At 40.4% G+C, this 47,725-nt stretch carries 58 protein-coding genes, 6 pseudogenes and 2 other annotated features; of the genes and pseudogenes, 62 read left to right on the top strand and 2 right to left on the bottom strand.

Going from position 1 to position 47,725, the window contains the following annotated elements:
• From BCAMP_RS14265 to rpsI, 62 genes and pseudogenes are all read left to right on the top strand, one after another.
• Positions 1 to 302 (top strand): annotated as a pseudogene (locus BCAMP_RS14265) (UvrB/UvrC motif-containing protein); the annotation flags it as partial.
• Positions 303 to 349: 47 nt separating this feature from the next.
• Positions 350 to 1,019: pseudogene (locus tag BCAMP_RS14985) on the top strand (AAA family ATPase); the annotation flags it as partial.
• A complete protein-coding gene (locus BCAMP_RS14900) occupies positions 1,011 to 1,280 on the top strand; it encodes a hypothetical protein (protein ID WP_332248505.1) in 270 nt (89 codons plus the stop codon). The pseudogene BCAMP_RS14985 and the gene BCAMP_RS14900, both read left to right, overlap by 9 nt.
• Positions 1,210 to 1,440, top strand: coding sequence for a hypothetical protein (locus tag BCAMP_RS14665; protein ID WP_332248504.1), 231 nt, complete (start codon positions 1,210 to 1,212; stop codon positions 1,438 to 1,440). The genes BCAMP_RS14900 and BCAMP_RS14665 overlap by 71 nt, the downstream gene beginning before the upstream one ends.
• Positions 1,441 to 1,610: 170 nt before the next feature.
• Positions 1,611 to 2,993 (top strand): DNA repair protein RadA, encoded by a 1,383-nt coding sequence (gene radA / locus BCAMP_RS04110; RefSeq protein ID WP_035313895.1) that lies wholly within the window; start codon positions 1,611 to 1,613, stop codon positions 2,991 to 2,993.
• Between the two features lie 16 nt (positions 2,994 to 3,009).
• Positions 3,010 to 4,092, top strand: coding sequence for a PIN/TRAM domain-containing protein (locus BCAMP_RS04105; protein WP_035313893.1), 1,083 nt, complete (start codon positions 3,010 to 3,012; stop codon positions 4,090 to 4,092).
• 314 nt (positions 4,093 to 4,406) lie between these two features.
• Positions 4,407 to 5,876 (top strand): glutamate--tRNA ligase, encoded by a 1,470-nt coding sequence (gltX, locus tag BCAMP_RS04100; RefSeq protein ID WP_035313891.1) that lies wholly within the window; start codon positions 4,407 to 4,409, stop codon positions 5,874 to 5,876.
• Between the two features lie 49 nt (positions 5,877 to 5,925).
• Positions 5,926 to 6,134: a binding site (T-box leader), on the top strand.
• 85 nt (positions 6,135 to 6,219) lie between these two features.
• Positions 6,220 to 6,855: a serine O-acetyltransferase EpsC gene (gene epsC / locus BCAMP_RS04095; RefSeq protein ID WP_035313890.1), complete on the top strand. Its 636-nt coding sequence runs from the start codon at positions 6,220 to 6,222 to the stop codon at positions 6,853 to 6,855.
• A 1-nt stretch (position 6,856) separates the two neighbouring features.
• Positions 6,857 to 8,275 (top strand): cysteine--tRNA ligase, encoded by a 1,419-nt coding sequence (gene cysS / locus BCAMP_RS04090; protein ID WP_035313888.1) that lies wholly within the window; start codon positions 6,857 to 6,859, stop codon positions 8,273 to 8,275.
• An 82-nt stretch (positions 8,276 to 8,357) separates the two neighbouring features.
• Entirely contained in the window at positions 8,358 to 8,681 is a 324-nt protein-coding gene (locus BCAMP_RS04085; protein ID WP_332248502.1) for a Mini-ribonuclease 3, read from the top strand.
• A 1-nt stretch (position 8,682) separates the two neighbouring features.
• On the top strand, positions 8,683 to 9,426 hold the full coding sequence (gene rlmB / locus BCAMP_RS04080) for a 23S rRNA (guanosine(2251)-2'-O)-methyltransferase RlmB (RefSeq protein WP_035313886.1): 744 nt from the start codon (positions 8,683 to 8,685) through the stop codon (positions 9,424 to 9,426).
• A gap of 19 nt (positions 9,427 to 9,445) precedes the next feature.
• On the top strand, positions 9,446 to 9,949 hold the full coding sequence (locus BCAMP_RS04075) for an NYN domain-containing protein (protein WP_232217908.1): 504 nt from the start codon (positions 9,446 to 9,448) through the stop codon (positions 9,947 to 9,949).
• 66 nt (positions 9,950 to 10,015) lie between these two features.
• Positions 10,016 to 10,621: a sigma-70 family RNA polymerase sigma factor gene (locus BCAMP_RS04070; protein ID WP_035313905.1), complete on the top strand. Its 606-nt coding sequence runs from the start codon at positions 10,016 to 10,018 to the stop codon at positions 10,619 to 10,621.
• 82 nt (positions 10,622 to 10,703) lie between these two features.
• Positions 10,704 to 10,877, top strand: coding sequence for a 50S ribosomal protein L33 (rpmG, locus tag BCAMP_RS14260; protein WP_232217909.1), 174 nt, complete (start codon positions 10,704 to 10,706; stop codon positions 10,875 to 10,877).
• A gap of 32 nt (positions 10,878 to 10,909) precedes the next feature.
• Positions 10,910 to 11,089, top strand: coding sequence for a preprotein translocase subunit SecE (gene secE, locus BCAMP_RS04065; protein ID WP_035313883.1), 180 nt, complete (start codon positions 10,910 to 10,912; stop codon positions 11,087 to 11,089).
• Positions 11,090 to 11,235: 146 nt separating this feature from the next.
• Positions 11,236 to 11,769, top strand: coding sequence for a transcription termination/antitermination protein NusG (gene nusG, locus BCAMP_RS04060; RefSeq protein ID WP_035313903.1), 534 nt, complete (start codon positions 11,236 to 11,238; stop codon positions 11,767 to 11,769).
• A gap of 413 nt (positions 11,770 to 12,182) precedes the next feature.
• Positions 12,183 to 12,608: a 50S ribosomal protein L11 gene (gene rplK, locus BCAMP_RS04055; RefSeq protein WP_035313882.1), complete on the top strand. Its 426-nt coding sequence runs from the start codon at positions 12,183 to 12,185 to the stop codon at positions 12,606 to 12,608.
• 111 nt (positions 12,609 to 12,719) lie between these two features.
• Positions 12,720 to 13,412: a 50S ribosomal protein L1 gene (gene rplA, locus BCAMP_RS04050; protein ID WP_035313881.1), complete on the top strand. Its 693-nt coding sequence runs from the start codon at positions 12,720 to 12,722 to the stop codon at positions 13,410 to 13,412.
• A 46-nt stretch (positions 13,413 to 13,458) separates the two neighbouring features.
• Positions 13,459 to 13,593, top strand: a sequence feature (ribosomal protein L10 leader region).
• A 37-nt stretch (positions 13,594 to 13,630) separates the two neighbouring features.
• Positions 13,631 to 14,134, top strand: coding sequence for a 50S ribosomal protein L10 (gene rplJ / locus BCAMP_RS04045; RefSeq protein WP_035313880.1), 504 nt, complete (start codon positions 13,631 to 13,633; stop codon positions 14,132 to 14,134).
• 30 nt (positions 14,135 to 14,164) lie between these two features.
• Positions 14,165 to 14,530, top strand: a complete 366-nt coding sequence (gene rplL, locus BCAMP_RS04040; RefSeq protein WP_035313879.1) for a 50S ribosomal protein L7/L12 — start codon at positions 14,165 to 14,167, stop codon at positions 14,528 to 14,530.
• A gap of 197 nt (positions 14,531 to 14,727) precedes the next feature.
• Positions 14,728 to 15,330, top strand: coding sequence for a class I SAM-dependent methyltransferase (locus BCAMP_RS04035; RefSeq protein ID WP_035313878.1), 603 nt, complete (start codon positions 14,728 to 14,730; stop codon positions 15,328 to 15,330).
• Positions 15,331 to 15,520: 190 nt separating this feature from the next.
• Positions 15,521 to 19,078, top strand: coding sequence for a DNA-directed RNA polymerase subunit beta (rpoB, locus tag BCAMP_RS04030; RefSeq protein WP_051456873.1), 3,558 nt, complete (start codon positions 15,521 to 15,523; stop codon positions 19,076 to 19,078).
• 102 nt (positions 19,079 to 19,180) lie between these two features.
• Complete coding sequence (gene rpoC / locus BCAMP_RS04025; RefSeq protein ID WP_035313877.1) at positions 19,181 to 22,786, top strand: DNA-directed RNA polymerase subunit beta'; 3,606 nt, start codon at positions 19,181 to 19,183, stop codon at positions 22,784 to 22,786.
• Between the two features lie 272 nt (positions 22,787 to 23,058).
• On the top strand, positions 23,059 to 23,472 hold the full coding sequence (rpsL, locus tag BCAMP_RS04020) for a 30S ribosomal protein S12 (RefSeq protein WP_035313876.1): 414 nt from the start codon (positions 23,059 to 23,061) through the stop codon (positions 23,470 to 23,472).
• Between the two features lie 26 nt (positions 23,473 to 23,498).
• On the top strand, positions 23,499 to 23,969 hold the full coding sequence (rpsG, locus tag BCAMP_RS04015; RefSeq protein WP_035313875.1) for a 30S ribosomal protein S7: 471 nt from the start codon (positions 23,499 to 23,501) through the stop codon (positions 23,967 to 23,969).
• A gap of 77 nt (positions 23,970 to 24,046) precedes the next feature.
• Positions 24,047 to 26,122, top strand: a complete 2,076-nt coding sequence (gene fusA / locus BCAMP_RS04010; RefSeq protein WP_035313874.1) for an elongation factor G — start codon at positions 24,047 to 24,049, stop codon at positions 26,120 to 26,122.
• Positions 26,123 to 26,237: 115 nt separating this feature from the next.
• Positions 26,238 to 27,422 (top strand): elongation factor Tu, encoded by a 1,185-nt coding sequence (tuf, locus tag BCAMP_RS04005; protein ID WP_035313873.1) that lies wholly within the window; start codon positions 26,238 to 26,240, stop codon positions 27,420 to 27,422.
• 577 nt (positions 27,423 to 27,999) lie between these two features.
• A complete protein-coding gene (gene rpsJ / locus BCAMP_RS04000; protein ID WP_035313872.1) occupies positions 28,000 to 28,308 on the top strand; it encodes a 30S ribosomal protein S10 in 309 nt (102 codons plus the stop codon).
• 29 nt (positions 28,309 to 28,337) lie between these two features.
• Positions 28,338 to 28,964 carry a 50S ribosomal protein L3 gene (rplC, locus tag BCAMP_RS03995; RefSeq protein ID WP_035313871.1) on the top strand — a complete coding sequence of 209 codons (627 nt, stop codon included), beginning with the start codon at positions 28,338 to 28,340 and terminating at the stop codon, positions 28,962 to 28,964.
• 28 nt (positions 28,965 to 28,992) lie between these two features.
• Positions 28,993 to 29,616: a 50S ribosomal protein L4 gene (gene rplD / locus BCAMP_RS03990; RefSeq protein ID WP_035313870.1), complete on the top strand. Its 624-nt coding sequence runs from the start codon at positions 28,993 to 28,995 to the stop codon at positions 29,614 to 29,616.
• Positions 29,616 to 29,900: a 50S ribosomal protein L23 gene (gene rplW / locus BCAMP_RS03985; protein WP_035313869.1), complete on the top strand. Its 285-nt coding sequence runs from the start codon at positions 29,616 to 29,618 to the stop codon at positions 29,898 to 29,900. The genes rplD and rplW overlap by 1 nt, the downstream gene beginning before the upstream one ends.
• 23 nt (positions 29,901 to 29,923) lie before the next feature.
• Positions 29,924 to 30,757: a 50S ribosomal protein L2 gene (rplB, locus tag BCAMP_RS03980; RefSeq protein WP_035313868.1), complete on the top strand. Its 834-nt coding sequence runs from the start codon at positions 29,924 to 29,926 to the stop codon at positions 30,755 to 30,757.
• A gap of 55 nt (positions 30,758 to 30,812) precedes the next feature.
• Complete coding sequence (gene rpsS, locus BCAMP_RS03975; RefSeq protein WP_035313866.1) at positions 30,813 to 31,088, top strand: 30S ribosomal protein S19; 276 nt, start codon at positions 30,813 to 30,815, stop codon at positions 31,086 to 31,088.
• 21 nt (positions 31,089 to 31,109) lie between these two features.
• Positions 31,110 to 31,465: pseudogene (gene rplV, locus BCAMP_RS03970) on the top strand (50S ribosomal protein L22).
• 2 nt (positions 31,466 to 31,467) lie between these two features.
• A complete protein-coding gene (rpsC, locus tag BCAMP_RS03965; RefSeq protein WP_035313861.1) occupies positions 31,468 to 32,130 on the top strand; it encodes a 30S ribosomal protein S3 in 663 nt (220 codons plus the stop codon).
• Positions 32,131 to 32,133: 3 nt separating this feature from the next.
• The gene (rplP, locus tag BCAMP_RS03960; protein ID WP_035313859.1) at positions 32,134 to 32,568 is read left to right on the top strand and encodes a 50S ribosomal protein L16; all 435 of its coding nucleotides are present in this window, start codon (positions 32,134 to 32,136) and stop codon (positions 32,566 to 32,568) included.
• A complete protein-coding gene (gene rpmC / locus BCAMP_RS03955; RefSeq protein WP_029091533.1) occupies positions 32,558 to 32,749 on the top strand; it encodes a 50S ribosomal protein L29 in 192 nt (63 codons plus the stop codon). The genes rplP and rpmC overlap by 11 nt, the downstream gene beginning before the upstream one ends.
• A gap of 50 nt (positions 32,750 to 32,799) precedes the next feature.
• Positions 32,800 to 33,064 (top strand): annotated as a pseudogene (rpsQ, locus tag BCAMP_RS03950) (30S ribosomal protein S17).
• A 61-nt stretch (positions 33,065 to 33,125) separates the two neighbouring features.
• Entirely contained in the window at positions 33,126 to 33,494 is a 369-nt protein-coding gene (gene rplN, locus BCAMP_RS03945) for a 50S ribosomal protein L14 (protein ID WP_035313855.1), read from the top strand.
• Positions 33,495 to 33,539: 45 nt separating this feature from the next.
• Positions 33,540 to 33,849: pseudogene (gene rplX / locus BCAMP_RS03940) on the top strand (50S ribosomal protein L24).
• A 27-nt stretch (positions 33,850 to 33,876) separates the two neighbouring features.
• Positions 33,877 to 34,416: a 50S ribosomal protein L5 gene (gene rplE / locus BCAMP_RS03935; RefSeq protein ID WP_035313853.1), complete on the top strand. Its 540-nt coding sequence runs from the start codon at positions 33,877 to 33,879 to the stop codon at positions 34,414 to 34,416.
• Positions 34,417 to 34,457: 41 nt separating this feature from the next.
• On the top strand, positions 34,458 to 34,643 hold the full coding sequence (locus BCAMP_RS03930) for a type Z 30S ribosomal protein S14 (protein ID WP_035313851.1): 186 nt from the start codon (positions 34,458 to 34,460) through the stop codon (positions 34,641 to 34,643).
• A 31-nt stretch (positions 34,644 to 34,674) separates the two neighbouring features.
• Complete coding sequence (rpsH, locus tag BCAMP_RS03925) at positions 34,675 to 35,073, top strand: 30S ribosomal protein S8 (RefSeq protein ID WP_035313849.1); 399 nt, start codon at positions 34,675 to 34,677, stop codon at positions 35,071 to 35,073.
• A gap of 27 nt (positions 35,074 to 35,100) precedes the next feature.
• Positions 35,101 to 35,640, top strand: coding sequence for a 50S ribosomal protein L6 (rplF, locus tag BCAMP_RS03920; protein WP_035313847.1), 540 nt, complete (start codon positions 35,101 to 35,103; stop codon positions 35,638 to 35,640).
• A 50-nt stretch (positions 35,641 to 35,690) separates the two neighbouring features.
• Positions 35,691 to 36,050: a 50S ribosomal protein L18 gene (gene rplR / locus BCAMP_RS03915; RefSeq protein ID WP_029091525.1), complete on the top strand. Its 360-nt coding sequence runs from the start codon at positions 35,691 to 35,693 to the stop codon at positions 36,048 to 36,050.
• A gap of 21 nt (positions 36,051 to 36,071) precedes the next feature.
• A complete protein-coding gene (rpsE, locus tag BCAMP_RS03910; RefSeq protein WP_035313845.1) occupies positions 36,072 to 36,575 on the top strand; it encodes a 30S ribosomal protein S5 in 504 nt (167 codons plus the stop codon).
• A gap of 14 nt (positions 36,576 to 36,589) precedes the next feature.
• A complete protein-coding gene (rpmD, locus tag BCAMP_RS03905; RefSeq protein ID WP_035313842.1) occupies positions 36,590 to 36,772 on the top strand; it encodes a 50S ribosomal protein L30 in 183 nt (60 codons plus the stop codon).
• 65 nt (positions 36,773 to 36,837) lie between these two features.
• Entirely contained in the window at positions 36,838 to 37,278 is a 441-nt protein-coding gene (rplO, locus tag BCAMP_RS03900; protein WP_035313840.1) for a 50S ribosomal protein L15, read from the top strand.
• Positions 37,278 to 38,573 carry a preprotein translocase subunit SecY gene (gene secY / locus BCAMP_RS03895; protein ID WP_035313838.1) on the top strand — a complete coding sequence of 432 codons (1,296 nt, stop codon included), beginning with the start codon at positions 37,278 to 37,280 and terminating at the stop codon, positions 38,571 to 38,573. Before rplO ends, secY begins: the two co-directional genes overlap by 1 nt.
• Before the next feature lie 134 nt (positions 38,574 to 38,707).
• On the top strand, positions 38,708 to 39,352 hold the full coding sequence (locus tag BCAMP_RS03890; RefSeq protein ID WP_035313836.1) for an adenylate kinase: 645 nt from the start codon (positions 38,708 to 38,710) through the stop codon (positions 39,350 to 39,352).
• Between the two features lie 216 nt (positions 39,353 to 39,568).
• On the top strand, positions 39,569 to 39,787 hold the full coding sequence (infA, locus tag BCAMP_RS03885) for a translation initiation factor IF-1 (protein WP_029091519.1): 219 nt from the start codon (positions 39,569 to 39,571) through the stop codon (positions 39,785 to 39,787).
• A gap of 35 nt (positions 39,788 to 39,822) precedes the next feature.
• Positions 39,823 to 39,936: a 50S ribosomal protein L36 gene (gene rpmJ, locus BCAMP_RS03880; protein WP_029091518.1), complete on the top strand. Its 114-nt coding sequence runs from the start codon at positions 39,823 to 39,825 to the stop codon at positions 39,934 to 39,936.
• Positions 39,937 to 39,957: 21 nt separating this feature from the next.
• The gene (gene rpsM, locus BCAMP_RS03875) at positions 39,958 to 40,323 is read left to right on the top strand and encodes a 30S ribosomal protein S13 (RefSeq protein WP_029091517.1); all 366 of its coding nucleotides are present in this window, start codon (positions 39,958 to 39,960) and stop codon (positions 40,321 to 40,323) included.
• A 28-nt stretch (positions 40,324 to 40,351) separates the two neighbouring features.
• Positions 40,352 to 40,742: pseudogene (gene rpsK / locus BCAMP_RS03870) on the top strand (30S ribosomal protein S11).
• 68 nt (positions 40,743 to 40,810) lie between these two features.
• Positions 40,811 to 41,755, top strand: a complete 945-nt coding sequence (locus tag BCAMP_RS03865) for a DNA-directed RNA polymerase subunit alpha (RefSeq protein WP_035313832.1) — start codon at positions 40,811 to 40,813, stop codon at positions 41,753 to 41,755.
• 20 nt (positions 41,756 to 41,775) lie between these two features.
• The gene (gene rplQ, locus BCAMP_RS03860) at positions 41,776 to 42,186 is read left to right on the top strand and encodes a 50S ribosomal protein L17 (protein WP_035313830.1); all 411 of its coding nucleotides are present in this window, start codon (positions 41,776 to 41,778) and stop codon (positions 42,184 to 42,186) included.
• 328 nt (positions 42,187 to 42,514) lie between these two features.
• Positions 42,515 to 43,354, top strand: coding sequence for an energy-coupling factor ABC transporter ATP-binding protein (locus tag BCAMP_RS03855; protein WP_035313828.1), 840 nt, complete (start codon positions 42,515 to 42,517; stop codon positions 43,352 to 43,354).
• 63 nt (positions 43,355 to 43,417) lie between these two features.
• Positions 43,418 to 44,203: an energy-coupling factor transporter ATPase gene (locus tag BCAMP_RS03850; protein WP_332248501.1), complete on the top strand. Its 786-nt coding sequence runs from the start codon at positions 43,418 to 43,420 to the stop codon at positions 44,201 to 44,203.
• A gap of 1 nt (position 44,204) precedes the next feature.
• Positions 44,205 to 44,993 carry an energy-coupling factor transporter transmembrane component T family protein gene (locus BCAMP_RS03845; protein ID WP_035313899.1) on the top strand — a complete coding sequence of 263 codons (789 nt, stop codon included), beginning with the start codon at positions 44,205 to 44,207 and terminating at the stop codon, positions 44,991 to 44,993.
• 5 nt (positions 44,994 to 44,998) lie between these two features.
• Positions 44,999 to 45,748: a tRNA pseudouridine(38-40) synthase TruA gene (gene truA, locus BCAMP_RS03840; RefSeq protein ID WP_035313826.1), complete on the top strand. Its 750-nt coding sequence runs from the start codon at positions 44,999 to 45,001 to the stop codon at positions 45,746 to 45,748.
• A 151-nt stretch (positions 45,749 to 45,899) separates the two neighbouring features.
• On the top strand, positions 45,900 to 46,337 hold the full coding sequence (gene rplM, locus BCAMP_RS03835) for a 50S ribosomal protein L13 (RefSeq protein ID WP_035313824.1): 438 nt from the start codon (positions 45,900 to 45,902) through the stop codon (positions 46,335 to 46,337).
• 18 nt (positions 46,338 to 46,355) lie between these two features.
• Positions 46,356 to 46,748, top strand: coding sequence for a 30S ribosomal protein S9 (rpsI, locus tag BCAMP_RS03830; RefSeq protein ID WP_029091508.1), 393 nt, complete (start codon positions 46,356 to 46,358; stop codon positions 46,746 to 46,748).
• A gap of 227 nt (positions 46,749 to 46,975) precedes the next feature.
• On the opposite strand, the gene BCAMP_RS03825 is transcribed toward rpsI, so the two are convergent.
• Positions 46,976 to 47,539 carry a site-specific integrase gene (locus BCAMP_RS03825; protein ID WP_051456871.1) on the bottom strand — a complete coding sequence of 188 codons (564 nt, stop codon included), beginning with the start codon at positions 47,537 to 47,539 and terminating at the stop codon, positions 46,976 to 46,978.
• A 56-nt stretch (positions 47,540 to 47,595) separates the two neighbouring features.
• Positions 47,596 to 47,725, bottom strand: a 130-nt coding sequence (locus BCAMP_RS03820; protein ID WP_035313823.1) for an IS3 family transposase, incomplete at its 5' end; no start/stop codon positions are given.

The raw sequence follows: 47,725 nt of genomic DNA, 5'->3' as shown, positions 1-47,725 counted from the left end.
TTAATATTAAAAGGCTTGCGTGATCGTTACGAAGCGCATCATGGCGTTGCCTTTACAGATGCGGCTTTAGAGGCGGCAGTTGTAATGTCTCAACGTTACATTCAAGATCGTTTTCTACCAGATAAAGCGATTGATTTAATCGATGAAGCTGGTTCAAAAGTACGGTTGAAATCATTCATTACACCGACAAATGTAAAAAAAATTAGAAGTCGAGTTGGCACAAATCCGTCAAGAAAAAGATGCGGCTGTTCAAGGTCAAGAATTCGAAAAAGCAGCTGATTTACGTGATAAAGAGAAAAAATGTGCGATTGCTTTGAAAAAAGGTAAGGAAACATGGAACAGTACTAAAATGGCGCAACACCAACAAGTTGATGCAGATGTCATTGCGGAAGTTGTTGCGAGTTGGACAGGTATTCCCGTTGCTAAATTAGCGAAGACTGAATCACAACGGCTGTTAAAACTTGAGAAGATTTTACATGAACGTGTGATTGGTCAAGATCGTGCGGTTCACTCGATTGCTAAAGCTGTTCGTCGTGCGCGTGCTGGACTTAAAGATCCAGCGAGACCGATAGGGTCATTTATTTTCTTAGGTCCTACAGGTGTAGGTAAGACCGAATTAGCCCGTGCTTTAGCTGAAGCAATGTTTGAAGATGAGGATGCAATGATTCGAATCGATATGAGCGAGTACATGGAAAAAATTTTCGACAGCGCGCTTAGTCGGAGCACCTCCTGGTTACGTAGGTTATGAAGAAGGTGGTCAATTGACAGATAAGGTGCGTCAAAAACCATATGCTGTCTTACTATTAGATGAAATCGAAAAGGCACACCCCGATGTGTTCAATTTATTGTTACAAGTATTAGATGACGGACGCTTAACCGATTCAAAAGGTCGTGTCGTTGATTTTAGTAATACAATTATTATTATGACCTCTAATATTGGTGCCAATGAAATTAAAACGGATAAAACAGTTGGATTTGGAGCGATTGATCCGCTGAAAGATACAGCTGTGATGGAAAAACGTGTCCTTGAGACATTGAAGAAAGCCTTCCGTCCGGAATTCCTCAACCGAATTGATGAAAACGTCGTGTTTGATTCGTTAGGTGAGAAAGAATTAACTAAAATTGTGAAATTAATGATTGCCCAATTAAGCAAACGCTTATCAAACCAAGACATTCATCTGTCATTAACACCGAAAGCCTTGAAAAAAAATCGCAAAAGAAGGCTACGATCCAGAGTATGGTGCCCGCCCGATTCGTCGTGCGATTCAACGCCATGTTGAAGATTTACTCTCTGAAGAAATCTTAAAAGGAACGGTTATTAAAGGTCAAGCAGTGACGATTGACTTGGATAAAGACAGCCAGTTTATGGTTAAAAAACCACGAAAAAAAATGGATAAAAAAGTAAGTGCTAAAAAGCCTATCGCTGTAAAGACTCATTAATAATAGTGGTCAAAAAAAGGGACGTAATGTCCTTTTTTTTTTGCGGAAAGATATAGTTTGTGAAGTATGACAGAAGAGATATTCACTCTGCAATAACACCCTTATGTCTGTCGTTTTTTTGGAAATATGTTAAACTTAAGGGAATTAAACTACAGCAAAGAAGGTGTGTTATGGTCAAGAAAAAAACAAGTACAAAGTTTGTCTGTAACGCGTGTGGCTATGAGTCTCCTAAATGGATGGGACGCTGCCCGAATTGTAATGAATGGAATCAAATGGTTGAATTTGTTGAGGCAAAGGTGCAAAAAGGCCGTACAAGTTTTAATCATACTGAGGATAATAATCAACAAGCGCTCCCGTTATCAAAGATTACGAGTGAGACGGAACAACGTATTTTAACAGATATGCCAGAACTCAATCGTGTACTCGGCGGTGGACTCGTTAAAGGCTCGCTTGTGTTAGTCGGTGGTGATCCAGGCATTGGGAAATCAACGCTGTTATTGCAAGTCTCTGCCCAATTAACGAAGGCGAAACGCAAGGGCCTCTATGTGTCTGGTGAAGAGTCAATTAAACAAACGAAATTACGAGCGGAGCGTTTAAACGTCGATGGCGACCTGCTTTATGTGTATGCACAAACCGATTTAGAAGTGATCTCAAAAACGGTACAAACATTATTGCCAGAATTCGTTGTGATTGACTCAATCCAAACGATGTATCATCCTGATATCACGAGTGCTGCTGGTAGCGTCACGCAGGTGCGGGAGTGTACATCAGAGTTGATGCGACTCGCCAAAACGTTGAATATCGCGATTTTTATCGTCGGACACGTGACGAAAGAAGGGACGATTGCAGGTCCGAGAATGTTAGAGCATATGGTCGATACCGTTCTCTACTTTGAAGGTGAGCGTCATCATGCGTACCGTATTTTACGAGCCGTCAAAAACCGTTTTGGTTCGACGAATGAAATGGGTATTTTCGAAATGCGTGATATGGGTCTAATTGAAGTTGAAAATGCCTCAGAAGTTTTTTTGGAAGAACGCTTAGAAGGGGCAGCAGGTTCTGCTGTCGTTACTTCGATGGAAGGAACACGGCCTGTACTCGTTGAAATTCAAGCGCTAGTGTCACCAACTGTTTATGGTAATGCCCGACGCATGGCAACGGGGATGGATTATAACCGCGTATCACTTATTATGGCAGTGCTGGAAAAACGTGAAGGTTTAATGCTGCAAAATCAAGATGCGTATTTAAAGGCAGCTGGTGGTGTTAAACTTGATGAACCGGCCATTGATTTAGCGATTGCTATCAGTATCGCCTCGAGTTATTACGATAAGCCAACCGCTGCGATGGATTGTTTTATTGGTGAGGTGGGTTTAACGGGTGAAATTCGTCGGGTTGCCCGAATTGATCAACGGGTGCAAGAAGCTGCTAAACTCGGCTTTAAGCGGATTATTATTCCGGCGAATAACATCGGCGGTTGGACATTCCCGACCGAAATTCAAGTGATAGGCGTGGCGACATTGCGTGAAGCAATTCAAAAAGCCTTTCCAACTAAATGATAAAGGAGGCAACGAAATGGCTAAAGTATTAATTTATATTTGTTATGCAATTGTCGGAGGCGCCTTTGGTGCCATCGGTTTTCCGTACATTTGGACGGGAATATTCGGAGCAAACGTCTCTCCCTTACTCAATAATTCGATTGTCAATACGCTTATTGGTCTTATTGTTTTTATCCTATTATTTTCATGGGCAATCAAACACATTGAGAACAGCTTGAAAACAGTAGAATCGTTTTTAGCAAAAACCCCTAATACAAGCGTCTTATTTGGGAGTTTAGGTTTAATTGTCGGTTTAATTATTTCATTTCTCTTAAGCTTACCGATTAGTCAAATTGAAATGCCGTTAATTAGTAACGTATTGCCGATTTTATTAGCGATCTTTTTTGGCTATTTAGGTGTACGCATGGGTGTCGCCCGCAAAGAAGAATGGTTGTCGATTTTATCGCTTAATCGAATGGGCAAGAAAAAAGCAGTGGAGACGATTGCTACCGAGCAAAAACGAAATGAGAATCCTAAATTTTTAGATACGAGCGTTGTCATTGATGGTCGTATTGCCGATATTATTCGCACCGGTTTTTTAGAAGGTCCAGTGATGATTCCTTTATTCGTTCTTGAAGAATTACAACATATTGCCGATAGTTCTGATTCGCTTAAACGCACAAAGGGCCGTCGTGGACTGGATATTTTAAATGCCTTACAAAACGAAAAGAAAATAGAAGTGCGGATGTTTGAAGGCGACTACGACGATATTACCGAGGTTGATAGCAAACTCGTGCGTGCTGCAAAAGAATATGGCGGCGTTGTCGTAACGAATGATTATAATTTAAACAAGGTTTGTGAATTTCAAAAGATTCCAGTTTTAAACATTAACGATCTCGCCAATGCAGTTAAACCTGTCGTTTTACCAGGCGAAAAGTTGCATTTACTTGTTGTCAAAGACGGTAAAGAACGCAACCAAGGTATCGGCTACCTAGATGATGGCACGATGATTGTCGTTGAAGAAGGCCGTCGTTTCATCAATCAAACGGTCGATGTTGCGGTGACCAGTGTGCTTCAAACATCGGCAGGCCGAATGATTTTTGCAAAGGTCTATAAATAGGAGACGATAATGTCGCATAATTGTTTGAAAATAGACTTGCAAGAAAGCTCAATTGGTGCGAATATAGTAAGGTACATGATGGGCAAGCCCATTGATTCAGCGAGAGAGGCACTCATGTTTTAATATGATAGCGCAACTGCTGAAATCGAAGAGATGCTACATGCATCGCATATAAACCGTTGCACCAACAGATGGCTCTTTTGTGAATGTTGAACCTGCTCAAATCAGTATAAAGTACGACCGCTTTTACAAATAGCACAAGCCTTAGAGGCGTTGCTGCTAAAATAACCCGTTCCTTAAGGAGGAAATGTCAAGTGAGTAACCGTATCCGTGTGCGTTATGCACCAAGCCCAACCGGACATTTACATATTGGTAATGCCCGTACTGCAATTTTCAACTATCTTTATGCCCGTCATGAAGGTGGCGATTTCATCTTACGCATTGAAGACACTGACTTAAAACGTAATGTTGCTGATGGTGAATCAAGTCAAATCGAATTTTTAAAATGGTTAGGACTTGATTGGTCTGAAGGTGTGAATGAAAATGGTCAACATGGCGAGTTTGGTCCGTATCGTCAATCAGAACGTAACGAGATTTACGCGAAGTTAATTGCTGAATTGTTAGAAAAAGATTTAGCATATAAAGCGTATGATACCGAAGAAGAATTGGCGGCAGAACGCGAAGCGCAGGTTGCGGCTAGTACAATGCCACGTTATTCTGGTCGAGACGCTCATTTAACAGCAGAGCAACGTGCTGCATACGAAGCAAAAGGTTTAAAACCGAGCATTCGTTTCCGCGTACCAAAAGATCGTACATTCGCCTTTGATGACATTGTTAAAGGCCATGTTTCGTTTGAATCAAATGATATTGGTGATTGGGTTATCTGTAAAAAAGATGGTATTCCAACGTATAACTTTGCCGTTGTTGCTGATGACTATTTAATGAAAATCTCACACGTATTACGTGGTGATGATCATATCTCAAATACACCGAAGCAATTAATGATATACGATGCATTTGGTTGGGACGTGCCTGTCTTTGGTCATATGACATTAATCGTTAATGATCAACATAAAAAATTAAGTAAACGTGATGAATCAATCATCCAATTCATCGAGCAATATGCTGAATTAGGTTATTTACCAGCGGCCTTGTTTAACTTTATTACAATGCTCGGCTGGTCACCTGAAGGTGAAGAAGAAATCTTTAGCCAAGAAGAATTCATTAAGATCTTCAATCCAGCCCGCCTATCACATTCACCAGCGGTCTTTGATAAAGCCAAGTTACAATGGATGAACAACCAATACGTTAAGAAAATGACACTGACAGAAGTGGTTGAGCTCGCGTTGCCTTTCTTGCAAAAAGCTGGTCGTTTACCGTTGGAATTAACGGCTGAACAACATGCGTGGGCAACAAATCTAATTTCACTGTACCACCAACAAATGAGCTACGGCGCTGAAATTGTTGAGTTAACAGATATGTTCTTCACTGAGGAATTAACATTCTCTGATGAGGCCCAAGCAGTGTTAGCAGAAGAAACAGTTCCGACTGTTTTGGCAGCCTTTGCTGCTCAACTTGCAAGCTTAACGGATGAAGACTTTATCGCGGCGAATATTAAACCAATGATTAAAGTCGTTCAAAAAGAGACAGGCATTAAAGGTAAAAACCTCTTTATGCCAATCCGTATTGCGACAACGGGTGAAATGCATGGCCCTGAGTTACCACAAGCGATTGAAGTGTTAGGCAAGGAAGTTGTCTTGAAACGTTTAGCTAAATTAAGCTAATACAACTTGCACGATTGCAGATATCTGCGTATAATGAAAAGCAACTATAGATTGATCGTTAATAAGAAGAAGTAGTCAAACCCGTCTGTAACAGAGACAATCAGCTAGGCTGGGACTGATTGATAGACGCTTGATGAAATGCCTCTTAGAGACTCTATTTGAAGTGAGTAGGATAGAGCGTTGACTGTGCGTTAAACAGCTAAGTTGGGAGTGTAGGTTGCTCCAAACAGAGTGGAACCACGCGAAAGCGTCTCTGTCATATAGACAGAGGCGTTTTTTATTTGAATCGGTCAAATGATCATGCTAACAAGTAAACTATAAAGTAGAAGTTGAGGGATAAATTATGTTTCGTCAGATGAAAGAGCAGGTAGATGTCGTGTTGCACAATGATCCAGCTGCCTCGTCACGTCTGGAAGTGATGTTGACGTATGCAGGTGTACATGCCATTTGGAACCATCGTATCGCACACTTTTTATACCGCCATCACTTGAAATTACTTGCACGAATCATTTCACAGATGAGTCGTTTCTTTACGGGGATTGAAATTCATCCGGGTGCAACGATTGGTCGACGGTTGTTTATTGATCATGGCATGGGATTGGTCATCGGTGAAACGTGCCGCATTGGTGATGATGTCACCCTTCATCATGGTGTTACCCTCGGTGGAACAGGACATGACACGGGTTGGCGTCATCCTATTATTAAAGATCGTGCCTTTATTTCGGGCGACGTCCAAATACTAGGCCCCATCGTCATTGGTGAGGATAGCAAGATTGGTGCGGGTGCCGTTGTTATTCAGGATATTCCTGATCAAGCGACGGCTGTCGGTGTCCCAGCCCGCGTTATTCGGATTGGTGATCGACGTGTCGATGTCGCGAATAAGGCAAAACAACTCGAAGAACGCATCGACGCTTTAACGCTAGAATTAGCCAACTTAACAACAGCAGTCAAAAAAATTCGTGAGGGAAAAGAGGATTAAGATGAGCATTCAACTATATAATACGTTAACGAGACAAAAAGAAGTGTTTGAACCGATTGAAAAAGGTGAAGTGAAGATGTATGTCTGTGGCCCCACCGTTTATAACTATATTCATATTGGGAATGCGCGCCCCATCATCGTGTTTGATACCGTGCGTCGTTATTTTGAATACCGTGGTTATCACGTCAAGTTTGTGTCGAACTTTACCGATGTCGATGATAAATTAATCCGTGTAGCCGATGAACTCAAAGTGACAGTGCCCGAAGTGGCTGATCGATTCATTAAAGCTTATGAAGAAGATACCGCTGCTCTCGGTGTTGAACCAGCCGATGTTCATCCGCGTGTCACTGAGAACATGCCGGAAATCATTGCCTTAATCGCAACCTTAATTGACAAAGGCTATGCTTATGAGAGCGAAGGCGACGTCTATTACCGTACACGGAAATTCGAAAATTACGGCGCTTTATCACACCAATCATTGCACGACTTAAAGGTTGGTGCGCGTGTTGAGGAAGACACTGCGAAACAAGAACCGCTTGATTTTGTATTATGGAAGGCTGCTAAGCCAGGTGAAATCAGCTGGGAGAGCGCGTGGGGATTAGGTCGCCCGGGTTGGCATATTGAATGTTCAGCGATGGCCGAAAAATACTTAGGTAAAACAATTGATATTCATGCGGGCGGGCAAGACTTACAGTTCCCTCACCATGAAAATGAGATTGCGCAATCAGAAGCTGCCCATGACCAAACTTTTGCGCGTTATTGGATGCATAACGGGTATATGAATATCGATGATACGAAAATGTCGAAATCGCTCGGTAATTTTATCACTGTTCATGAGATGCTAAAAGAGCATGATCCAGTCGCATTCCGCTTTTTCATGTTAAGTGTGCATTACCGAAACCCCATTAACTACAGTCCGGCGTTGTTAGCTGATGCCCAAAATGGTTTGGAGCGTTTAAGAACAGCTTATTTCAATGTTAAACACCGCTTGTCGGTGGCTGTTGACAATGAACCGAGTGATGCTGATGCATGGTACGAACAATTAAATGAGGTGCAACGCGATTTCGAACGTGAAATGGATGATGACTTTAACACTGCTAATGCGATCACAACGTTGTATGACCTCGCTAAAAAAGCGAATATTTATGTCGCAAAAAACCATGTTGGTTTTGGCATATTGGAAAGTTTCATGCACGCCTTTGAGAAATATTTTGCGATTTTAGGATTAACGTTAGCAACGGCAAAAACGAGTACAGCGGATCAATTGAGTGATGAAGAGATTGAACAATTAATCGAAGAACGTGATTTAGCTCGGAATGAACGTCGCTTTGATCGTTCAGATGAGATTCGTGATTTATTTAAGGGACAACAGATAATTTTAGAGGATACCCCACAGGGAACTCGTTGGAGAAGAGGATAACAATGGCAGATTTAAAACAATTAAACGGCTTGGCACTGGCCTACATGGCGATGCCATTTTCGAAGTTGCCGTCCGGAATCATTTGCTGCGACAAGGCAAGACGAATCCGAATCGGTTGCACACAACAGCGACCCACTATGTCAGCGCAAAAGCACAGGATCGCATTTTAAAACATTGGCTCGAAACAGAGGCTTTAACAGCCTTTGAAGTAACGATTGTTAATCGCGGCCGCAATGCGAAGTCGAAAACGATTCGTAAAAATACGGACTTAATGACCTACCGTTATTCAACAGCCTTTGAAGCGTTGATAGGCTACTTATACTTAACTGATGAAACAGATCGTTTGAATGAACTGATGAACGCAGCGCTTGCTTTTCATGACGCTGCATTAGAAGGAGGAAAATAACATGGCAGATGATATTATTGCAGGACGTAATCCTGTGCTAGAAGTATTGCGTTCTGATCGCGATATTAATAAAGTATGGTTACAAGAGGGAACAGAAAAAGGGGTCGGCTCACAAATATTAGCGTTGGCTAAAAAACGTGGCGTGCAAGTACAGATGATTCCAAAACAAAAAATGAACTCATTAACAGATCAAGTGCATCAAGGAGTAGCGGCTCAAGTTGCAGCTTACCAATATGCCGAGATGGAAGATTTATTTAAGGCAGCTGCTGATAAAGGTGAGGATCCGTTCTTCTTAATCTTAGATGAACTCGAAGATCCACATAACCTCGGCTCAATCATGCGAACAGCTGATACAGTTGGCGCACACGGAATTATCATCCCCAAACGTCGTGCAGTTGGTTTAACTGCAACGGTCGCTAAGGCTTCAACAGGTGCAATTGAACACGTACCGGTTGTGCGTGTGACAAACATTGCTCGTACGATTGAAGAACTGAAGAAACAAGGTGTTTGGATTTTTGGAACAGATGCTTCGGCGAAAGAAGATTATCGTTCAATGGATCCGACCTTACCGCTTGCGCTTATTATCGGCAGTGAAGGTCGCGGTATTTCACGCTTAGCAGTAGAAAAATGTGATTTTCTTGTGAGTTTACCAATGCGCGGACATGTCACTTCATTAAATGCCTCAGTGGCAGCAAGTATTCTTATGTTTGAAGTATTGCGTAAACGCTCACCATTAGGTAAGTAAGATGAGGACGATTCTGTTTGTGGACGGGTACAATGTGATTGGTCATTGGGCGCATCTTGAACGACTCAAGCGTCAGTCAATCGCACACGCACGTGAACAACTGCTCGAAGAACTGGCAGACTATGCGGCTTATACCGGTTATCAAACGATTGTTGTGTTTGATGCCCAGTTCGTTAAAGGGAAAGAAAGTGAAATGCTTTTTAAAAACATGAAAATTGTTTACACCGAAGAACAGACCATTGCAGATGAGTACATCGAAGCCCATGCCCGTGATTATATTAATGCAGCGACGAATGTGATTGTAGCGACGAGTGACGCGACGGAACAGTGGCAGATTTTTGGCCAAGGCGCCTTGCGTTTATCCGCTCGCGAACTATTAATTGAAATTCGCGATATGGCACGGGAAGTAACAGATGAAATTAAAACGATTCATACACAAACACCAAAATTGATGGCAGCGATTGATCCGAAAACGAAAGAAACGTTAGAGCAATGGCGTCGTGGCCGTTTGCCTAATGATTGACGAGTCCCGGTCGGGATACCTATACTGAAGACAAGCAATCATTCTAAGAGACTCGGGGTGAAACGTATGTCGATAAAGGTTCACAAGTACGATGAAACCACATTGCTGGCTGCGGCCAAAGCGGGTAATATCCAAGCCTTTGATACGCTGTTGGCAAATTATCAACCACAAATTAAGCGCATTATTAGTCACTACTTTTTGAAAACAGGTGATCGCGATGATTTGATGCAAGAAGCATCGATTGGTTTTTTGAAGGCGGTACGTGACTACAATGAAGAAGCAACAGCCTCCTTTGCAACCTTTATGCGTTTATGCATTGAACGTCAAGTGATTACCGCCATCAAAAGTGCCACCCGTAAAAAGCATGAACTGTTAACAAACTCGTTATCGCTCGACATGCCACTGTCTGCCAGTGCTGCAGAAGAGTGGACGCTATTAGATACCATTGCGACATCGAGTGCGCATGAGTTACCTGAGAAGGCGTTGCTTGCACAAGAGCGCGAAGCCGCTTTGCTCAAACATTTAGCAGAGCGGTTAACGACGTTTGAATCGGCAGTGGTGAATGAGTACATCGCTGGCAAAAGCTATGCTGAAATTGCGCAGACATTGGCTAAATCCGAGAAAGCGATTGATAATGCTTTGCAACGGATTCGCAAAAAAGCGATACGATGAAAAAGGCTGTTCGTCAAACAATCGGTTATGCGATGATTTGACAAACAAAAACGGACGTGTTACGATTTTTGATAGATTAAGTATTTTATTAGAGGAGTGTCAAACGTGCAAAAAAAAAGCATCCCTAGCGTGTGTAGAGTGCGGTTCTCGTAATTATTCAATTACATTGGGTGCTTCAGCTCGTACTGTTCGCCTAGAAATGAACAAGCATTGTAAATATTGTAAAAAACATACAAAACATCGTGAAACAAAATAATCTTATCAGATAAAGAATTGAGGGAACCAACCATGGCAAGCAAGCAAGGATTTTTTAAAGGTGTCAAAAGTGAATTAGGCAAGGTTGTTTGGCCAACTGGTAAAGAAGTCGTGAACTATACAACAATCGTTGTGTTTACGGTCGTCTTTTTAGCGCTATTCTTCATGCTTAGTGATTGGGGTATCGGTGCTTTAGTTGACCTTATTAATTGATTAACTTTTAATTCAACAGTAATAGTGCTATACTATGTCTACGAGAGAAACCCGCATGTGTAACACGGGTTTTTTATTTTGCTAAAAATAATACGAAATTATGAGGAGGGTTGGGAAAGCGCTCAATGAGTCTTTCCACACATATTATGGATAAAGATTGGTATGTTGTACACACGTATTCAGGTTATGAAAACAAAGTTAAAATCAACTTAGAAAAACGAATTGAATCAATGGGGATGGATGATAAAATCTTCCGCGTGTTAGTACCCGAAGAAGAAGAAACAGAAACTAAAAACGGTAAAACAAAGGTTGTTAAACATAAGGTATTCCCAGGTTATGTCTTGGTTGAGTTAATTATGACAGATGATTCATGGTACGTTGTCCGTAACACACCAGGTGTGACTGGTTTCGTTGGTTCGGCTGGTTCAGGTTCAAAACCATCACCGATGTTAGATGATGAAATCGAACGCGTCTTTAAAAACATGGGTGTTGAAGAACATGCCGTTGAATTGGATTACGTGTTAGGCGATACAGTAATGGTGAAAGAAGGACCATTTGCTGAATTTGCTGGTAAAATCACTGAAATTGATGAATCAAAAGGTAAGGCCCGCGTTATTGTTGACATGTTTGGCCGTGAAACACCAGTAGAAGTTGATTTCAACCAAGTAGAAAAAATCTAATAGTAAAAGTGAACACAACCGTTTAGAACTGAAGAAATTGGAACGCTCGAAGTTGCGGTTATATAGCATCGGGTAGAGAGCGTGAAATTTCCAAAGTTCTGGTTGGGGTAACTGGATAAGTAAAAGTGAACACAACCGTTTAGAACTGAAGAAATTGGAACGCTCGAACGCGCTGTTTGCTTACCATCAAAAAAGATCGCCTGCGGGTGATTTTTTTTTTTGCATCGACACCTTTGATAAGCGCTGTTAAGCACCCAATTAAAAACGACGGAAAACATTCCAGTTGACGAAATCTTTTCGAGATGTTAAGATTCTTAAGTACGTGTTCAAACGTATCAGCCAAGAGCAAAGATGAGTGGGAGGGTGTAAAGCACCCAATTTAACCACATCACTGACTTAAGGAGGTGTGTCTCATGGCTAAGAAAGTAACTAAAGTAGTAAAATTACAAATCCCCGCAGGTAAAGCAAACCCTGCACCGCCGGTAGGTCCTGCATTAGGTCAAGCAGGTGTTAACATCATGGGCTTCTGTAAAGAGTTTAACGCTCGTACACAAGATCAAGCAGGTTTGATCATCCCAGTTGTTATTTCTGTATATGAAGATCGTTCATTTACATTCATAACAAAAACACCACCAGCAGCAGTTTTACTTAAAAAAGCTGCAGGCGTTGAAAAAGGTTCTGGTGAACCAAACACAAACAAAGTTGCAACTGTTAAACGCGATCAAGTTCGTGAAATCGCTGAAACAAAAATGCCTGACTTAAATGCTGGTAGCGTAGAAGCTGCTATGTTAATGGTCGAAGGTACTGCTCGTTCAATGGGAATCACAATCGAAGATTAATCTTCGGTTGCCTATAAACGGCATGTTTTGTTTTAAAAGGTTGTGCTTTGGTACGACCTTAAAGGTGGGAGGAAATTCCGCTAATACCACATTTGAGGAGGAGAATAAAAAATGGTTAAGAAAAGTAAAAAATATATCGAAGCTGCTAAAAAAATTGATGCAGAAAAAGCTTACGCTGGTTCTGAAGCAATCGAATTAGTACAAGCAATCGACTTTGTTAATTTTGATGCTACAATCGAAGTATCATATCGCTTAGGAGTAGATCCTAAACAAGCGGATCAACAAATTCGTGGTGCTGTTGTATTACCAAACGGTACTGGTAAAACACAACGTGTTTTAGTATTAGCAAAAGGTGCTAAAGCTGCTGAAGCTGAAGCAGCTGGCGCTGACTACGTAGGTGAAGCTGAATACCTTGAAAAAATCCAAGGTGGCTGGTTCGACTTCGACGTTATCGTTGCAACACCAGACATGATGGGTCAAATTGGTCGTTTAGGTCGTGTGTTAGGACCTAAAGGTTTAATGCCTAACCCTAAAACTGGAACAGTTACTATGGACGTTACGAAAGCAGTTAACGACATTAAAGCTGGTAAAGTTGAATACCGTGTTGATAAAGTAGGTAACCTACAATTCATCATCGGTAAAAAATCTTTCGGTACTGAAAAATTAATGGAAAACTTCAAAGCAGTTCACGAAGTTGTTCTTAAAGCTAAACCATCATCAGCTAAAGGTGTTTACATTAAAAACTTAGCAGTTGCTTCAACAATGGGACCTGGTCTTAAAGTTGAACCTTCAACTCTTGGTTAATAGTTGACAACATCTCGATGTTCTGATATCATTTAGAACATTGGTGATAATTAAATATCTCTTACCGTAGACAGTAGGGAACGTTCGCGTTTTAAAAACCTACCGAGGATTTTTTGACTACTGATTTATCAGTAAAACCTCTGACGCTATCTACGGTGTGCAGAGGTTTTTTATTACTTATAAAAAAGTGTCACTAATTATAAGAGGAGGTGTAAATTTTGAGTCAAGCTGCTATTGAAGTCAAAAAAGGTTTGGTTTCTGAAATCCAAACAAAATTAGAAAATAGTGTTTCAACTATCGTTGTCGACTATCGTGGTCTTACAGTTGAGCAAGTTACAGAATTACGTAAACAATTACGTGAAGCTGGTGTTGAACTTAAAGTGTTGAAAAACGGTTTAGTTCGTCGTGCTGCTACTGCTGCAAACTACGAAGGTTTAAATGAAGCTTTAACAGGTCCTAACGCAATCGCATTCAGTAATGATGACGTTGTTGCCCCTGCTAAAATCATTTACGATTTTGCGAAAGCAAATGAAGCATTAGAAATTAAAGCGGGCGTTATCGAAGGTAACGTAGTTGGCGTTGAAGAAATCAACACAATTGCATCATTACCATCACGCGAAGGTTTACTTTCAATGTTAGTATCAGTTTTACAAGCACCTATGCGTAACTTCGCAATGCTTACTAAAGCTGTTGCAGAACAAAAAGAGCAAGAAGAAGCATAAAAACTATATAAAAAATGGAGGAATTATATCATGGCCTTAAATATTGAAGATATCATCGCATCTGTAAAAGAAGCGACTGTTGTAGAATTAAACGACTTAGTAAAAGCAATCGAAGAAGAATTTGGTGTTACTGCTGCTGCTCCTGTAGCTGCTGCTGCTGGTGGCGCTGCTGCCGCTGAAGAAAAAACTGAGTTTGATGTTGAATTAACATCTGCTGGTTCTTCTAAAGTTAAAGTAATCAAAGTTGTACGTACTGTTACTGGCTTAGGTCTTAAAGAAGCTAAAGAAATGGTAGATAACGCTCCTAAAGTAATTAAAGAAGGCGCAGCTAAAGCTGAAGCAGAAGAAATTCTTGCTCAACTTGAAGAAGCTGGCGCAAGCGCAGTTATTAAATAATAACTGTTTCAACGTAGCGTAAATAAGAGAACTGTTTGTTTAAGTTGTAACTGACGAATCTTCTGAGACGTTAGATATGTTGTTGAGTCATGCATCAGCTCAGGCTGTTGTATGCTTAACATAAGCTTAATGCAAACAGCTCTTTTTTTCTTTATTTACATGAATACAATTCCTTAATAAAGAAAAGGAGGGATAAAATGGAACGTCACTATTATACGAAGAACACTGATTTAGAGCATCATCGCCAACAATGGGAATTCCCGTTGCGCGGCACAACTTTTCAATTCATCAGCGATGCCGGCGTCTTTTCCAAAAACAGCATCGATTTCGGTTCGCGTGTGTTAATTGACGCGTTTGGGTTCCCACCAATGGCTGGCGATTTGTTAGACGTTGGATGTGGTTATGGCCCAATCGGGATAGCGTTAGCCAATGAAGATACGTCACGCACGGTACATATGATTGATGTGAATGATCGGGCGTTGGAATTAGCGACCGAAAATGCACAACTTAATACGGTAACTAATGTAGTGGTCTATGAAAGTGCTGCTTATGCGAATGTCGTTAAAACAGATTTTGCTGCGATTTTAACGAATCCGCCAATTCGTGCGGGTAAACAAGTCGTGCATGAGATTTTAGAACAGGCGATTGATCATTTGCGAGTGGGTGGTAGTCTTTGGGTTGTTATCCAGAAAAAACAAGGGGCACCATCTGCCTTTGATAAAATGACAGCAGTGTTCGGCAACTGCGAAATTGTTGTGAAAGAAAAAGGGTACTGGATTCTCCGTAGCGAAAAGTCTTGACTTTAACTCGTGATTGTTGTATGATATTATAATGCCAATATAATAGATATCATTGGGCTGTTTTTTCATGCAGACAGATCTAAATGGTGGCTTTTTTTAGGCCTAATATTTCCGTATAACGGGGTATTAGCTATGGACAAACGGTGTATGGCACCGTTTAAAAAATACGATTCTTTGAGGGGTGAATTGGTTGACAGGACATGTTGAACAGTATGGACGTCATCGCCAACGCAGAAGTTTTGCACGTATCAGCGAAGTGTTGGAGTTACCAGATTTAATCGAAATTCAAACAGCGTCTTATCAATGGTTTTTAGATGAGGGCTTGAAAGAGATGTTTCATGATATTTCTCCAATTGAGGATTTTGCAGGAAACTTATCGTTGGAATTTATCGATTATTCGTTAGGCGAACCTAAATATTCTATTTGGGAATCTAAAGAGCGCGATACGACTTATTCGGCACCATTACGTGTAAAATTGCGTTTGATTAATAAGGAAACCGGTGAAGTGAAAGACCAAGAAGTCTTTATGGGTGATTTCCCATTAATGACAGAAATGGGTACTTTCATTATTAACGGAGCGGAACGAGTAATCGTCTCGCAATTAGTTCGTTCACCAGGTGTTTATTTCCATGATCGTATGGATAAAAATGGCCGTCAAGGGTACGGGTCAACAGTGATTCCGAACCGTGGGGCATGGTTAGAATTAGAAACTGATGCAAAAGATGTTGTTTACGTTCGTATCGATCGTACGCGTAAATTACCTGCAACAGTGTTGTTACGTGCGTTGGGCTTCAGCTCAGATCAAGAAATTGTTGACTTAATTGGTGACAATGAATACTTACGTAACACATTAGAAAAAGATAACTCAGAAAACACCGACAAAGCGTTACTAGAAATTTATGAACGTTTACGTCCTGGTGAGCCACCAACAGTTGAAAATGCTAAAAACCTCTTATATACGCGTTTCTTTGACGCGCGTCGTTACGATTTAGCAAACGTTGGTCGTTACAAAATCAACAAAAAATTACATCCGAAAAACCGTCTCTTTAATCAACGCTTAGCTGAAACATTAGTTGATCCTGAAACAGGTGAAATTATTGCAGCTAAAGATGAGATTTTAGACCGTCGTAAATTAGATGCAATCATGGAAAAATTAGAGGCTGGCCTTGGCTTTACGACTTTAACTCCTCATGGTGGCGCGTTAGAAGAACCGATTACAATTCAATCGATTAAAGTTCATTCGCCATTAGACGAAGAAAAAATCGTTAACGTAATCGGTAATGCTTACTTAGAAGCTGATGTTAAGCATGTAACACCTGCTGATATCATTTCATCTGTAAGTTACTTCTTTGGTTTATTACATGGCATCGGCGAAACAGACGATATTGACCATTTAGGTAACCGTCGTTTACGTTCTGTAGGTGAATTGTTACAAAACCAATTCCGTATCGGTTTAAGCCGGATGGAACGTGTAGTACGTGAACGTATGTCGATTCAAGATATGACAACAATCACACCGCAACAATTAATTAACATCCGTCCAGTCGTTGCAGCCATCAAAGAATTCTTTGGTAGTTCGCAATTGTCACAATTCATGGATCAAACGAACCCACTTGCCGAATTGACGCATAAACGTCGTCTTTCTGCATTAGGACCTGGTGGTTTAACACGTGAACGTGCCGGCTTCGAAGTCCGAGATGTACATTATTCTCACTACGGTCGTATGTGCCCGATTGAAACGCCTGAGGGCCCGAACATCGGTTTAATTAACTCGTTATCTTCATACGCACGTGTAAACCGTTATGGCTTCATTGAAACGCCATACCGTCGTGTTGATGCTGAAACAAACCAAGTAACTGATCATATCGATTACTTAACAGCTGATGAAGAAGATAACTACGTTGTTGCGCAAGCAAACTCATTACTTAGCGAAGATGGACAATTCTTAAACGAAGAAATCCAAGCGCGTTTCCGTTCTGAAAACTTATCTGTTACAAAAGAACGTATTGACTACATGGACGTTTCACCTAAACAAGTTGTATCTGCCGCTACGGCATGTATTCCTTTCTTAGAAAACGATGACTCCAACCGTGCCCTTATGGGTGCCAACATGCAACGTCAAGCGGTTCCGTTATTAAGTCCTGAAGCGCCATTTATTGGTACAGGGATGGAACACGTGGCTGCCCGTGACTCTGGTGCAGCTGTTAAAGCGAAATTTGACGGTATTGTTGAACACGTTGAAGCTAAATACATTACAGTACGTCGTATTGCTGACATTGAAGGTAAAGAAACAGAAGGCGCACTTGATACGTATCATCTCCAAAAATTCGCTCGTTCAAACCCTGGTACTTGCTACAACCAAACACCTAGCGTAAGCCAAGGTGACCGTGTTGTTGTCGGTGACATCTTAGCTGATGGTCCATCAATGGAATTAGGTGAAATGGCATTAGGACGTAACGTACTCGTTGGTTTCATGACGTGGGATGGTTACAACTATGAAGATGCGATTATCATGAACGAGCGTCTTGTAAAAGATGACGTTTATACATCTGTTCATATTGAAGAATATGAATCAGAAGCACGTGATACCAAATTAGGACCTGAAGAAATGACACGTGATATTCCAAACGTGGCTGAGGAAGCGTTAAAAGACTTAGATTCACGCGGTATTATCCGTGTTGGTGCTGAAGTTAAAGACGGTGACTTATTAGTTGGTAAAGTAACACCTAAGGGTGTAACTGAATTAACAGCTGAAGAACGTTTATTACATGCTATCTTTGGTGAAAAAGCGCGTGAAGTTCGCGATACCTCTCTTCGTGTCCCTCACGGTGGTGGCGGAATCGTGCTTGATGTTAAAACATTCACACGTGAAAACGGTGATGAATTAGCACCAGGCGTTAACCAACTCGTTCGTGTATACATCGTTCAAAAACGTAAAATCCACGTTGGTGATAAGATGGCCGGACGTCACGGTAACAAAGGGGTTATCTCTCGTATTCTACCTGAAGAAGATATGCCTTATCTTCCAGACGGCACACCAATCGATGTGATGCTTAATCCACTCGGTGTACCTTCTCGTATGAACATTGGACAAGTACTTGAATTACACTTAGGGATGGCAGCGCGTCAATTAGGTATTCATATTGCGACACCTGTATTCGATGGCGCGAATGAAGAAGATGTATGGAGCACTGTTGCAGAAGCAGGTATGGCAGAAGATGCGAAAACAATCGTATACGATGGTCGTACAGGTGAAGCAATGGATAACCGTGTATCAGTTGGTATCATGTACATGATCAAATTAGCCCACATGGTTGATGATAAATTACATGCTCGTTCAACAGGACCTTACTCACTTGTTACGCAACAACCACTTGGTGGTAAAGCGCAATTCGGTGGACAACGTTTTGGTGAGATGGAAGTATGGGCTCTTGAAGCTTACGGTGCAGCGCACATTCTTCAAGAAATCTTAACTTACAAATCAGATGACGTTGTTGGTCGTGTGCAAACATACGAAGCAATCGTTAAAGGTGAGAACTTACCACAACCTGGTATTCCAGAGTCATTCAAAGTATTGATCAAGGAATTACAAAGTTTAGGTATGGATGTGAAAATGATGTCGGCTGACGACGAAGAAATCGAATTACGTGAACTTGATGATGAAGATTACGTAAAAGATGAAGAGTTTTTAACGCCATCAGCTGCCATTAAAGCAGAACCTGCTAACGATGAACCAACAGTAGACTAAACACTATAAGAAACTTGCGTACGAGCTGTGAATACAGTTCGTTATGCTTGTTTATAAACAGTTTTACAATAGAATACAAAAAACGATAGGGAGGTTGACCCCTTGTTAGATGTTAATAACTTTGATTATATGAAAATAGGTTTAGCGTCACCTGATAAAATCCGCTCGTGGTCTTTTGGTGAAGTCAAAAAACCAGAAACAATTAACTACCGTACATTGAAACCTGAACGTGATGGTCTTTTCTGTGAGCGTATCTTTGGACCAACTAAAGATTGGGAATGTTCTTGTGGGAAATACAAACGTGTTCGTTATAAAGGTGTTGTCTGTGATCGTTGTGGCGTTGAAGTCACAAAATCAAAAGTACGTCGTGAACGTATGGCACACATTGAATTAGCGGCGCCTGTTTCACATATTTGGTACTTCAAAGGAATCCCAAGTCGTATGGGTCTTGTCTTAGACATGTCACCTCGTGCGTTGGAAGAAGTTATTTACTTCGCTTCTTATGTTGTTACTGAAGCTGGTGATACAGCGTTAGACAAAAAACAATTATTATCTGAGCGCGAATACCGTGCTTACCGTGAAAAATACGGTCAATCTTTCCAAGCAGGAATGGGTGCTGAAGCAATCAAACGTCTCTTAGACGCTGTTGATTTAGAAGGCGAAGTTGCTGAATTGAAAGAGGAGTTAAAATCAGCTCAAGGTCAACGTCGTACTCGTGCGATTCGTCGCCTTGAAGTGTTGGAAGCTTTCCGTCACTCAGGTAATAAACCGAGCTGGATGGTCTTAGACGTTCTCCCAGTTATTCCACCGGAAATTCGTCCGATGGTGCAACTTGAAGGTGGCCGTTTTGCGACATCTGACTTAAACGATTTATACCGTCGTGTTATTAACCGTAACAACCGTTTGAAACGTTTATTAGACCTGGGTGCCCCAAGCATTATCGTTCAAAACGAAAAACGGATGTTACAAGAAGCTGTCGATGGTTTAATCGATAATGGTCGTCGTGGCCGTCCTGTTACAGGACCAGGTAACCGTCCATTGAAATCTTTATCACACATGCTTAAAGGTAAACAAGGTCGTTTCCGTCAAAACTTACTTGGTAAACGTGTCGATTATTCAGGCCGTTCAGTAATCGTTTGTGGACCTTCTTTAAAAATGTACCAATGTGGTTTACCACGTGAAATGGCAATTGAATTATTCAAACCATTTGTTATGCGTGAGTTAACTCAACGTGGATTAGCACACAACATTAAGAGTGCAAAACGTAAAATCGAACGTCATTCACCAGAAATTTGGGACGTATTAGAAGACGTTATCCGCGAACACCCAGTGTTACTTAACCGAGCACCTACGTTACACCGTTTAGGTATCCAAGCATTCGAACCTATCTTAGTTGAAGGTCGTGCGATTCGTCTTCACCCGTTAGTATGTACTGCATACAACGCCGATTTCGATGGTGACCAAATGGCTGTCCATGTACCACTTTCACCTGAAGCTCAAGCCGAAGCCCGTATTTTAATGTTAGCAGCTAACCACATTCTGAACCCGAAAGATGGTAAACCAGTTGTAACACCATCACAAGATATGGTTCTTGGTAACTACTACTTAACATTAGAACGCGAAGGCATTGTTGGTGAAGGGTTAATCTTTACTGATATTAACGAAGCAATGATTGCTTACCAAAACGGTTACGTGCATTTACATTCACGGATTGCAGTTGCTGCCAACTCGTTAGGTAACGAAACATTCACAGCTGAACAAAACAAACAATTGTTAATTACAACAGTTGGTAAATTGATTTTCAACTCAATCTTGCCACCGTCGTTCCCATACATGAATGAACCAACTAAAACGAATCTTGAAGTAGCAACACCTGCTCATTACTTCGTGCCTTCTACAACTGATGTGAAAAAACATATTGAACAACAAAGCGTCTTGTTACCATTCAAGAAGAAAAATCTTGAAGAAATCATCGCTCAAATTTTCAAATTGTTCCACATCACTGAAACTTCAAAAATGTTAGACCGTATGAAAGATCAAGGGTTCAAATACTCAACACTTGCTGGTATCACAGTTGGTATTTCTGATATCATCGTTGTGAAGGATAAACCTCAAATCTTAGCGGCATCACATGATGAAGTAGAAAATGTTACAAAAATGTTTAAACGTGGTTTAATGACAGATGAAGAGCGTTATGAACGAGTTATTGCAATTTGGAACGCAGCGAAAGATACGTTACAAAGTAAACTTATCGCTGGTTTAGATCGCTTAAACCCAATCTTCATGATGCAAGACTCTGGTGCCCGTGGTAACATCTCAAACTTTACACAGTTAGCGGGTATGCGTGGTTTAATGGCCGATCCTTCTGGACGTATCGTTGAATTACCGATCACATCTAACTTCCGTGAAGGTCTAAATGTTCTTGAATACTTCATCTCTTCACATGGGGCTCGTAAAGGTTTAACGGATACGGCGCTTAAAACAGCCGATTCAGGTTACTTGACTCGTCGTTTAGTAGATGTGGCGCAAGATGTTATCGTACGTGAAACAAACGATGGTTCTGATCATGGTTTACTCGTATCTGATATTGTTGAAGGTCCAGAAATTATTGAACCGTTAACAGAACGTCTTGAAGGTCGTTACTCAGCGAAAACAATTCGTCATCCGGAAACGAATGAAGTTATTATTCGTCAAGATGAGTTGTTTACACAAGAATTGGCAGATGCCGTTCCTGCAGCTGGCATTAAAGAAGTTTGGATTCGTTCAGTATTCACATGTAATACGAAACATGGTGTATCTAAAATTAGTTATGGTAAAGACTTGTCTACTGGTTCTGAGGTTGAGGTTGGTGAAGCTGTCGGTATCGTTGCAGCTCAATCAATCGGTGAACCTGGTACTCAGTTAACAATGCGTACATTCCATACTGGTGGGGTAGCCGGATCAGATATTACACAAGGTTTACCTCGTATCCAAGAAATCTTTGAAGCACGTAACCCTAAAGGTCACGCTGTTATTACTGAATTAACCGGTGTTGTTAAAGCCATTGACGAAAAAGCTAACCGTCAACGCGAAATCACTGTTGTTGGTACACAAGAAACACGTACTTACACTGTGCCACTCGTTGCGCGCTTAACTGTTAATGTAGGAGACAACGTTAAACGTGGTGACGCGTTAATGGAAGGTTCAATCGATCCAAAAGAATTGTTACACGTTACTGACGTTATTACAGTAGAAAACTACTTATTAGCAGAAGTACAAAAAGTATACCGTATGCAAGGGGTAGAAATTGCCGATAAGCATATTGAAGTAATGGTTCGTCAAATGTTACGTAAAGTGCGTGTCCTTGATCCAGGTGAAACTGATATTTTACCAGGAACATTAATGGATATTAGCGCGTTTAAAGATGCCAATGCAGACACGATTTTATCAGGTGGCCAACCAGCTACTGCTCGTCCTGTCTTACTTGGTATTACAAAAGCATCGCTTGAAACTGAGTCATTTTTATCGGCTGCATCATTCCAAGAAACAACACGTGTGTTGACGGATGCTGCCATTAAAGGTAAGCGTGATAACTTAATCGGTCTTAAAGAGAACGTTATCTTAGGTAAACTCGTGCCAGCTGGTACAGGGATGCCTAAATACCGTAAAGCAGAAGCGAAACTTGTCACAGCGAAAGTAGCTGCCGCAGTTGAAGCGACTGAAGAATAAAACTTTTTAATTCAAACGTCCGTCCTTGTGATAGCAAGGACGGACGTTTTTTTTATTTAAAAGAGACGATTTTTTATGGTTGACGAACACATTTTTAAATGATAAGATACTTAAGGTACTTCAATTTGAAGTAATGAGGTTTTATAAAGGCATGGTCTAATCGTTGTAGCTTACTACAACATTTTATTTTCATTTAAAAATGATACGCTTGGATATGTGTGCTTATAAAGTCGCAAAAACTATTACAATTTTCGAGAGGAGGAAAATACAAAATGCCTACAATTAACCAATTGGTACGTAAACCGCGTAAAGCGTCAGTATCAAAATCAAATTCACCAGCATTAGGTAAATCTTACAACAGTTTCAAAAAAGCGCAATCTAACGTGAACTCTCCACAAAAACGTGGTGTATGTACACGTGTGGGTACGATGACTCCACGTAAACCGAACTCGGCTTTACGTAAATATGCACGTGTTCGTTTGACTAACTCAATCGAAGTAACTGCTTATATTCCAGGAATCGGTCACAACTTACAAGAACATAGTGTTGTTCTTATTCGTGGGGGACGCGTAAAAGATTTAGCTGGAGTACGTTATCACATCGTCCGTGGTGCTTTAGATACAGCAGGTGTAGACGGTCGTCTACAATCGCGTTCTAAATACGGAACTAAGAAACCTAAAAAATAATATAAAATAGAAGGGAGGACATTTTAATGCCTCGTAAAGGTCCTGTTCAAAAACGTGACGTTTTACCAGATCCGATGTACAACTCGAAATTGGTATCTCGTTTAATCAACAAAATGATGGTTGACGGTAAACGTGGAAAATCACAAGCAATTTTATACTCAGCATTTGCTAAGATTGAAGCTACTACTGGTACGCCAGCAAACGAAGTATTCGAACAAGCAATGAACAACATTATGCCAGTTCTTGAAGTAAAAGCACGCCGTGTTGGTGGAGCTAACTATCAAGTGCCAATCGAAGTTCGTCCAGACCGTCGTTCAACTCTAGGGTTGCGTTGGTTAGTTAACTATTCACGTCTTCGTGGAGAAAAAACAATGGAAGAACGTCTTGCTAACGAAATCATGGATGCAGCTAACAACACTGGTGCAGCCGTTAAAAAACGTGAAGACACTCATAAAATGGCTGAAGCCAACAAAGCTTTCGCTCACTACCGCTGGTAGGATCAAGCAAGCAGTTTTTAATAACCTTAGAAACTGCTGTTTGATTATAAATTATAATTTGGAAGGAGAAATACCAAATGAAAAGAGAGTTCTCCTTAGAAAATACGCGTAACATTGGGATTATGGCTCATATCGATGCCGGTAAAACAACTGTTACTGAACGTATTCTCTTTTATACAGGTAAAATCCACAAAATTGGCGAAACTCACGATGGTGGCGCTCAAATGGACTGGATGGAGCAAGAACAAGAACGTGGGATTACAATTACATCAGCAGCTACAACTGCTGCATGGAAAGACCACCGTATCAACATCATCGATACACCTGGACACGTAGACTTCACTGTTGAAGTTGAACGTTCATTACGTGTACTTGATGGTGCTGTGGCAGTACTTGATGCGCAATCAGGTGTTGAACCACAAACTGAAACAGTATGGCGTCAAGCTACTACTTACGGTGTTCCCCGCGTTGTATTCATCAACAAAATGGATAAAATCGGAGCTGACTTCTTATACTCTTTAGGTACTTTACATGACCGTCTGGATGCAAATGCAGGCGCAATTCAATTACCTATCGGTGCTGAAGACACGTTCAAAGGTGTTGTCGATTTAGTTGAGATGCAAGCGTATATTTATGAAAACGAAATTGGTGATGATCCTCACACTGTTGCTATCCCAGAAGATATGCAAGAGTTAGCTGAAGAGTACCGTGATAAATTAGTCGAAGCTATTGCAGACGTAGACGAAAGCATCATGGATAAATACTTAGAAGGCGAAGAAGTTTCAACGCCAGAATTAAAAGCAGCAATTCGTCGTGCTACAATTGCGGTAGAATTCTACCCAGTATTATGTGGTACAGCGTTCAAAAACAAAGGTGTTCAACCGATGTTAGATGCTGTTCTTGATTACCTTCCTGCTCCAACAGATGTACCTGCTATCGTTGGTACAACTATGGACGGTGAAGAAACATCACGTCCTTCAACAGACGAATCTGAATTCTCAGCTTTAGCATTCAAAGTTATGACAGACCCTTATGTTGGTCGTTTAACATTCTTCCGTGTGTACTCAGGTGTGTTACAATCCGGTTCTTACGTATTGAACTCATCTAAAGACAAACGTGAACGTGTTGGTCGTATTCTTCAAATGCACGCAAATCACCGTGAAGAGATTCCTGAAATCCACGCTGGTGATATCGCGGCTGCTGTCGGACTTAAAAACACAACTACTGGTGATACTTTGTGTGACGAGAAACATCCCGTTATCTTAGAATCAATGGAATTCCCAGAACCAGTAATCTCGGTTGCGATTGAACCTAAATCAAAAGCAGATCAAGATAAAATGGGTCAAGCTTTAGTTAAATTAGCTGAAGAAGATCCGACTTTCCGCGCTGAAACTGACCAAGAAACGGGTCAAACAATCATCTCTGGTATGGGTGAACTTCACTTAGATATCATTGTTGATCGTATGCGTCGTGAATTCAACGTTGAAGCTAACGTTGGTGATCCACAAGTTTCTTACCGTGAATCATTCAAGAAATCTGCACAAGTTCAAGGTAAATTCGTTCGTCAATCAGGTGGTAAAGGTCAATACGGAGACGTATGGGTTGAATTTACACCTAACGAAGAAGGAAAAGGCTTTGAATTTGAAAACGCAATCGTCGGTGGTGTTGTTCCTCGTGAATACATCCCTGCAGTTGAAAAAGGTTTAGCAGATTCTATGTCTAACGGTCAATTAGCTGGTTACCCATTAATCGATGTTAAAGCTAAGCTTTATGATGGTTCTTACCATGATGTCGATTCAAATGAAACAGCTTTCCGTGTTGCTGCATCTTACGCATTACGTGAAGCTTACAAAAAATGTGACCCTGCATTGTTAGAACCAATTGAACTTGTTGAGGTAGTAATGCCTGAAGAGTATCTTGGTGATATCATGGGTGACATCACAAGTCGTCGTGGACGCGTAGACGGTATGGAAGCTCGCGGTAACGCTCAAGTTGTCCGTGCATTTGTACCATTATCTAACATGTTTGGATATGCTACTGACTTACGTTCTAAGACACAAGGCCGTGGTGTTTACTCAATGCAATTCGATCATTACGAAGAAGTACCTAAATCTGTAGCAGAAGAAATTATTAAAGCTAACAAAGGTCAATAATTGATTTTTTACTGATTTTGAAGTATAAATATCATAGGGAGTAATTTTACGATTGCTCTCGATGATGTTACTTAAAAATAAAAATAACTTATATATCCAAGGAGGAAATATCAAAATGGCTAAAGAAAAATTCGATCGCTCAAAAGCCCATGTAAACGTTGGTACTATTGGACACGTTGATCATGGTAAAACAACTTTAACAGCTGCAATCACTACTGTATTATCTAAGAAAGGTTTTGCAGAAGCGTCAGCATACGACGCTATCGATGGTGCTCCTGAAGAACGTGAACGTGGTATTACTATCTCTACTGCTCACGTTGAATACCAAACTGAAACTCGTCACTACGCACACGTTGACTGTCCTGGACATGCCGATTATGTTAAAAACATGATCACTGGTGCTGCTCAAATGGATGGTGGTATCTTAGTAGTATCTGCTGCTGATGGTCCGATGCCTCAAACACGTGAACACATTTTACTTTCTCGTCAAGTTGGTGTTCCTTTCATCGTTGTATTCTTAAACAAATGCGACATGGTTGATGATGAAGAATTATTAGAATTAGTAGAAATGGAAGTTCGTGACTTATTAAGCGAATATGACTTCCCAGGCGATGATGTTCCAATCATCCGTGGTTCTGCACTTAAAGCTTTACAAGGCGAACCAGAATACGAAGAAAAAATTCTTGAATTGATGGATGCAGTAGATTCTTACATCCCAACTCCAGAACGTGATACTGACAAACCATTCATGATGCCAGTTGAGGATGTATTCTCAATCACTGGTCGTGGTACTGTTGCTACAGGCCGTGTTGAACGTGGTGTTATCAAAGTTGCTGACGAGATCGAAATCGTTGGTATCCACGATACTAAAAAATCAGTAGTAACTGGTGTTGAAATGTTCCGTAAATTGTTAGATTACGCTGAAGCTGGCGATAACATTGGTGCATTATTACGTGGTGTTTCTCGTGAAGAAATCGAACGTGGTCAAGTACTTGCTAAACCAGGTACTATCACTCCTCATACTTCTTTCACTGCAGAAGTATACGTATTATCTAAAGAAGAGGGTGGACGTCATACGCCATTCTTTAACAACTACCGTCCACAATTCTACTTCCGTACTTCTGATGTAACTGGTTCAATTACATTACCAGAAGGTACTGAAATGGTTATGCCTGGCGATAACGTTTCTTTAACTGTTGAATTACACGCTCCAATCGCTATCGAAGATGGTACTAAGTTCTCTATCCGTGAGGGTGGACGTACTGTTGGTGCTGGTGTCGTAGCATCTATCTCTAAATAATTTAACATCTAAAACCGGTGCAGAGCAATCTGCACCGGTTTTTTGTATTCTGGGATAAACGTTATAGATCGTTTTTTAAACGTTGTTAGAACGGTCGTTGACGTTTGCTAGAAGGACTCTGAATGATACAACACCTTCTATTTAGAGTGCTTGTGTTGTGAGTGCGCAAAAAAACCGAGTGGATTAGCCGACTATTGGGCTGATTTGTGTTATTATAAATAACGTTGGTGATTAGCAGTAATGAATCACCTTGAGGGTCTTTTGGAACAGAGCGTGGCCAATGCACGTGATGAGGCAGGTGAGCCGCAACAAGCCTGCAACTGACAATGAAACGTAAGTCGAGGCGACTTGAAAAATAATCAAGAAGTACTTGAAATTATGTTTAGAATCATGTATAATTGTACAAGTGTGAAACCAAAGGGACTCGTATGCCTGTATTGGTAAACGAAATCCAGCAGTGCCCCACAAAAATGTTGAAGTGGGAGGTTGCGATACACCCGGCCGCTTTGTCATGGCGCTTGTATCGGAAATTTCCATGGAATATGCTTGTTAGATCAAGCGAAAAGGAGGGAAAATAATGGCAAAACAACAAATTCGTATTCGTTTAAAAGCTTATGATTACCGCATTTTAGATCAGTCAGCAGAAAAAATCGTTGAAACAGCGAAACGTTCAGGTGCAGATGTATCTGGCCCAATCCCGTTACCAACTGATCGTTCTGTATACACTGTTATCCGTGCGACTCACAAGTACAAAGATTCACGTGAGCAGTTCGAAATGCGTACTCACAAACGTTTAATCGATATCGTAAACCCAACACCAAAAACAGTTGATGCGTTAATGCGTCTTGACTTACCAAGTGGTGTGGACATCGAAATCAAATTATAATCCAAACAAAAAAACAGGAGGTGTAACCCATGACTAAAGGAATCTTAGGTAAAAAAGTTGGTATGACACAAATTTTCACTGCTAACGGTGAATTAATTCCAGTAACTGTAATCGAAGCAACTCCAAACGTTGTTTTACAAAAGAAAACAGTTGAAACTGATGGCTATGAAGCTATTCAAGTTGGTTTTGATTCTAAGCGTGAAAAATTGTCGAACAAACCAGAGCAAGGTCATGCAAGTAAGGCTAACACTACTCCTAAGCGCTTCGTTAAAGAATTTGACGGCGTTAGCTTAGATGAGTATGAAGTAGGTTCAGAAATTAAGGTAGATTCATTCGCAGCAGGTGACGTCGTTGATGTTACAGGTACTTCGAAAGGTAAAGGTTTCCAAGGCTCAATTAAACGCCATGGTCAATCTCGTGGACCTATGTCTCACGGTAGCCGTTACCACCGTCGTCCTGGTTCAATGGGTCCCGTTGCACCTAACCGCGTATTCAAAAATAAAAAATTACCAGGTCAAATGGGTGGTACTCAAATTACAATCCAAAACTTGGAAATTGTCCAAATCGATGCTGAACGTAACTTGATCTTAATCAAAGGTAACGTGCCAGGACCGAAAAAATCTTTAATCCAAATTAAATCAGCTTTAAAAGCTTAATAATTGATTCAGAAAGGAGGAACATGAAATGCCTAAAGTAGCACTTTTAAAACAAGATGGTACAAACGCTGGTGAGTTAACACTAAATGATTCTGTATTTGGAATCGAGCCTAACGAAAATGTCGTTTTCGATGCAATTATTATGCAACGTGCGTCATTACGTCAAGGTAACCATAAGGTTAAAAATCGCTCTGAAGTACGTGGTGGTGGTCGTAAACCATGGCGTCAAAAAGGAACTGGACGTGCGCGTCAAGGTTCTATCCGCTCACCTCAATGGGTTGGTGGTGGTGTTGTATTCGGTCCTACTCCACGTAGTTACGCATACAAATTACCTAAAAAAGTTCGTCGTTTAGCTCTTAAATCAGTTTTATCTGATAAAGTTGCAAACGAAAAATTGGTAGCTTTAGAAGGCTTAGCTTTCGATGCGCCAAAAACAAAAGACTTTATCGCAGCATTAGCTAACCTTAAAGTTGAAGGTAAAACATTAGTTGTCGTTGACGATGCTAGTGTAAACGCAGCAATTTCTGCTCGTAACCTTCCAGGAGTTACAGTTGTCAAAGCAGACGGAATTAACGTATTAGATATCGTAGCACACGATAACTTAATCGTTACTAAAGCTGCTGTTGAAAAAATAGAGGAGGTGCTTGCATAATGGATGCACGTGACATCATTAAGCGCCCAGTCATCACAGAACAATCTATGACTTTCGTAGAAGAAAACAAATATGTTTTCGAAGTAGACGTTAAAGCGAACAAAGTAGCTGTCAAAAAAGCGATGGAAGAAATTTTCGGCGTTAAAGTTGCTAAAGTAAACGTTTTAAACTACAAAGCGAAATTTAAACGTATGGGTAAATACGCTGGTTATACTAACAAACGTCGTAAAGCGATTGTTACATTAGCTGAAGGTAGTAAAGAAATTACTTTATTCGAAAACTAAACCAGATAGGAGGATAACCAAAAATGGGAATCAGAAAATATAAACCAACCACAAACGGTCGTCGTAACATGACATCGCTTGATTACGCTGAAATCACAACTAACAAACCAGAGAAATCGTTGTTAGCTTCGAAATCACGTCAAGCAGGCCGTAACAACCAAGGTAAAATTACTGTTCGTCACCATGGTGGGGGACACAAGAAACAATACCGTATCATCGATTTCAAACGTAACAAAGACGGCATTCCAGGTCGCGTTGCTACAATCGAATACGATCCAAACCGTACAGCTAACATTGCATTAATTCATTATGCAGATGGTGAAAAACGTTACATCATCGCTCCTAAAGGGCTTGTTGTTGACATGGTCATCTATTCAGGCGAAGGCGCTGATATTAAAACAGGTAACGCTTTAGCACTTAAAGACATCCCTGTAGGTACTGTCGTTCATAACATCGAACTTAAACCAGAAAAAGGTGGACAACTTGTTCGTTCTGCCGGTACTTCTGCTCAAGTTCTTGGTAAAGAAGGCACTAAATACGTACTTGTACGTCTTAACTCAGGTGAAGTTCGTATGATCCTTGCTGAATGTCGTGCGACAATCGGTCAAGTTGGTAACGAACAACATGAATTAGTGAACATCGGTAAAGCTGGTCGTTCGCGCTGGTTAGGTAAACGTCCAACAGTTCGTGGTTCAGTAATGAACCCTAACGATCACCCACACGGTGGTGGTGAAGGTAAAGCTCCAATTGGTCGTAAATCACCAATGTCTCCATGGGGTAAACCAACTCTTGGTAAGAAAACACGTAAGAAAACGAACAAGTCCGATAAATTTATCGTTCGTGGACGTAAAAAATAATTGTTACGCAGCGTAGCTTATGCTACGCAGCCATTATCCGAAGGGAGGCAATCTAATGGGTCGTAGTCTTAAAAAAGGACCTTTTGCTGATGATCACTTAGTTAAAAAAGTGGATGCTGCAAAACTGTCTGAGAAAAAAGTTGTAATTAAAACTTGGTCACGCCGTTCTACAATCTTCCCATCATTTGTCGGCACTACAATCGCTGTCTATGATGGACGTAAACACGTTCCAGTTTTCATTCAAGAAGATATGGTTGGTCATAAACTGGGTGAATTCGCACCTACACGTACTTACCGTGGTCACGGTAGTGACGATAAAAAAACTCGTTAATATTGAGAGGAGGGTTTTACAATGGCAGAAATTACATCTGCAAAAGCAATTGTAAGAACAGTCCGCATTGCTCCTCGTAAGGCACGTATCGTTGCTGATTTAGTACGAGGTAAACAAGTCGGAGAAGCAATTGCTATTTTAGCACTAACACAACGTGGCGCTTCGCCAATCATCACTAAAGTTTTAAACTCTGCTATCGCTAACGCGGAGCATAACTATGATTTAGATGTTAACAAATTGGTACTTACAGACATTCAAGTGAATGAAGGACCAACACTTAAACGTTTCCGTCCACGTGCGATGGGTCGTGCAAGTCAAATTAACAAACGTACAAGTCACATCTCTGTAACTGTGACAGAAAAATAAAGGAGGGATAGTCGTGGGTCAAAAAATTAATCCAATAGGTATGCGTATTGGTATTATCCGTGATTGGGATGCCAAATGGTATGCTGGTAAAGATTACGCAGACTTATTACACGAAGATTTACATATTCGTGAATATATCGCTAAACGCTTAAAAGACGCTTCAGTTTCACGTGTTGAAATTGAACGTGCTGCAAAACGCGTTAACGTTTCGATTCATACTGCTAAACCAGGTATGGTTATTGGTAAAGGCGGCGCTGAAGTAGAAACTTTACGTAAAGCATTGAACGATTTAACAGGCAAACGCGTTCATATCAACATCGTTGAAATCAAACGTGCTGATCTTGATGCTAAATTAGTTGGGGAGAGTATTGCTCAACAATTAGAAAACCGTGTGTCTTTCCGTCGTGCACTTAAACAAGCTATGCAACGTACTATGCGTGCAGGCGCTAAAGGGATCAAAACGCAAGTTTCTGGTCGTTTAGGCGGAGCTGACATGGCTCGTACAGAACATTATAGTGAAGGAACTGTTCCTCTTCATACATTACGCGCAGACATTGACTACGCATGGGAAGAAGCAGATACTACTTTTGGTAAACTAGGCGTTAAAGTTTGGATTTACCGCGGTGAAGTCCTTCCAACGAAGAAAAATATTGCAAAATCGGAAGGAGGCAAATAAAAGATGTTAGTACCTAAACGTGTTAAATATCGTAGAGAGCACCGTGGGAAAATGCGTGGTTTTACTAAAGGCGGCGCAGAAGTATCATTCGGTGAATACGGCTTACAAGCTGTAGAATCATCATGGATCACTAACCGTCAAATCGAAGCATCTCGTGTTGCTATGACTCGTTTCATGAAACGTGGCGGTAAGGTTTGGATTAAAATCTTCCCTCATAAATCATACACTGCTAAAGCTATCGGTGTTCGTATGGGTTCTGGTAAAGGTGCTCCTGAAGGTTGGGTAAGTCCAGTTAAACGTGGCAAAATTCTTTTTGAAGTTGCCGGCGTTCCTGAAGATGTAGCTCGCGAAGCTCTTCGTTTGGCATCACATAAATTGCCAATCAAAACAAAATTCGTAAAACGTGAAGAAATTGGTGGTGACTCAAATGAAAACTAAAGAAATTCGTGACTTGTCCACTACTGAAATTCAATCAAAAGAAAAAGAGTTAAAAGAAGAGTTATTCAACTTACGTTTCCAACTTGCAACGGGTCAGTTAGAAAACACTGCTCGTATCCGTCAAGTACGTAAAGCAATCGCTCGTGTTAAAACAATCGTTCGTGAACGAGAATTAGCATAAATTAACTTTTAAGAAAAATAAAATCTTTTGAGAAGGAGGATTACACTCATATGTCAGAAAGTAATCAACGTAAAGTATACACAGGCCGTGTTGTTTCAGATAAAATGGACAAAACAATTACAGTTGTAGTTGAAAGCGTCAAAAAACATAAGTTTTACGGCAAACGTGTGAAATCGTCGAAAAAAATTCAAAGCACATGATGAAAATAACTCAGCTAAAATTAACGATATCGTACGCATCGAAGAAACTCGTCCGTTATCTGCTACTAAACGTTTCCGCATTGTTGAAATCGTCGAAACTGCTGTTGTTATCTAATCTCGCTAAATTAAATGTGTAACTGTCGCTTGTCGATACTGCATAGAAGGAGGAATTATCAGTGATACAACAAGAAAGTAGAATGAAAGTCGCTGACAACTCTGGTGCTCGTGAAGTTTTAACAATTAAGGTACTTGGTGGATCTGGCCGCAAATTTGCTGGCATCGGTGATATCGTTGTAGCTACTGTTAAAAATGCAACACCAGGTGGCGTTGTCAAAAAAGGTGAAGTTGTTAAAGCTGTCATCGTTCGTACTAAGTCTGGCGCTCGTCGTCCTGACGGTTCATATATCAAATTTGACGAAAACGCATGCGTTATCATCAAAGACGATAATACACCTAAAGGAACTCGTATTTTCGGACCTGTTGCACGTGAATTACGTGAAAACAACTTCATGAAAATCGTTTCATTAGCTCCAGAAGTACTTTAATACAAAATGTAACCCATTCCGAGTTAAAAGGAGGTGCCTATAGATATGCATCTAAAAAAAGGTGATAAAGTTCAAGTATTAGCTGGTAAAGATAAAGGTAAACAAGGCGTTATCTTATCAATCTTAGCTAAAAAAGATCGTGTCCTAGTAGAAGGTATCAACATGATTAAAAAACATGCTAAACCATCGAATGACAATCCTCAAGGTGGTATTTTAAATATCGAAGCACCGATTCATATGTCAAACGTTGCTCTTCTTGATCCGAAATCTGGTAAACCAACACGTGTTGGCTTCAAGATTGTTGGAGACGAAAAAGGTACGAGTGTCTAAAAAATCCGGTGAAGTAATTAAATAATTTCTAATGAAAGGAGGACTACAATCAATGAGTCGCTTCAAAGACATTTATAAAAATGAAATTGCACCTGCGTTAGTAACGAAATTTGAATACAAATCAGTTATGCAAGTGCCTCAAGTCGATAAAATCGTTATCAACATGGGTGTTGGTGATGCTACTTCAAACGCTAAGTTATTAGACAAAGCGGTTGAAGAATTAACATTAATCGCAGGTCAAAAACCTGTTATTACTAAAGCGAAGAAATCAATCGCTGGTTTCCGTTTACGTGAAGGTGTTCCAATCGGAACTAAAGTTACTTTACGTGGCGAAAAAATGTACGAATTTCTTGATAAATTAGTTTCTGTATCACTTCCTCGTGTACGTGATTTCCGTGGTGTTTCTAAAAAAGCATTTGACGGTCGCGGTAACTACACTTTAGGTGTTAAAGAACAATTAATTTTCCCTGAAATTTCTTTCGATTTAGTTGATAAAACTCGTGGTATGGATATCGTTATCGTTACAACTGCTAACACTGACGAAGAAGCTCGCGAATTATTAACTGGATTTGGATTCCCATTCCAAAAATAATAAGTCATCGCTTCGGCGGTGTAAAATAAGGAGGCAACATTGTGGCTAAAAAATCAATGGTAGCTAAACAACAACGCACGCCAAAACATGCTGTTCAAGCATACACTCGCTGTGAACGTTGTGGTCGTCCACACTCAGTTATCCGCAAATTTAAACTTTGCCGTATTTGTTTCCGTGAATTGGCTTACAAAGGTCAAATTCCTGGCGTTCAAAAAGCAAGCTGGTAAGTATTCAGTATTGGAAGGAGGTTAATTAAAAATGGTTATGACAGATCCGATTGCAGATTTCTTAACACGCGTTCGTAACGCTAACATGGTTCGTCACGAAAGCTTAGAAGTTCCGGCTTCTAACGTTAAAAAAGAGATCGCTAACATTCTTAAGCGTGAAGGTTTTATCCGTGAAGTTGAATACATCGAAGATGACAAACAAAACGTTATCCGCGTATTCTTAAAATATGGTGCAAACGACGAACGTGTTATTACAGGATTAAAACGTATTTCTAAACCAGGTTTCCGTGTTTATGCAAAAGCTGATGAGGTTCCTAAAGTATTAAATGGTTTAGGTATCGCTATTGTGTCAACATCTAACGGTTTATTAACAGATAAAGAAGCACGTGCTAAACAACTTGGCGGCGAAGTACTCGCTTACGTGTGGTAATAATTTAGAACATAAGGAGGTGCAAACATGTCACGTATTGGTAAAAAACCAGTCACAGTTCCTGCTGGCGTAACCATTACAATTACTGATAACAATCACGTAACTGTAAAAGGTGCTTCAACAGAACTTGCTAAACAATTTGATTCACAACTTACTATTACTCAAGAAGGGTCTGAGATCGTAATCGGTCGTTCTTCTGAAGATAAGAAAGTACGTGCACTTCACGGTACAACTCGCGCATTAATCGCGAACATGATCGAAGGTGTAACGACTGGATTTTCTAAAGGATTAGAACTTATTGGTGTCGGTTACCGTGCTCAAAAGCAAGGTAGCAAATTAGTTCTTAACGTTGGTTTCTCTCACCCAGTTGAGTTTGAACCAGAAACAGGTATTGAAGTTGAAGTACCTAGCAACACATCAGTTATCATCAAAGGTGCTGATAAAGAGAAAGTTGGCGCTTTAGCTGCTAACATTCGTGCGATTCGTCCACCAGAACCTTACAAAGGTAAAGGTATTCGTTACGTAGGCGAACATGTTCGTCGTAAAGAAGGTAAAACTGGTAAATAATGCTGCATAGCATTGTTTACTAAGTCCAAGAGAAAAAGAGGTGACTCATTGTGATTACGAAATTGGATAAAAACAAAACTCGTAAAAAACGTCATGGCCGTGTCCGTTCTAAAATTAGCGGAACTGCAGCTTGTCCACGTTTAAACGTATTCCGTTCAAACACTAACATCTATGCTCAATTAATCGACGACGTAAATGGTGTAACTTTAGCTAGCGCTTCTAACATCGAAAAAGATTTCGACGTTAAAGGTTCTAAAACTGAACTTGCTCAAGCTGTCGGTAAATTAGTAGCAGAACGTGGTGTTGCGAAAAACATCGAAAAAGTTGTCTTTGACCGTGGTGGTTACTTGTATCATGGCCGTGTAGCAGCTTTAGCTGATGCAGCCCGTGAAAACGGTTTGAAATTCTAATAGAAGGAGGTAAATACATTCATGGCTTATATTGATCCAAACACATTAGGAGAATTGGAAGAACGCGTCGTTACTATCAACCGTGTTGCTAAAGTTGTAAAAGGTGGACGTCGTTTCCGTTTTACAGCATTAGTAGTTGTCGGAGATCGTAATGGTCACGTTGGTTTCGGTACTGGTAAAGCTCAAGAAGTTCCAGACGCAATTCGTAAAGCAGTTGAAGATGCTAAGAAAAACTTAGTTGTCCTTCCAATTGTTGGAAGTACTATTCCACACCGTGTAATCGGTAACTTTGGCGGCGGTTCTGTACTTATGAAACCTGCAGCAGAAGGTTCTGGTGTAACAGCTGGTGGACCTGTACGTGCTATCCTTGAATTAGGTGGCGTTGCAGACGTATCTTCTAAATCTTTAGGTTCAAGCACACCTATCAACATGGTTCGTGCAACAATCGAAGGAATTAAAGAACTTAAAACAGCAGAAGATGTAGCTCGTCTACGTAACATTTCTGTTGAAGAATTATTAGGATAAGGAGGTACTACATTATGGCTGAAAAATTAGTTGTAACATTGAAACGCAGCTTAATCGGACGTCCTCAAGATCAACGTAACACTGTTTATGCATTAGGTTTACGCAAAACAAATGGTACTGTTGAGAAAAACGATACTCCTGCGATTCGCGGTATGATCAACAAAGTGTCTCACTTGGTTGAAGTAACAGAAAAATAAGATGATACTCCTTTCGAGGAGTGTTCTACTATTTTTGTATAATATATAAGGAGGTGCAATATATAATGAAACTTCATGAATTAAAACCTTCTGAGGGATCTCGTAAAGTACGTCACCGTGTTGGACGTGGATCTTCATCAGGTATGGGTAAAACTTCTGGTCGTGGTCAAAAAGGCCAAAACTCTCGTTCAGGTGGTGGTGTTCGTCTAGGATTCGAAGGTGGTCAAATGCCTTTATTCCGTCGTTTACCTAAACGTGGATTCACAAACATTAATCGTAAAGATTATGCTGTTGTGAACGTTGAGACTTTCAACCGTTTTGAAGATGGAACTGTTATCACTCCTGCTCTTTTATTAGAAACAGGTGTAATCAGCAAACAACTTAACGGCATTAAAGTGTTAGCTAACGGTGAATTAACTAAAAAAGTTACTGTTCAAGCTCACAAATTCTCACAAGCTGCGAAAGAAGCAATCGAAGCAGCTGGTGGTAGCGTAGAGGTGATTTAATGTTTTCAACATTTCTGAACTTCTTCAAGGTTAAAGACATTAGAAGTAAAATTTTGTTTACTTTGGCAATGTTAATCGTCTTTCGTATTGGTGCACACATTCCAGTTCCTGGTGTGGATGCATCACAACTGAAGGCTTTAAACACATCACTCGTAGGTTTCTTAGATCTCTTCGGTGGTGGTTCGCTATCTAACTTCTCAATCTTTGCCGTTGGGATTATGCCGTATATTACAGCATCGATCATCGTGCAATTGTTAGAGATGGATGTCGTTCCAAAGTTATCAGAATGGGCAAAACAAGGCGAAATGGGCCGTCGTAAGTTAAATCAACTTAAACGCTATTTAACGATTGTTTTAGGCTTAGTACAGTCATTTGGTGTCTCTTACGGGTTCAACAACATGACAGGTGCTACGCTCGTTCCTAACGCTTCTGTGGGTCAGTTTGCATTAATGGCTATCATCCTTACAACTGGAACATTGTTCTTGATGTGGATGGGTGAACAAATTACTGAAAAAGGTATCGGGAACGGTGTATCAATCATTATTATGGCTGGTATTATCGCAAACGTTCCTTCATCAGTTGGTCAACTGCTTACGACACAACTTGCTAAAACAGGCACACCTCTTTTCATCACTGTGATTGAAATGATCTTACTTGTTGTAGCTGTAATTGTTATCGTTGCGTTAGTTGTCTTCGTACAACAAGCGTCACGTAAAATTCCGGTTCATTATTCAAAACGTGCGTCATCTTCAGCTGCCCCTCGTGGTGCTCAAGTATCGCATTTACCTTTGAAAGTGAACTCAGCTGGTGTTATTCCGGTTATCTTCGCTTCTGCCTTCATCATTACCCCACAAACACTCTTGACCTTTGCGGACCAAGATAAAGGTTGGGTAACGACGTTAGGTAAAGTATTTAACCTCCAACAACCGGCGGGAATGGTATTGTATGTTATCTTGATTTTAGCTTTCACTTACTTCTATGCGTTCATTCAAGTGAATCCAGAAAAAGTTGCTGAAAACTTACAAAAGCAAGGTGGCTACGTGCCAACAATTCGTCCTGGTAAAGATACAGAAAAATATCTCTCACGCGTTTTACTTCGGTTAACGTTTGTTGGATCAATTTTCTTAGCAGCAATTGCGATTTTACCAACAATTGGAACTCAGTTATTTAGCTTACCTCAAGGCCTTGGCATTGGTGGTACATCACTACTCATTATGGTAGGGGTGGCGTTAGATACGATGAAACAATTAGAAGGACAACTTGTGAAACGTAACTATAGAGGATTTCTTAAGTAAGTGTTTATGGAAGCAAGATTTATCTTCGCTTCCATCTGCCTTACCCTCAAAATTTTTTATAGGCTTTGCAAGGTAGCAACAAACTTCGAAAAACAAAGCTTGCTTTTGCTTTGAAGAATGGGAGAAAAACCAAAATGAACTTAGTTTTAATGGGGCTTCCTGGTGCTGGTAAAGGCACACAAGCTGAGCGCATCGTTGCTCAGTACCATATTCCGCATATTTCAACTGGAGATATGTTCCGTGCAGCTATTAAAAACGGAACAGACTTAGGTTTGAAAGCAAAAGCGTTTATGGATGAAGGAAATCTAGTACCTGATGAAGTAACGAACGGTATCGTTCGCGAACGTTTGGCGCAAGATGATGCTAAAGAAGGCTTTTTGTTAGATGGTTTCCCAAGAACTGTCGCTCAAGCTGAAGAATTAGAAACTATCTTAAATGATTTGAATCGTAGCTTAGATGCTGTTATCAACATTCAAGTTGATCAATCATTATTAATGGAACGCTTAACAGGTCGTTGGATTTGTTCAACGTGTGGACGTACGTACCACGCAACTTACAACCCTCCAAAAACTGCTGGTGTCTGTGACGATGATAACGTAACATTATATCAACGAGAAGATGACAAACCTGAAACAGTTAAAAATCGTTTGGCTGTTAATACGAAACAAACCCAACCATTGCTTGACTTCTATACCTCAAAAGGGTATTTAAAAGATATTAATGGTGGACAAGCAATTGATGAAGTCTTTAAGGATGTTAACAAACTATTATCGAAATAGTTGTTAAAACGCTCGAAGTCTAGTATAATGGATAACTGGCAACGAATTGTTGAATTTCATCACTTTTTTGCTGTGATTTATTCAATTGTACGAAGAAATAATGCGTCTTTTTCGTAAGATCCCGTTATTTTTGAAGTGTCAATTAAGTTTTAACTAAACTTCCGAACGGCGGATAAAGACGATTCCAAAGTTCAAGACAAAAGGAGGTAACGAGAAATGGCGAAAGAAGATGTAATTGAGGTTGAAGGCGTAATTAAAGAAACTTTACCAAACGCTATGTTTAAGGTTGAGTTAGAAAACGGTCATGCGGTACTTGCTACTATTTCAGGTAAGATTCGTATGCACTATATTCGTATTTTACCGGGGGACAAAGTAACTGTTGAACTTTCTCCGTACGATTTAACGCGCGGAAGAATAACATACCGTTTCAAATAATCTGAACTCCGGCATATTGAAGGAGGTATTCTACGATGAAAGTAAGACCATCCGTGAAACCAATCTGCGAAAAATGTAAAGTTATTCGCCGTAAGGGTAAAGTCATGGTAATTTGTGAAAATCCGAAACATAAACAAAGACAAGGTTAATAATTAGGGAGGTGCACATAAATGGCACGTATTGCTGGAGTGGATGTTCCACGTGAAAAACGCATCGTTATTTCATTAACTTACGTATTCGGTATTGGTACGACTACTGCTCAAAAAGTTTTAGAAGAAGCAGGCGTTAACCCAAATACTCGTACACGTGATTTAACAGAAGACGAATTAACTAAAATTCGTGAAGTTGTTGATACAGTTAAAACAGAAGGTGACTTACGTCGTGAGGTCGCATTAGACATCAAACGTTTACAAGAAATCGGTTCTTTCCGAGGAATTCGTCACCGTCGTGGTTTACCTGTTCGTGGTCAAAACACGAAAAACAACGCTCGTACTCGTAAAGGTCCATCGAAATCTATCGCTGGTAAGAAAAAATAATTAATTAAGTAAGGAGGTCAACTAACAAATGGCACGTAAAACAAATACTCGTAAACGCCGTGTGAAAAAAAAATGTCGAATCAGGTATTGCACATATCCGTTCAACATTCAATAACACGATCGTTACATTAACAGACATGCAAGGAAACGCTTTATCATGGTCTTCTTCAGGCTCATTAGGTTTCCGTGGTTCTAAAAAATCAACACCGTTCGCTGCTCAAATGGCTGCAGAAGCTGCTGCTAAAGTAGGTATGGAACATGGTTTGAAAACATTGGAAGTAACAGTTAAAGGTCCTGGTTCAGGTCGTGAAGCTGCTATCCGTGCTTTACAAGCTGTTGGTCTTGAAGTAACTGCTATTAAAGATGTTACTCCAATTCCTCACAATGGTTGTCGACCACCAAAACGTCGTCGTGTATAATCTTTAACCTTGGTTAAAGTGTTATATTCAATATTGTTACAAGACGTTTATCATGGGAGGTAAATTAAATGATCGAAATTGAAAAGCCGAAAATTGAGACGATTGAGATCAGTGAAGATAGCCGTTATGGTAAGTTCGTAATTGAACCACTAGAACGCGGTTATGGTATCACTTTAGGCAACTCCTTGCGTCGTATCCTTTTATCTTCATTACCAGGAGCAGCAGTTACTTCAATTCAAGCAGACACAGTGTTACATGAATTCTCAGCAATTGATGGTGTCGTTGAAGATGTAACTCGCATTATCTTAAACTTGAAGAAACTTGCTTTGAAAATCTATTCTGATGATGAAAAAACATTAGAAATTGATGTTCAAGGACCAGGTGTGGTTACGGCAGCTGATATTAACTTTGATAGTGATGTAGAAATCTTAAATCCGGATTTACATATTGCGACTCTTAGTGAAAATGCACATTTCCATATGCGCTTGCATGCAAGTCGCGGTCGTGGATATCGTCCAGCTGATCAAAACAAACGCGAAGATATGCCAATTGGTGTTTTACCAATCGATTCTATCTTTACGCCAATTCTTAAAGCTAACTACCAAGTGGAAAACACACGCGTAGGTCAAAATCCTGATTTTGACAAATTAACGTTTGACTTAACAACTGATGGTAGCATCGGTGTTAAAGAAGCGATTAGTTTAGCTGCTAAAATCTTAACGGAGCATTTGAACATCTTTGTTAACTTAACAGATGAAGCTCAACATGCAGAAATTATGATTGAAAAAGAAGAAAGCAAGAAAGAAAAAGTGCTCGAAATGACAATCGAAGAACTCGATTTATCAGTTCGTTCATACAACTGCTTAAAACGTGCCGGTATTAATACTGTGCAAGAATTAGCAGATAAATCGGAAGAGGATATGATGAAAGTTCGTAACCTTGGACGTAAATCACTTGAAGAAGTTAAGGTTAAATTAACTGATTTAGGATTAGGTCTTCGCAACGAAGATTAATTAAAGGAGGCAAAACACTAATGGGTTACCGTAAATTAGGCCGTACAAGCTCACAACGTAAAGCATTATTACGTGATTTAGCAACTGACTTAATCATCAACGAACGCATCGAAACAACTGAAGCTCGCGCTAAAGAAGTTCGTAAACTTGTTGAAAAATTAATCACTGCTGGGAAACGTGGAGATTTAAGCGCTCGTCGTCGTGCTGCTGCTATTGTACGTCACGAAATCGTAGGTTATGTAGAAAAAGAAACAACTGATAAAGAAGGTAAAACTGTGACTAAAACACGTCCGGTATACGCTTTGCAAAAATTATTTGATGATATTGCAGGCCGTTACACAGAACGTCAAGGTGGTTACACACGTATCTTCAAAAAAGGTCAACGTCGCGGCGATGGCGCACCAGTTGTAATTATTGAATTGGTTAAATAAGTAAATTCGATCATTTTTATGAAAAACGTCTAAAGCTTGGGCGTGTCATGATAAGGTGATTGACTCGTTGATCATCTTGTCTAGCGCTGTTGTGCTCCTTCTTTCTTTGCGGGGATAAAGGAGCACGGCTTTTTTTGTTGTAAATTTGATAGAAAATCTGGCTTTTGGAAATCGAGTATTCGATGGACAAAGGTCCTTTTTTTGTTGTTGAACAAAACGGATTGAAATCAGCTTTGTTGAGCATTAAAAGGGGCTGTTTTTTGGTGAATATCACAGAATATGCTAAAATGACAGTAATTGACTATGATAAAAGTTAGAGGAGAAACCAATGAAAGCAAATAACATCGTAACATTTGAACACGTGTCGTTCTCATATGAAGAAGACAAGACTGTTTTAGATGACGTATCATTACAAGTCGCAGAGGGTGAGTGGCTCGCTATTGTCGGGCATAATGGTTCAGGGAAATCGACGATGGCTAAGCTCATCAATGGTCTATTAGTGGCGCGAACAGGTGAAATTACTGTTAGTGGTTTACCGATGACTGAGGAGAACATTTGGGAGATTCGACGACGGGTGGGGATGGTCTTTCAAAACCCCGATAATCAGTTTGTTGGTGCCACTGTACAAGATGACGTCGCCTTTGGTCTCGAAAACAATGGCATTCCTCAAACAGAGATGGTGACGAGGGTTGCTCAGGCGCTTGCAGACGTCGCTATGAATGGTTTTGAAACATTTGAACCTAATCGATTGTCAGGGGGTCAAAAACAGCGTGTGGCGATTGCTGGTGTGATTGCACTACGTCCTGGCTTGATAATCCTCGACGAAGCGACATCAATGCTCGATCCTGAAGGACGCGTCAGTGTGTTGGCAACAATTAAGGCTCTCAAAGAGCAACATCAGTTAACCGTTATTTCAATTACGCATGATTTAGAAGAAGCTGCGATGGCAGATCGTGTGATTGTGATGAACAAGGGCCGCTATTTGATGGAAGGCAAGCCAGAAACTATTTTTAAGGAGACCACTAAACTGCAAGAAATTGGTTTAGATGTACCGTTTGTTAACCAAGTACAAGCAGATTTAATGACAGCCGGTTTCAAATTTAACACTGTTTATTTTTCGGAAGGAGAGTTAGTGAACGCCTTATGCCAATTACGTTCGAACAAGTAGGATACACGTATCAAGCGGGAGGGCCTTTTCAAAAAAAAGGCTTTAACTAATATTTCTTTTACGGTGAAGGATGGTGAATACACTGCCATTGTCGGGCGCACCGGTTCAGGAAAGTCGACCTTATTACAGCACTTAAATGTTATTTTAGAACCGACAGAAGGCCGAATAATCTTTGATTCACGGACAATTATTGCTGGTCAGAAACAGAAAAATTTAAAAGCTATCCGTCAAAAAATTGGTGTTGTTTTTCAATTCCCTGAGTCACAGCTGTTTGAAGAAACCGTTGTAAAAGACATTATGTTTGGGCCGATGAATTTTGGTGTGAGCAAGGCTGAAGCAAAGGAGCGGGCGTTAGCCTTGCTAAATGTTGTTGGTCTGCCAGAAGCAATTGCCGAGTCGTCACCGTTTGAGTTATCAGGTGGTCAAATGCGTCGGGTTGCGATTGCAGGCGTTTTGGCGATGGAACCGAGTATCTTGGTGCTTGATGAACCAACCGCGGGCTTAGACCCTCGTGGGCGGGCTGAGATGATGGCATTGTTTTATCGGTTACATAAGGAAAAGGGACTGACGATTGTGCTCGTTACGCATAATATGGATGATGTCGCCGCCTATGCGGATGCGATGATCGTTTTGCGCAACGGCGAGATTGAGGCTGTCGGTGAACCGCGGGCATTATTTGCTCAAGATGAGCAGGTCAATGCCTTAGCAATAGGCCAACCGAGTGCTTTGAGCTTGCAACGTCGCTTGGAGGAGCAAACAGGAGAACGATGGCCGGTGACCTGTTTAACACGTCAAGAGTTAAGTGATTACTTAACACTACACTGGAAGGAGGGAACCGTTAGTGAATAATATGATTTTAGGACGGTTTGTTCCCGGTGATTCGTGGTTGCATCAGTTAGATGCACGCGCGAAACTCGTTGCCGTCATGTACTTTATCGTGATGGTTTTCTTCGCAAATAATTTGCTGAGCTACCTGTTATCGTTTCTATTAGTGTTTAGCTTATTAGTACTTTCAAAAATCCCGTTTTTATTTTTTATTCGTGGCTTACGCCCGATTATCTTTTTAATTTTATTGACAGTCATCCTGCAATTATTTTTCACGACCGAAGGACAGGTATTGTTACAGTTTGGACCGTTACAAATTACCGATGCCGGCATTATTAATGCCGTCTTCATCGCGCTCCGGTTTATGCTGATTATTTTTATGACGACCTTATTATCGTTAACAACCAGTCCAATTTCATTGACCGATGGAATTGAGTCGTTGTTGAATCCACTGCGAAAAGTGAAATTCCCCGTACATGAAATGGCATTGATGCTCAGTATTGCCCTCCGTTTCATTCCAACATTGATGGATGAGGCTGAAAAAATCATGCAGGCGCAAAAATCCCGTGGCGTTGAGTTCAATAGTGGCTCGCTATTAGCCCGCGTTAAGGCGATTATTCCCCTGTTAATCCCGCTCTTTATTAGTGCCTTTAAACGGGCTGAAGATCTCGCGATTGCAATGGAAGCTCGGGGTTACCATGGCGGTGAAGGCCGTACTAAATACCGTATTTTAAAATGGGAAGCCCGTGACACGCTCATGATTGTGTTAATGATGGTGTACACGCTCCTCTTATTTTTAACACGAGGAGGTTAAGGTAGATGCGTTATAAAGCAATTATTCAATATGATGGTTCGCAGTTTTTAGGCTATCAAATTCAGGCGACTGGTCGAACAGTGCAAGATGAACTCCAAAAGGCCTTAACAAAAATGCATAAGGGCACGCCCGTTAAAATCCATGCTTCTGGTCGAACAGACACGGGCGTGCATGCTAAGGGTCAGGTGGTACACTGGGACTCTGAGCTTACGATTCCGCTCGAAGGCTATCAGCGCGGACTCGAAACCTTAACGGCGGATGACATAGCGATTGTCGCGGTTGAGCAGGTAGCTGATGATTTTCATGCACGCTACGATGTTGCGGCGAAAGAATACCGTTACTTTGTGAAAACAGCGGCGCAGCGTGATCCATTTACCCGTCATTACGCGTTGCATTATCCTTTTAGTCTCGATGAATCACGCATGAATGAGGCGGCTCGTTTACTTGAAGGGGAACATGATTTCACGAGTTTTTGTTCGGCACGGACGGAGCGCGACAGCAAGGTACGCACACTTTATGCAATTACAATTAATCGAAACGTTGATGGTTGGGAGTTCTCATTTAAAGGTAGTGGTTTTTTATACAATATGGTGCGTATTTTAGTCGGCGCCTTGTTGTCTGTTGGCCAACAAAAATTAACACCACAGGAGCTACAAGCTGCCTTAGAAAAAAAAGATCGGACAGCATTAAACTGTCGTACAGCCCCACCACAAGGGCTTTATTTATGGGAAGTTAGCTATAAAGAAAAGAATTAAGAATGTGACTCTTGACTTAATTTGTGAAAGCATGTATTATTGATTGTGGTATTGTTTACCCCATGATAAGCCCCGGAAACTTATTATGCTTATACAAACAATGACAGAATTTTTATAAAAAAGAATGATTAATTAATAGGAGGCAAAACAAATGCGCACAACATATATGGCAAAAACTGGCGAAGTCCAACGCGACTGGCATGTCGTAGATGCAACTGATGTTCCACTTGGTCGTTTATCAAGTGAAGTCGCTGCTATCTTACGCGGAAAACACAAACCAACATTCACACCCCACACTGATACAGGTGACTTCGTCATCATTATCAATGCTGAAAAAATCGCTTTAACAGGTAACAAAGCCGATGGTAAAATCTACCACCGTCACTCTGGTTACGCTGGTGGATTAAAATCTATCTCAGCTGGTGAGCTTCGTGCTACTAAACCAGAACGTTTGTTAGAATTATCTATCAAAGGTATGTTACCAAAAAACACTTTAGGCCGTAAACAATTTACAAAATTGAACGTGTACGCTGGTACAGAGCATCCACATGCTGCTCAATCACCAGTTGAATACAAAGTACGCGGATAATAGGAGGAGAAAAATAATATGACACAAGTACAATATTATGGAACTGGTCGTCGTAAAAGCTCTGTTGCCCGTGTTCGTTTAGTTCCTGGCGATGGTACAATTACAATCAATGGCCGTGATGTAGAAAACTACATCCCATTCGAAGTTTTACGTTCAGTTATCAAACAACCGTTAACACTTACTGAAACTGTAGGTAACTACAACGTTTTCGTAAACGTTGATGGTGGTGGTTATACTGGTCAAGCAGGAGCTATCCGTCACGGTGTTGCTCGTGCGTTATTACAAGTAGATCCTGAATACCGTTCAACTCTTAAACAAGCTGGTCTCTTAACTCGTGACCCTCGTATGAAAGAACGTAAAAAACCAGGTCTTAAAGGTGCACGTCGTGCTCCTCAATTCTCAAAACGTTAATAGTTACATATTGCCGTTTCAAACACTTTCCAAGCAATTGGGAAGTGTTTTTTAGTTGGAAAGAGAAATTTGTTTCTTGCAAACGTTGATTTAACGGTGTTATTTAATTAGGTTGTGAAAGAAATTATAAAGCCATAATTCTTTTTTACGTTTAGATAATTTATTTAGTTTAGTCAACCAATGAGAAATTTTGTCAAAATAAAAAAGTATAGGGGGTTCCTATACTTTTAATCGCTATCAATATACTCAGATAAAGCTGAAGCCGTTTTTCTTTTTTGGTCAGTGGATACATGCGTGTAGATTTGTAACGTAATTTCTGAGTTAGCATGTCCTAAACGGTCTTGAACTTCTTTAATGGTCGCTCCACTTTCAAATAGTAAACTTGCGTGGGTATGCCTAAATCCATGAATAGTGATTTTATCCAATTGGTGGTCGGTAGTAATTTTGCGTAACGCTCTATTTAAATAGTCAGCATCAAAAGCTACATCTTTTACTCCTTTAAGAGGAATATCCCTTGTGAATATTAAATGATTATCATTCACTTTTGCATATCTTGCTTGTTGTATCAGTTTCCATTTATTTAATATATCCATAGTTTTTTGGTCGATATCAATTATTCGATTTGATGATTTGCTTTTAGTGTCTGCAATATACTGAATCCGTTTAATAGTGGTTAGGCTTTTATTAACAATGATAGATTGATTTTCTATTATGTCAGACCATCTAAGTGCGTGTAACTCACTTTTTCTTAACCCAGTAAAAGCTAAAAGTCTAAACGAAGCAAATAACATGTAATCATAATTTTTTTCTACAATATCTGGAATGGCAACAGTAAATTGAACAAAAATTATAAGGGCTGTAATTTAAATTCGGTAGGCGTTAAATAACCCAATGTTCCATGAATACGGATGTTATTAAACCAATGAACGTAATCATTTAATTCAAGTTCCAGCTGATTAAGATTGGAAAAGTGAGCT

It is taken from the genome of Brochothrix campestris FSL F6-1037 (assembly GCF_000525915.1).
Classification (GTDB): domain Bacteria; phylum Bacillota; class Bacilli; order Lactobacillales; family Listeriaceae; genus Brochothrix; species Brochothrix campestris.
The sequence above is the reverse complement of the archived record's forward strand: the minus strand, read 5'-3'. Positions and strand labels throughout refer to the sequence as shown.

What these genes read in the sequence shown, in the direction of transcription:
- BCAMP_RS14900 (WP_332248505.1), top strand. Translation starts at nt 1,011, where the DNA reads ATGGAAAAACGTGTCCTTGAGACATTGAAGAAAGCCTTCCGTCCGGAA.
- radA (WP_035313895.1), top strand. Translation starts at nt 1,611, where the DNA reads ATGGTCAAGAAAAAAACAAGTACAAAGTTTGTCTGTAACGCGTGTGGC.
- BCAMP_RS04105 (WP_035313893.1), top strand. Translation starts at nt 3,010, where the DNA reads ATGGCTAAAGTATTAATTTATATTTGTTATGCAATTGTCGGAGGCGCC.
- epsC (WP_035313890.1), top strand. Translation starts at nt 6,220, where the DNA reads ATGTTTCGTCAGATGAAAGAGCAGGTAGATGTCGTGTTGCACAATGAT.
- cysS (WP_035313888.1), top strand. Translation starts at nt 6,857, where the DNA reads ATGAGCATTCAACTATATAATACGTTAACGAGACAAAAAGAAGTGTTT.
- rlmB (WP_035313886.1), top strand. Translation starts at nt 8,683, where the DNA reads ATGGCAGATGATATTATTGCAGGACGTAATCCTGTGCTAGAAGTATTG.
- BCAMP_RS04070 (WP_035313905.1), top strand. Translation starts at nt 10,016, where the DNA reads ATGTCGATAAAGGTTCACAAGTACGATGAAACCACATTGCTGGCTGCG.
- secE (WP_035313883.1), top strand. Translation starts at nt 10,910, where the DNA reads ATGGCAAGCAAGCAAGGATTTTTTAAAGGTGTCAAAAGTGAATTAGGC.
- nusG (WP_035313903.1), top strand. Translation starts at nt 11,236, where the DNA reads ATGGATAAAGATTGGTATGTTGTACACACGTATTCAGGTTATGAAAAC.
- rplK (WP_035313882.1), top strand. Translation starts at nt 12,183, where the DNA reads ATGGCTAAGAAAGTAACTAAAGTAGTAAAATTACAAATCCCCGCAGGT.
- rplA (WP_035313881.1), top strand. Translation starts at nt 12,720, where the DNA reads ATGGTTAAGAAAAGTAAAAAATATATCGAAGCTGCTAAAAAAATTGAT.
- rplL (WP_035313879.1), top strand. Translation starts at nt 14,165, where the DNA reads ATGGCCTTAAATATTGAAGATATCATCGCATCTGTAAAAGAAGCGACT.
- BCAMP_RS04035 (WP_035313878.1), top strand. Translation starts at nt 14,728, where the DNA reads ATGGAACGTCACTATTATACGAAGAACACTGATTTAGAGCATCATCGC.
- rpsL (WP_035313876.1), top strand. Translation starts at nt 23,059, where the DNA reads ATGCCTACAATTAACCAATTGGTACGTAAACCGCGTAAAGCGTCAGTA.
- rpsG (WP_035313875.1), top strand. Translation starts at nt 23,499, where the DNA reads ATGCCTCGTAAAGGTCCTGTTCAAAAACGTGACGTTTTACCAGATCCG.
- fusA (WP_035313874.1), top strand. Translation starts at nt 24,047, where the DNA reads ATGAAAAGAGAGTTCTCCTTAGAAAATACGCGTAACATTGGGATTATG.
- tuf (WP_035313873.1), top strand. Translation starts at nt 26,238, where the DNA reads ATGGCTAAAGAAAAATTCGATCGCTCAAAAGCCCATGTAAACGTTGGT.
- rpsJ (WP_035313872.1), top strand. Translation starts at nt 28,000, where the DNA reads ATGGCAAAACAACAAATTCGTATTCGTTTAAAAGCTTATGATTACCGC.
- rplC (WP_035313871.1), top strand. Translation starts at nt 28,338, where the DNA reads ATGACTAAAGGAATCTTAGGTAAAAAAGTTGGTATGACACAAATTTTC.
- rplD (WP_035313870.1), top strand. Translation starts at nt 28,993, where the DNA reads ATGCCTAAAGTAGCACTTTTAAAACAAGATGGTACAAACGCTGGTGAG.
- rplW (WP_035313869.1), top strand. Translation starts at nt 29,616, where the DNA reads ATGGATGCACGTGACATCATTAAGCGCCCAGTCATCACAGAACAATCT.
- rplB (WP_035313868.1), top strand. Translation starts at nt 29,924, where the DNA reads ATGGGAATCAGAAAATATAAACCAACCACAAACGGTCGTCGTAACATG.
- rpsS (WP_035313866.1), top strand. Translation starts at nt 30,813, where the DNA reads ATGGGTCGTAGTCTTAAAAAAGGACCTTTTGCTGATGATCACTTAGTT.
- rplP (WP_035313859.1), top strand. Translation starts at nt 32,134, where the DNA reads ATGTTAGTACCTAAACGTGTTAAATATCGTAGAGAGCACCGTGGGAAA.
- rpmC (WP_029091533.1), top strand. Translation starts at nt 32,558, where the DNA reads ATGAAAACTAAAGAAATTCGTGACTTGTCCACTACTGAAATTCAATCA.
- rplE (WP_035313853.1), top strand. Translation starts at nt 33,877, where the DNA reads ATGAGTCGCTTCAAAGACATTTATAAAAATGAAATTGCACCTGCGTTA.
- rpsH (WP_035313849.1), top strand. Translation starts at nt 34,675, where the DNA reads ATGGTTATGACAGATCCGATTGCAGATTTCTTAACACGCGTTCGTAAC.
- rplF (WP_035313847.1), top strand. Translation starts at nt 35,101, where the DNA reads ATGTCACGTATTGGTAAAAAACCAGTCACAGTTCCTGCTGGCGTAACC.
- rpsE (WP_035313845.1), top strand. Translation starts at nt 36,072, where the DNA reads ATGGCTTATATTGATCCAAACACATTAGGAGAATTGGAAGAACGCGTC.
- rpmD (WP_035313842.1), top strand. Translation starts at nt 36,590, where the DNA reads ATGGCTGAAAAATTAGTTGTAACATTGAAACGCAGCTTAATCGGACGT.
- rplO (WP_035313840.1), top strand. Translation starts at nt 36,838, where the DNA reads ATGAAACTTCATGAATTAAAACCTTCTGAGGGATCTCGTAAAGTACGT.
- secY (WP_035313838.1), top strand. Translation starts at nt 37,278, where the DNA reads ATGTTTTCAACATTTCTGAACTTCTTCAAGGTTAAAGACATTAGAAGT.
- BCAMP_RS03890 (WP_035313836.1), top strand. Translation starts at nt 38,708, where the DNA reads ATGAACTTAGTTTTAATGGGGCTTCCTGGTGCTGGTAAAGGCACACAA.
- infA (WP_029091519.1), top strand. Translation starts at nt 39,569, where the DNA reads ATGGCGAAAGAAGATGTAATTGAGGTTGAAGGCGTAATTAAAGAAACT.
- rpmJ (WP_029091518.1), top strand. Translation starts at nt 39,823, where the DNA reads ATGAAAGTAAGACCATCCGTGAAACCAATCTGCGAAAAATGTAAAGTT.
- rpsM (WP_029091517.1), top strand. Translation starts at nt 39,958, where the DNA reads ATGGCACGTATTGCTGGAGTGGATGTTCCACGTGAAAAACGCATCGTT.
- BCAMP_RS03865 (WP_035313832.1), top strand. Translation starts at nt 40,811, where the DNA reads ATGATCGAAATTGAAAAGCCGAAAATTGAGACGATTGAGATCAGTGAA.
- rplQ (WP_035313830.1), top strand. Translation starts at nt 41,776, where the DNA reads ATGGGTTACCGTAAATTAGGCCGTACAAGCTCACAACGTAAAGCATTA.
- BCAMP_RS03855 (WP_035313828.1), top strand. Translation starts at nt 42,515, where the DNA reads ATGAAAGCAAATAACATCGTAACATTTGAACACGTGTCGTTCTCATAT.
- BCAMP_RS03845 (WP_035313899.1), top strand. Translation starts at nt 44,205, where the DNA reads ATGATTTTAGGACGGTTTGTTCCCGGTGATTCGTGGTTGCATCAGTTA.
- truA (WP_035313826.1), top strand. Translation starts at nt 44,999, where the DNA reads ATGCGTTATAAAGCAATTATTCAATATGATGGTTCGCAGTTTTTAGGC.
- rplM (WP_035313824.1), top strand. Translation starts at nt 45,900, where the DNA reads ATGCGCACAACATATATGGCAAAAACTGGCGAAGTCCAACGCGACTGG.
- rpsI (WP_029091508.1), top strand. Translation starts at nt 46,356, where the DNA reads ATGACACAAGTACAATATTATGGAACTGGTCGTCGTAAAAGCTCTGTT.
- BCAMP_RS03825 (WP_051456871.1), bottom strand. Translation starts at nt 47,539, where the DNA reads ATGTTATTTGCTTCGTTTAGACTTTTAGCTTTTACTGGGTTAAGAAAA.